Origin of the sequence: Corynebacterium sp. (genome assembly GCF_030826625.1) — a bacterium.
GTDB lineage: Bacteria > Actinomycetota > Actinomycetes > Mycobacteriales > Mycobacteriaceae > Corynebacterium.
Map to the genome: position 1 here is coordinate 1 of NZ_JAPJNQ010000007.1, position 47,749 is coordinate 47,749.

Below are 47,749 nucleotides of genomic sequence, written 5' to 3' on the forward strand. Positions count from 1 at the left end.
TCCTGACCTTCTGCTTGCAAAGCAGATGCTCTACCAATTGAGCTAATGCCCCATGTTCCCGCCTGGTGGGTCTAGCAGGAATCGAACCTGCGACCTCATCGTTATCAGCGATGCGCTCTAACCGACTGAGCTATAGACCCTTGTGCGGAACGATTATGTACTTTAATACGTATCTTATATCCACACAAATCGCCAGGTCAGATGATGTTTTTGCAGCCTATTCGTCGACTTCCACGATCTGCTGCAGGTCCACTTGGATACCGCCGAAAAGCGCCACCACAGCGTTGTAGATCAACGCGAACAGCGGAGCCAGGATTGTGCCCAAGATTGCCGCCACAGCGCCCAGAAGAGCCGACAGAGACAGCACCAGGCCGTAATCGATGAGCATGCCGGCACCTAGACCATCAACAAATCCGTTGATGTAATCCCAGACGCCGAACGCATCCATCACAAAAAACACCACCGTTACGGCGATCAGCCACGCCACCAAGCCAACCAACGAAACCGCCAAGCCCACACGGAAAGCAGACAACGGCGAGATGCGCGAAATCGCAATGTTTTTTCCCATGGTGCTACTCCTCATCCGTCTTCACAGCATCCGCCTTCGCAGCATCAGTCTGCTGCTCTTGTACGTCCTCGATGCTCTTCTCGCCCTTGGCAACAGCCTGGGCTTCTTCCACGCCCTCGCTTTCGACGTTCTTGTCGATAGCAAGCAGTTCAACATCATCGGCGAGATTAACCAGCCGCACACCCATCGTCGCGCGTGACGACGGACGGATCTGGCCAGCCTCGGTACGCACGACGCCGCCTGCAGAGGTGATAGCGAAGATCTCATCATCCTCGTTCACCGCAATCGCGCCGATCAGCTTGCCGCGCTTCGGGGTGTACTTGAACGTCATTACGCCCATGCCACCGCGGCCCTGGGTGCTGTATTCCTCGATCGCGGTGCGCTTGCCATAACCACCGGAGGTAGCCACCAGCAAGAACTCACCGTCATGCACCACGGACATCGCCAGCAGCTGGTCATCACCCTTAAAGCGCATGCCCTTCACACCGGCGGTCGCACGGCCCATTGGGCGCAGCTGATCGTCGTTGGCGGTGAAGCGAATCGACTGGCCCTGCTCGGAGGTCAGCAACAGATCATCCTCATCGCCAGCCAGGCAGGCACCGATCAGCGCATCGCCCTCGTTGAGGTTGATCGCGATCAGACCAGCCGAACGTGCCGACTCATAATCGGTCAGGTGTGACTTCTTCACTCGACCCTGCTTGGTCGCCAGCACCAGGTACGGCGCATCAGTGTACGACTGCAGCTGAATAACCTGAGCGATGCGCTCTTCTGGCTGGAACTCCAGCAGGTTGGCAACGTGCTGGCCACGCGCGGTACGCCCCGCCTCTGGTAGCTCGTAGGCCTTGAGACGGTACACGCGGCCAAAGTTGGTGAAGAACAAAATCCAGTCGTGCGTCGAACAGACAAAGAAGTTCTTGACGACGTCGTCTTGCTTCAGCTCTGCGCCGCGAACGCCCTTGCCGCCGCGCTTTTGCGACTTGTACGTATCGACCTTCGTGCGCTTGGCATAGCCGGTGGCCGTAATGGTGACGACAACGTTTTCGCGGGCAATGAGATCCTCATCAGAAACCTCACCGTGCGCTGCCACGATCTCCGTGCGGCGCTCGTCGCCATGCTTGTCGACGATCTCTTTCAGCTCAGTAGCAACGATCTCGCGCTGGCGTTCCTCGCGATCAAGAATGTCTTTCAGATCGTCGATCAGAGTCTGAATCTCTTCCAGCTCGTCGACGATCTTCTGCCGCTCCAGGGCAGCCAGGCGGCGCAGCTGCATCGCCAGAATGGCCTCTGCCTGCTCGTCGTCGACGCCCAAAAGATCCTTCAGGCCTTCGCGGGAAGCTTCCACCGAACGGCTGCGACGGATCAGCGCAATGACCTCGTCGAGCATGTTCAGAGCTTTCACCAGACCACGCAAGATGTGAGCACGCTTTTCAGCTTCTGCCAGGCGATATTGCGTACGCCGGACGATAACCTCGATCTGGTGGGTGACGTAGTAGCGCAGCATCTGATCCAGACGCAGCGTGCGCGGTACACCGTCGACGATCGAGAGCATGTTGGCGCCAAACGAGGTCTGCAGCTGCGAGTGCTTGTACAGGTTGTTCAGCACCACGCGTGCGACGGCATCACGCTTCAGAGTGACCACGATGCGCATGCCGACGCGGTCAGAAGACTCATCGTCAATATTCGAAATTCCGGCGAGCTTGCCGTTGGCGACCTGCTCGGCGATATTAGCCACCATGGTGTCCGGGTTGACCTGGTACGGCAACTCCGTGATGACGATGGTCTGGCGGCTACCGTTTTCTTCAATGCTGGAGACACCACGCATACGGATGGAACCACGGCCGGTGGTATAGGCATCCTTGATGCCGCTGGTGCCCACGATCATGCCGCCAGTCGGGAAATCCGGCCCGGAGACGCGTTCCATGCAGGCTTCCAGGGTTTCTTCCTCGCCGGCATCCGGGTTGTCCAGCAACCAATAAATCGCTTCCGCCAACTCGTTAAGGTTGTGCGGCGGAATATTGGTGGCCATACCGACGGCGATACCGCCGGAACCGTTCATCAGCAGGTTCGGCACACGTGCCGGCAGCACCGTCGGCTCGGTGGTTTTACCGTCGTAGTTCGGCTGGTAATCGACGGTATTTTCCCGAATATCCCGGGTCATTTCCATCGCCAGCGGCATCAGTTTCGATTCGGTATAACGCATCGCCGCCGGGCCGTCATTACCCGGCGAACCGAAGTTACCTTGGCCGTCGACAAGCGGGTAACGCATCGACCACGGCTGGGCCATGCGCACCAACGTGTCGTAAATAGCGCTGTCACCGTGCGGGTGGTAGTCACCCATGGTGTCCGAAACTGGCTTCGAGGATTTCACGTAACTGCGCTCTGGCCGGTAGCCGTTGTCGTACATCGCGTACAGCACGCGCCGGTGCACGGGTTTCAGCCCGTCACGCACGTCTGGCAACGCACGGCCCACGATCACGGACATGGCGTAGTCGATATAACTCGACTCCATCTCCGCGGAGATATCTATCGGCTCAATGCGATCTAACAAACCGCCTTGGTTATCGTCACTCATAACCTCCCAGTCTAGCGCCTATTAGATGCTTGACGACGGTGCGCAACCCCTCTGCGGGCTCGGTGTGGGCCCTGTGCGGGTATGACTGCGGTGCGGCTGTCGGTGAGACCCTGGCCCCAGCTCTGACTGTCACTGTGACAATTAACCGCGAGACTTGTAATTCAAACTGCGAAACTTTCACACTCTGACAGTCTAAGTGGCAATTTTGTGGCAGTTTTATTCCACTCTGCGATAAATTTTCACAGTTTGCGGTAGAAAATTGAGAGTGATAGTTGGAAAAGTGTTAGTCTAAAAGTCAGAATCTCCATTATCACGCCACCGTTTATCAAAACCACTGTTGTCACCCTGCATGGCAAAAACCTCGTTCTAGCGCGTGTACATGGCCTCAATATCCTGGATCGCCCAGCTATGTATCAAGGCAAAGCCTATTTGCGTCAAGCAGATGGTGAATACGAAATTCCGGCTTCAGAGTTACGCATGATCGAGGTTGCGAAGCTGCATGCCGAGCAAGAAGAAGTCTATGACCGCCGGCCTGTTCCAGGTACCACGGTGGAAGATCTTGACGACGACCTACACCAGCAATTTTTACGCACCGCCCGGGCGAGTATCGCTCGATTACGCGAGACTCCAGAAACCACGCTTCTGCGCAATCTCGTGGTCACCAACGGTGAAGTGTTATCAATCGCCGGTTTCTATGCACTTGGACACTTCCCGCAAGGCCCGTTGCCATCATTAGCGATTACCGTCGCGGTTCGGTTGCCCGAAACCGAACTCCCACGACGCACCCGTAACCTAGCCACCTTCTACGGACCTGTTCCAGCACTGCTGAACCAAACCATGGACTGGGTCGAAGCCAATATTCCACAAACACAGACCTATCAGGAATCCGGGCACATGCGTAACGTTGCTGTTGTACCCCTGGCTGCCATCCGGGAAGCAGTCGCGAACGCCCTTATCCACCGTGACCTCGGACCGAATACAGTCGAAGCTGGCAAAGCCATTGACGTGCGTATTACCCCGGATCGCTTAATTATCACCAGCCCAGGCGGGTTGAAAAACCTGACAGTTGCGCAATTGCACAGCGCAGATTTCCGGCGCATCGAGGTCAATCAACATCTCTACCGCCTAGCTAAATTACTCACCGATGCTGACGGAAATCGCATCATTGAAGGTGAAGGTGGCGGAGTGACCGCGATGTTCGAGCTCTGCGAAGCAGCTGGTTTACCGCGTCCCAGGATTATCAACACCGGAGTCAAAGTCACCGTCATCTTCTTCTTCCCGCAGGAAGACCACACTCCGTCCATTGCCCAGGGAAAACCGGAGCGGTCTAGCCTGCAACACAATAATGATGCACCGCTAGGCAACGAATCCCCGTTGCCTGACATTGAACCCGACATTGAACTCGGCGTTGAATACTTACGAAGCCTCGGGAAAAACGTCCCGAAAATTGTGGCCGCCGCGCAGAAACTTGCCGCAGAATCGACACCACTAACACCGCCCGGGCACAGTGCTGGGGTCAGTACCGGTGATAGTGCCGAGTTCAGTTTCAGCCAATTAGTAGCAGAATCCGGGCTGAGTAATTCCCAAGTTCGCTATGGGCTGAGCCCACTCCTCGAACACAAAATTATTGTGCGCAAGGGTGGGCAAGGGAAAAAAGCAACCACGTACCAACTCGGCAAGCGTGGCTAGCCCCCCAGCCGGTTTACCAGCCGCGTTCTGCCAAGCGGTGAGAAACTGGCAGTTCGTCGACGTTGATGCCGACCATAGCTTCACCCAAGCCACGCGAAACCTCCGCGATGACCTTAGGATCGTCGTAGTTTTGTACCGCACGCACGATGGCCTTCGCACGAGCTTCTGGGTTACCCGACTTAAAGATGCCGGAGCCGACGAACACGCCATCGGCGCCGAGCTGCATCATCATCGCAGCATCAGCTGGAGTGGAAACGCCACCGGCAACCAGCAAGCCAACTGGCAAGCTACCGGTCTCAGCAACCTCAACCACCAGCTCGTATGGTGCCTGCAGTTCCTTCGCAGCCACGAACAACTCGTCCTTCGACATCGACGACAAACGGTTGATCTCTGCGCGGATACTGCGGATGTGGGTCACGGCGTTGGAAACATCACCAGTGCCGGCCTCGCCCTTCGAACGCACCATCGCGGCGCCCTCATTGATACGACGCAGCGCCTCACCCAAGTTGGTAGCACCGCAAACGAATGGCACGTCGAAAGCAAACTTATCGATGTGGTGGGCGTAGTCAGCCGGGGTCAAAACCTCAGACTCATCGACGTAATCAATACCCAGCGACTGCAGTACCTGCGCCTCAACGAAGTGGCCAATGCGGGCCTTGGCCATAACTGGGATGTCGACGGCTTCGATGATCTCGGTGATCATATCCGGATCCGACATCCGAGCCACCCCGCCCTGGGCGCGAATATCAGCAGGCACGCGCTCCAGAGCCATCACAGCGGAAGCACCAGCAGCTTCTGCGATGCGCGCTTGTTCTGGGGTAACGACGTCCATGATGACGCCGCCGAAGAATTGCTCAGACAAACCGCGCTTCACGCGAGCTGCAGAACCGTTGGCATTACTCACAACGAGTTTTCCTTTCGATATCACTGATATGAGCTATGACGCACATAATATTGGCCGCGTCCAATCCTAGCCGTCTGCGTCGAGCGATTAGACGTCGAGGAAGCGAACATCCTTCGCACGGCGCGTGATAAAGCTACGACGTGCAGAAACGTCGTCGCCCATAAGAATAGAAAACAGCTCATCGGCTTTTTGCGCATCTTCCAAGTCCACGCGGCGCAGGATACGGGTTGTCGGATCAAGCGTGGTTTCCCACAACTCTTTCGCGTTCATCTCACCCAGACCCTTGTAGCGCTGGATACCATCGTCCATGTTGATCTTGCGTTTTTGCTCAAAGCCTTCTTTCAGCTGCGCGTCACGTTCACGGTCGCTGAAGGCATAGCCCGGCTCGCCCTTGGACCATTTCAGCTTGTACAACGGCGGATTCGCCAGGTACACGTGGCCATTTTCGACGAGCTCCGGCATGAAGCGGAACAACAGTGTCAACAGCAACGTGGCGATGTGTTGCCCGTCGACGTCCGCGTCGGCCATCAACACGATCTTGTTGTAACGCAGCTTCGAAATATCGAATTCTTCGTGGATGCCGGTACCCAACGCGGTGATGATCGCCTGCACCTCGTTGTTTTTCAGCACCTTATCCATGCGGGACTTTTCGACGTTCAAGATCTTTCCGCGCAACGGCAAAATCGCCTGGAACAGCGACTCACGGCCGGCCTTCGCGGAACCACCCGCGGAGTCACCCTCCACGATGAACAGCTCGGAAACCTTTGGATCCTTCGAACGGCAATCCGCCAACTTGCCCGGCAATCCACCCAAGTCTGTCGCGGACTTGCGGCGCACCAGCTCACGAGCACGACGTGCCGCCACACGGGCCTGCGCCGAAGCAACGGCCTTGTTCATGATGGCCTTGGCCTCCGCCGGGTTGGCATCAAACCAATCCGCCAGGTGCTCATTCACCGAACGCTGCACGAACGAACGGATCTCGGTGTTACCCAGCTTGGTCTTGGTCTGGCCCTCAAACTGTGGGTCGCCGACCTTCGCGGAAATAATCGCCGACAGGCCCTCTCGGCAGTCGTCACCAGTGAGTTTGCCGTCTTTTTCCTTCATCAACTTATGCGTTTTCGCATAGTTGTTCATCTGCGTGGTCAGCGCGGCACGGAAGCCTTCTTCGTGCGTACCACCCTCGTGGGTGTTAATCGTGTTCGCGAAGGTGTGCACGGACTGGTTGTAGCCGCTGTTCCACTGCAGCGCGATTTCTACCTCGTGATCCTCGCCCTTGGCCTCAAAACTGATGATCGTCGGGTGGATCGAGGTCTTCGTCCGGTTGAGGTAGTCAACGTAATCCACCAGGCCGTTCGGGTAGCAGAATTCCACCTTTTTAACGGCGTCTTTATCGCTGACGTCTGCTTTTTCTTCTGGGTCTGGATCATCGAAAGAGCTAGCAGTCTCGCCCTCTTCGGCCAATGCCTCGAGTTTCAAATCCTCGGCGGTCACACGCTCGTCGACAAGCGTGATGGACAGGCCCTTGTTCAAAAACGCCATCTCTTGTAGGCGGCGCTTGATGGTGTCGAAATCAAATTTAACGGTCTCGAAAATCTCTGGGTCCGGCCAAAAGCGCACCGTCGTACCCGTGCCGCGGGCATTGCCACCCTCGACGAGTTCTTCCGGCACCGCGCGCTCGAAGTTCTGGTACCAGTGCTTGCCATCACGCTTGATCGCGGCTTCCACGCGCGTGGACAAGGCGTTAACCACAGAAATACCGACACCGTGCAGACCACCGGAAACGGCATAAGAATCCGAGTCGAACTTACCGCCGGCGTGGAGTTGCGTCATCACGACCTGTACGGTTGGTGCACCACTGGCGTGCATCGAAACCGGAATACCACGGCCGTCGTCAGTAACTTGCACGCCGCCGTCGGCAAGCAAACGAACCTCAACCTTGGAGGCATAACCCGCCATGGCCTCGTCGACCGAGTTATCAACGACCTCCCAAATCAGGTGGTGCAGACCGCGCACGCCGGTAGAACCGATGTACATACCGGGGCGTTTACGGACCGCTTCCAGGCCCTCCAGGATGGTGATTGATGAAGCGTCATAATTCGGTTGCGCGTTAGCCACGTGAAACTAGCACTCCTTAAAGAGGAAATCTTCGACATTCCAATCTTACACCCCAGACGGTGCAGCTGGGTGGTGCTCATCGGGTGCTTGACGACGCTCAAGATGGCGGCAGCACAGCCACTGCAGCGGCTTTCGCCTTCAGCAAGACTTTAGCCGTAGGTATCGCGCGGGCCGCGGCCTTTGACGTGAAGCTTGCCTTTGCGCCAACTCGGTGCCTGCGGGCCGAAAATCTTCAATTCCGTAATCACATCCGGGCCGGTCTTTTCGGTGATCCTGCGTAAGATTTCCCGCTGCATATAACGCAGGTTCGTCGCCCAGGCGGTGGAATCACAGGAAATGAACAGCGCGGTGTCTTTGACCATCTCCACTTTGGTGTGCTGTGCAATCTTCGGGCCCACCAGGTCTTCCCAATGGCCGGTCACCCACCCCGATGCCAAACCTTTCTCCCAGCCGCGCGACTGGATCTCCTTGTGCAACACCGAACCCACCGACGGCAAATCCAGCGGACGGCGCGGTCTGCGCCCGTCGGGCCCGGATTGCTGGTATTTCTTCCAATTCAGCGCGGGTAGCGGCGTCTGTGCGCTATCTGCAGATTGTGCCTGGTGCGCGGTGCGGGTTTGTGCCCGGTAGCTACTTGCTTGTCGACGTTTGCGCAGGTGGTTGTGGGTACCCGAGCGCGCGGTTCCCAAGTGGGGGGCGGATCCGCGCTGACGTGCGGCTGCGCGCAAAGCCTCGAAGGTGGAATCGACCAGATCGCGGGGCTGGTCTGTGCCGTCGATGGGGGCATGGTCGGAGGAATCACTCATGATGCGCCACCGTCGGCAGGCGTGTCATTGCTGGTCTCGTCGGCAGGCTCATCGTGGCCGTTTGCATCGTGGCTCGCATCATCGCCAGTCGCATCGTTGCCAGTCTCGATGAATGACACCCGGGAGTACTCGCCGTCGTCAGTGGTGGAATCGTGCACCCCGATGTGGACTACAGAATTCGGGGCCAGCTCATCGGGGATATCTTCTTGCACGGCGGCGGTGATCAACACCTGTTCGACGCTGCGCGCAAGTTTCACCAGGTGGCGGCGACGTTTCACGTCGAGTTCAGCGAAAACATCATCCAGAATCACAATCGGATCAGTGCCAGATTGGCGTAAAATCTCGAATTCCCCCCAGCGCAATGCGATCGCATAAGACCAGGTCTCGCCATGTGAGGCGAATCCTTTCGCCGGGCTGGCACCCAGCAACGCTTCCATGTCATCGCGGTGCGGGCCCACCAGGCTGATGCCACGCTCGATTTCTTTTTCCCGCACGCTGCCCAGCGCGCCCAGCATGGCTGCTTCGACGAGTTCCACTTGCACGCGGCCGTTCGAATCGCGGTAATAATCGTCGCTGATGCGCGCAGAATCATTATCCAAGGTGGAAGCATAAGCAACCGCAGCCGGGCGTGATTCCGGTGCGATGGCGGCGTAGGCGTTGCGTACTTGGGTGGTGAGTTCGTCGACAAGCTCCACCCGAGCCGCGATCAATTGCGCACCCAACCAGGCCAAACGGTTATCCCAGGCATCCAAGGTGGCCAATGCCGAAGCGGAATCGTCATCGCGGTAGCCGCGTTTCAAGGCAGTGCTCGCAGATTTCAGCAAAGCGTTGCGCTGCCGCAGCACTTTGTCATAATCGGCTTTGACCCCAGCGATGCGCGGGGTGCGACTTGCCAGAATGCTATCAAGGTAACGGCGGCGTTCTCCTGGTTCTCCGCGCAACAATGCAAGATCTTCCGGGGAAAACAGCACGGTTTTGGCAACCCCGAGTAATTCACGCGGTGATTTCAGGCGGGTGCGGTTGATCTGCGCGCTATTGCTGCCGCTGGCGCGAATCAGCAGATGCGCGGTGAGCTCCCGGCCCTGGTTGATGATGCTGGCCGAGACCCGGGCGTTGTCCTCACCCAGGCGAATCAGTGGTGCATCTGTGCTCACCCTGTGCGAACCGAGGTGTGCCAAATAGCCGATGGCTTCGACGATATTCGTTTTGCCATAGCCATTGCGTCCGACAAAAACACTGATCCCGGGGGCAAACCGCAGGCTAAATTCCGGCCAGGAGCGGAAATCACGAAGCTGCAGATGCTGAAGATACATTACCCAGGCAAACGAACCGGCATCAGCAGGTAAGTGAAATCAGATTTAGGGCTCGGGAATTGCCCGTCTTCGTTAGCTTCCGGCATCTGCTCTGGTTGTGGCAGCAAGATCGCTGGGCGTGAAGATTCGGTGAATCCGAAAAAGACTTTTTCGGTGCGCACGACGGATAGCCCGTCTTTCAGGTATCCCGGGTTGAAGGCGATGATCAGCTCGTCGCGTCCGGAAAACTCGCAAGGCACGGCTTCTTCTGCGTGACCAGATTCTGCCCCGCCTGCAGACAAAATGACCTGGTCTTCCGAGAATTCCATGCGCACCTGCGCGTTGCGTTCGGTCAACAATGACACGCGACGAATGGCTTCTTGCAGCGGGGCAATATCGACGCTGGCGACACAACTATGGGTTTTTGGCAGCAGCGGTTCGATATTCGGGAATTCTGCATCCAGCATGCGGGTGGTGGTCTCACGGTTGTGTGAGTGCAAGCCAAACAGGCCCTCGGCGCCAACGTTGTCCTCGGTACCGACTGCGATTTGCACTGGCTGATCCAAGCTGGTGTCTAAGCTGCGGGCATTTTCTTGCAAGGTTTTTGCTGGAACCAGCAGCTTTGCGTTGACGTTGTCGCTGACTGGTTCCCAGCTGAGCTCGCGAATCGCCAAACGGAAACGGTCAGTGGCGGCGAGTTTGATGTTTGCGCCGTTGATGGCGAAGTTCACGCCAGTCAACATCGGCAAGGTGTCATCGCGACCAGCGGCCGAAGCCACCTGGGTGACAGCATCGGTGAACAACGACGGATTCAAGCTACCGGTGACCTGCGGAAGCTCGGGCAATTGTGGGTAATCGTCGAGCGGGATCAGTGGTAGCTCAAAACGAGAAGAGCCACAGCGAACCAGAGCGGTGGAATCTGTAACTTTCAACTCCACCGGTTTATTGGCAAGGCTGGCGACGATATCTGCCAGCAATTTACCCGCAACCGCGATGGTGCCTTCGGTCTCGACCTCAGCCGGAAGCTTAATTTTGGTGGACACTTCGTAATCGAAACCGGAAAGCTCAAGACCAGATTCATCAGCAGTGATCAGCATCGCACGAAGTACAGGTTGGGTGGCCTTTGATGGCAGGTTTTTAGCTACCCAAGCGACGGCGTCTGCCAAGTCTTCCTTGGCAACACGGAACGATACTGCAGATGAATCCATGTTGGTATCTAGCTTTCTCTTACACGTTGTGGTTCGCGATAGTCGCTTACCAAGGTACCTGAAAGATTGTCATTCTAACCCATCACAGTCAGTTTACCCACGCGGAATTCTTGTCATTTAGGGGATGCTAATCCTGGGCCATGAATTACATTGATGTCAGTTCGAACTGACTTGGGTCATTGTTGTTTGAGAATCTGTTTGGGTGCGAAACAAGAAAACTTGATCTCTCCACACCTTCCTTTTCTTAATAGATTTCTAAGTTAAAAAGATAATAACAACAATAAGTCTTGTGTGATCTGTGAATAACAGGGTATTTGCCTAGCTCAGGCGATTTTTCTGTGATGTGTGGGCAGTTGTGTTCTTCCTGTGTATAACTCGGTGTAATTGTGGATAACTTCGAGGTGATTTAGTTTTTCCACAATCCTGACGTAGTTATCCACAGCTGTTCCACCGCTGCATTCACACTGCTAGAAACGCGTACACAACCCGATTTTATGAAGTGGATTACAAAATACAACTAAATTACATTGGTGTAATTACACAGTTGTGTATAGGTCTGTGGATAAACCGCGGATGTTGGATAAACTGCGAACAAAGGCTGAGTCAAGCATGAAGGCTGAGCCGCGCACGAAGAGTAAATTGCGCGCGAAAAAGGCCAGGCCCTGCACATGAGAGCCTGGCGTGGAAGAATACTGCTAGGAAACCCTTCCGCGGGTTTTGATGATCTGCGTCAACTGCTGGATCTCGTCGTAAGTATCGCGCTTTTCTGTCATTTCCTTACGGATCTTTCGATCCGCGTACATCACCGTGGTGTGGTCCTTGCCACCGAAAGCCTCGCCAATTTTCGGCAAGGAATTATCAGTGAGCTCACGGCACAGATACATCGCGAGTTGTCGGGCATGGGCCACCGCGCGCGTTTTCCCGGCACCGGTTAAAGCCTTGAACTCAATGTCGAAGTATTCTGCGGTCACTTCCATGATCGTCGACATAGTGATCTCTAGGTTCGCCGAATCAGGAAGAATATCGTGCAGCGCGATCTCGGCGAGTTCCATGTTGATCGGCTCATTAATCAGGGAAGAATATGCAGAGACACGAATCAACGCGCCTTCCAGCTCGCGAATCGAGGATTCAAACTGGGAAGCAATAAACCCCAGGACCTCCCTGTCGACACGCGTCTCATCGGTAGAGGCCTTCTTCATCAAAATCGCAATGCGGGTTTCTAAGTCTGGCGGCTGCACATCGGTGATCAGCCCGCCTTCGAAGCGCGTGCGCAGGCGATCTTCCAGGGTTGTCAGCTGCTTTGGAGGACGGTCCGAAGACAAGATGATCTGCTTGTTTGCCTGATGCAAAGCGTTGAAGGTGTGGAAGAACTCTTCCTGGGTAGATTCTTTGCCTTCCAAGAACTGGATATCGTCGACCATCAAAATATCCAGATTGCGGTAACGACGCTTGAACGATTCCTGCCGGTCATCGCGCAAAGAATTGATGTAGTCGTTGGTGAATTCTTCGGAGGAGACGTACTTCACCCGCAATTTCGGTTGTAGCACTTGCGCGTAGTTGCCGGCGGCGTGCAGCAGGTGGGTTTTGCCCAACCCGGAACCGCCCCAAATGAACAACGGGTTGTAGGCGCGGGCCGGGTTTTCTGCCACTGCCACTGCTGCACCGTTGGCGAAGCGGTTCGAGGATCCAATAACGAAGTTTTCGAACGTGTATTTGGGGTTGAGGGATTCTTCCCGGTTGGGATCATGCGCCGGCGCCTCCCGGTGCAAACGACGCGCTGCATCCGGTTGTCCGGTCTCAGTCGCTGCGGCTTGCTGTTGCTGATACGCCTGCGCGAGCTCGTCGAGGCTGGCAGCACCCCGGTGCGCACTGCGGGATTGTTCCTGCCCGTTTTGCTCACTGGAGTAGTTATGCGGCGGGAACTCGAATTGCAGCTCGCCGGAATTGTGTGGGGCGCGGCTGTGAGAACCCCTTGAGGAACGAGGCGTGCGAGGAGTATCTTGCGGCGACTGGCTATCTGACTCTGTCTCCGTCGGCGTTGCCGGGCGTGACGACGCTGAGTTTCGCGGCGCTGCCTCACGCGACTGGGAAGAAGTATCGTCGCGCGGGTCATAGCGCGAGGTATAACGCGGTTCGTAGTTGCGGCTGGCCTGTGCAGGAGAATGAGACGGATCCCAATCGTCGTCTTGTGGGGCGCTTATCGAAACCGCCAAGGAGCAAGACGTACCGAGATAGTGATTGAGGATACGCACGATGTACGGGCCCAGATCATTTTCAATCGTGGCTTTAGCGGCTTCATGCGGGACAGAAATCAACACATAACCGTTGACCAGGGTGACAGGCGTAGCAATCTGCAGGTATGCGCGTTGCGAATGGCTGAACGGAGGTATGTCAGAATCAGGTTGGTCAGAAAAATACAAAAGGTCATTGACCATCTTGTTCCAATTCTCTGCGAGTGTGGACGCCTCGTTTGCCACAGTGCCTCGATTCTTTCTGGTCGGTCGTATTTGTGTTATTTGCTTGGCTTGCTGTTGCAAGAACTCGCAAAAATTCCCCAGGGGGATTCCACAGGATCACCGCTTGTGAAATATGGCTTGACCAGTATTTCACAGCGTTATCCACAACTGTGGATAGACCCGCGGTGAAGTTTATCCACAATTCACTTACTGTTTGTGGATAACTTCGATTCTGTAATTTTTGCGTTCTACCTGCACTTTTTATGGGGCTCTCAAGTTTGTGTTGAGAGTTATCCACAGGGAGGTGGGAAATTCGCCTGTGAGTAGATGTGACCACTTATTCCTACCTGTTGGTGTGGAAGAGTGTCTAGACGCGATGTTTTCCGGTAGTAACCAGCCTGAATTACACTGTTGTTACTGAGTGGTGGGAATTTAGCGCGCTTGTAGAAAACTCGCAGCACTCCCCCAGGTTGTAATTCACAAAGGTCGCCGCCGGGTAGTCGAACAACATCATTGTCATTTCGGGGGCACCCTATCGATCGGGGGCTGGCCTGTGTGTTTTCGCTATACACGTGCGGCGTGTCGATTTGTTTTTCCTGCTTGCGGTGACGTAATCTGGCTTAGTCTTTTCACAGTCTCGGACTGTGTGCATGAGAACCCGTGGCACCCCGCGCTTCTGCGCTTTTCCAAAGGCCACTCGTGGGACGTGTTGGTTCTCGAATTTGTATCTGACGTGCCAGAAAGGCAGCGTCGTACCGCTTAGTGAAGGAGATCTACCGTGGCAAAGGGTAAACGCACATACCAACCAAACAATCGTCGTCGTGCACGTGTTCACGGCTTCCGTACCCGCATGCGTACCCGCGCTGGTCGTGCCATCGTGGCAGCTCGTCGCAAAAAGGGTCGCGCAAAGCTGACTGCATAAGTCATGCTTCCCCGCCAGCATAAGCTGACTTCGCCGCAACAATTCCGGCGAACCACCAAAAAAGGGCGGCGGGCCGGCTCTCGCAGTGTCATTGCACACTGTTATAACCAGCAGGGATCAGAAACACTGGCTGTTTCTGGTCCCCGTTTTGGTCTTATTGTCTCTAAGAGCGTTGGCAATGCGGTTGTTCGGCACCGCACCGCCCGCCAACTGCGGCACATTTGCCGTGAACTGTGCGCAGAACTAGACCCATCCGTCGACGTCGTGCTGCGTGCTCTGCCCGCGCTTGTCGACGCCAGCCCTGCTCAATTGCGTAAGGATGTGCGCAATAGCGTCTTCCGGGCACTGAAAAAGACCGAACAAAAGCAACACGAAGATAAGCCGGGCCAGCAGCCGAAAACTACGAAACAGAGCACAAGGCCGCAACGGTGACTTACTACAACACTGATGGCGAGGCGATTCCACCGGCACGTGGCTTAGCGCGGTGGTGCGTGGCGGCGGTGCGGTTTTACCAGCAGAAACTTTCCTCGCAAAAGCCTGTTTCCACCTGTCGCTTCGAACCCACCTGTAGCGCCTATACCCTGGAGGTTTTCGCGCGTCACGGCGTTTTTAAGGGGTTTATTTATGCTATCGTGAGAATCCTCAAATGCGGCCCTTGGCACCCGGGCGGCTATGATCCGGCACGTTCGTCGGACACCCCGAACGCAAACTAGACCCGACTGCAAGCTAGTCAGTATAAGGATTATTTGTGCTTAATTTCATCTACTACCCGATTTCGTGGATCCTCGGCTTTTGGCGTGACGTCCTCGGTTTCGTGCTGGACCCACACGAGGGATATACCTGGGTATTGTCCATCATCTTGCTGACGATGACCATCAAGGCGTTGTTGGTGAAGCCGATGATCACGCAGCTGCGCTCTTCGCGCAAGATGCAAGAGCTGCAGCCGAAGATGAAAGAAATTCGGGACAAGTACAAAAACGATAAAACTCGGCAAAGCCAAGAGCTGCAGAAGTTTTACAAAGAATCCGGCATGAACCCGCTGGCCGGATGTCTGCCGATGCTGGCGCAGATCCCGGTCTTCATTGGTCTGTTCCACGTGCTGCGCATGTTCAACCGCACCGAAGAACGTCTTGGTTCGCCAGGCTTGTCGGTAGAAGAAAACCGCAACATCCCGAACTACTCCTTCTCCGTCGAAGATGTGCGTTCGTTCTTGGATGCTGACATTTTCGGTGTGCCACTGTCTGCGTTCATTTCGATGTCCGAAGACGCGATGGAAACCTTCGGTGCCGACTTCACCCGCTTTAACGTGATTGTCGTGGCCGTTCCGTTGGTGCTGACCATCGCATTGCTGACGCACCTGAACGCACGGTTTACCGTCGGCCGCCAAGAAGCACGTCGCGCTGCAGGCAAGACCCCGCAGCCCACTGGCGACAATGCCGAGATGATGCAGATGCAGATGGGCATGATGAACAAGATGATGCTCTGGGTCATGCCAGCAATTACCTTGGCAACCGGCTTCATCTGGACCATTGGTCTGTTGTTCTACATGCTCACCAACACCGTCTGGACATTCATCCAGACCCGCATCATTTACACCAAGATGGACCGCGAAGAAGAAGCTGAAGAAGAGGCAAAGCGCGAAGCTAAGCGCTCGAGCGCTCCAGCTCCTGGTGTGCGCAAGGTAGACAAGACGACCAAAAAGCAGCGCAAATCCCAGGCGCAGAAACAACAGGGACAAGCGAATCAGCAGAAAAAGCAAGGCAAGAAGAAGTAATGCTGTCCCAGATCTTTGGTGAACGGCAAGACCTGGCCACCGCTTATCACGAATCTTTGGCCACGGATGCCACCACGCGCGGGTTTATCGGCCCACGGGAGACACCGCGGTTGTGGGATCGCCACATCTACAACTGCGCCGTCATTGGTGAGGCAATCCCAGAAGGTGCACGCGTGATCGATATTGGCTCTGGGGCAGGCCTGCCTGGAATCCCGCTTGCCATTGCGCGCGAGGACTTGCACGTGACGTTGTTGGAACCTTTGCTGAAGCGTTCTACTTACCTGGCTGAGGTCGTCGACAAGCTCGGCCTCGAAAACGTCACCGTGGTGCGCGAGCGCGCCGAAAACCTGGGTAAGGATGCTGCCGCCTTCGATGTGGTGACTTCTCGCGCGGTGGCGCCCCTAGCAAAGCTTGCACGGTGGTCGCTGCCGTTGTGTCGGCCTGGCGGGATGATGCTGGCGATGAAGGGGGCGTCGGCTAGCGAAGAAATCGAGCGCGACAAAGCTGCGATTAAACGAGCCAAAGGTGGTGTTCCGGAAATCATCACCGTGGGCGCTGAGCTGGACGAACCCACCACACTGATACGTGTTCACCGCGTAAAGTAAGCTCATTGGCATGACACAGCAGCCCCGCTTGATCACGATCGCCAACCAAAAAGGCGGCGTTGGTAAAACCACCAGTGCCGTGAACTTAGCCGCTGCCCTCGCCCACCAAGGTCATACCGTGTTGGTTATCGACCTCGACCCACAGGGCAATGCGTCGACGGCCCTCGGAGTTGAGCACCGCACGGGCACCGACTCCAGTTACGAGGTGCTAGTCGGCAACGCGACGGCAAAACAAGCCGTGCAGCAATCTCCACACCGCGAGAACCTGTGGTGCATCCCAGCCACAATCGACCTGGCCGGTGCAGAGATCGAATTGGTGAGCTTGGTGCGGCGTGAGTACCGGCTTTCCGACGCATTGAAGAACGGATTCTTAGACGAATACGGGTTCGATTACGTATTCATCGATTGCCCGCCATCGCTGGGCTTGCTGACGATCAACGCGATGACGGCGGTCGAAGAAGTGATCATCCCCATCCAGTGCGAATACTACGCATTGGAAGGGGTGGGACAGCTACTGAATAACATCACGATGATCCGCGAGCATTTGAATGCGAATCTGCACATCTCCGGCGTGCTGCTGACGATGTACGACGGTCGCACCAAACTCGCGGAGCAAGTGGTCGACGAAGTCCGTGGGCAATTCGGCGCAGTGGTGCTGGGTAATGTCATTCCACGCTCTGTACGCGTGTCTGAGGCTCCGGGATACGGGCAGACGGTGATCGATTACTCCCCGAGCTCACACGGTGCTTACGCCTACGGTGCGGCAGCAAAAGAACTTGATGAGCGTGGAGACTATATCCCGCACAGTTCTACCGGCCCGATCGGTGTGAGCCCGGAGATTTATGAGCAGCTTTCGCAACAAGCAGAGCAAGCCGACGATTCTGGCGAACCAGCAGCGGACGAAGCATAAGGAGTAACGAGCTTTCATGGCGGAGAAAAAACCCAACCAAAAACAAGGCGGTCTGGGCCGTGGCCTGGCAGCGCTGATTCCTTCTGCTACCGATGAGGATCAATCTGCCCGCCCACGCCTGGGAAACTCAGCAGCGGACGTTATTTTAGGATCCGCGCTGGGTGATCGCGGCGCCGGTCGCGGCTCCCGTGTCGGCGGAGCAGCGAATACGAAAACTGGTCGTACCGACAATGCCGGCGATACCGCTTCGCATGCCGGCGCGACAGGCGGTGCGAAATCTGGTGCGAAAGCGGTCGGCGAGAAAACCGGCAAAGCTGGCGGAGCCGGCGCAGCAGGCAAAACTAACGTGCCAGGCGCGCCCACGATCTCCTCAGCAACCGCCGGCGCAGCGAGCTCTCGCGGTGGCAGCTTAGGCCCACAATTTGGTGCCACCTACCGCGAAGTGCCCGTCGGCCAGATCAGCCCAAACCCGAAGCAGCCACGTACAGTCTTCGACGCGGATGATCTCGCCGAACTGGTGCATTCGATCAAAGAATTCGGCCTGTTGCAGCCGATCGTGGTGCGCCCGGCTGCGGACGGCTTTGAGCTCATCATGGGTGAGCGTCGTTGGCGTGCAGCATCGCGGGCTGGCTTGTCGACGATCCCTGCGATCGTGCGCCAAACCACCGACGATGCACTGCTGCGCGATGCGTTGCTGGAAAACATTCACCGCGTTCAGCTCAACCCCTTGGAAGAAGCTCACGCGTATCAGCAATTGTTAGAAGAATTCGGTGTAACCCAAGAACAATTGGCTGACCGATTGGGCCGTTCACGCCCAGTCATCACCAATACCCTGCGTTTGCTGCGCCTGCCGGTTGATGTGCAGCGACGGGTTGATGCCGGGGTGCTTTCATCTGGTCATGCGCGGGCCTTATTAGGATTGCACGAAAAAGCACAGATGTCTGAGCTTGCCGAACGCATCGTCGCCGAAGGACTGTCGGTCCGTGGAACTGAAGAAGCCGTGGTCTTACTGAACAAAGGCCAAAAACCGGCGCCGAAGAAGAAAAACGCTCCTGCTCCGCAACCAGAATTTTTCACCCACACCGCAGAACGATTGGCGGATAAGTGGGACACGAAAGTCACCGTGTCGATGGGCAAACGGAAAGGCAAAATGGTCGTTGAATTCGGCGACCAAGAAGACTTCGCTCGCATCATGGAACTGATCGAAGGCTCTACCGGTTCTGCAGACACAGACTAAGTAAAGACTAGGCGTAGATTAGTTACAGATTAGGTACACAGACTAAAAAGCAGGCGATGAACCATTCATCGCCTGCTTGATTGTTTGCAGCCTGTTAAGATTGCTCGGCTTCGAGCAGCTCGGCAAAGTTATACGTGCCGGTTTGCATATCGTCTTGGTCGAGTAAATAAAGCCGTTTCACCCCAACCACGATCGCCTCGGCAATCGCATCGCGGTGCTTTGGCTGCGTCAAAATCTTCACGTCCTGCGGGTTCGTTAAATACCCGAGTACGACGTCGATGGTGGGCATTTGCGGCAGACGCAATACTTCCCAGGTGCGTGCGTGATTACGACAATCCTGCAGCTCAGTGCGTGCAACGATTTCTCGTTGCACGAAGCCCGACAGCTTCTCACCAATCAACGACGAGGTGCCGTAATTGGAACCGAAAAAGAACGTGGCCGCACCGTTAGCTTTTTCATTCTGGTAGCGATCACAATGCAGACTGATCACGAGATCAGCACCAAACGCATTCGCGATATCCGCGCGTTCACGCTCGCTAGGATCATCCATGCGTGGGCGAGAAATAATAGTTTCCACGCCAGCTGCGATCATACGACCTTCAATGCGCGAGGAAAGATCCCACAGGATTTCTTCTTCGGTGATTTCGCCATAGCGTCCACGCACGGTAGCACCCTTGTTTGCGCCACCCAGCGCCGGATTGATCACCACGCGTTTATCAGCAAGTTTCGGGCCAGCGCGACGCACCGATTCCCGTTCTCGAATCGCCTGGGTGGAACCGCCTGTAGAGATGCGTCGCCCCAAAAGCGACAGCGAGTGAATGGTGTTTGGCCCGCAAACACCATCGTCCTGCAAACCGGAATTGAGCTGGAAATTACTCAACGCTTCGTGCGTGTTCTGCCCGAAGTGGCCATCAAGATTGTGGCTATAAAAACCAAGCTCTTGTAGCTGTCGTTGCAGCTGGGCGACGTCATCGCCGAACAATTCTTGCCCTGGTTGGAAAGACAGCACGCGTGCGCCCAGCGTGTAGGAAGCATGACGAAGTTCCCGCAGCGTGATCTCATCGATCGTGCCTGATGGGATGATGCCGCGAGATTGCTGGAATGCCTTCAAGGCGTGGGCTAATTCAGAGCTGAAGTACTTGTCTTCTTCGCTGAACTTCTGGGTCTTCCAACCTGCCACGTCACCGTTGAAGTTCGATAGCATGCCCAGCCGGGCCAGGGTGGCGCGTGCTTCGGCTACTCGAGCGGAAGAATCGCCGACCTTTAATACTTTCGTCACAACGCTCCCTCGTGCAGCGTGATTGCCGTGGTGATCACCGTAGTCATGGTGTTGATAGCTCGCTAGTGAAATCTACTGAAGTGAAATCTACTGGGAAACAGACTGCTACCCGGTGGGATTACAGAGCCGCTTCGACCTTGTCGACGATTTGCTTCTTTGGCAGATATCCAGTGAATTCATCAACCTTGGAACCACCAGAATAGATCATCACAGACGGGATGGACATGACCTGGAACATGGCAGCCAGGGTGCGCTCGGCATCGACGTCGACCTTGGCTACCTTGACCTTGCCATCGTATTCCGCGGCGATTTCGTCGAGTACCGGGCTCAATTTTTTGCATGGTCCGCACCATTGCGCCCAAAAATCGACAATAACCGGGACATCCGACTCAACGACCTCAGACTTAAACGTCTGGGACGTGATATCAATTGTGTTGCTCATGTGAACTGCCACCTCGTGGTTTTCTCAAAAGAATTACTGCGAATTCTAGTGTAGTCACAACGTTTTCTCGTCACGGCGCGCATACAACGCATGTGCTCTAGCTCAAAGAAAACGCTGCGACAACATCAAGTTTCTATCGAACTAGCTAGTAGCTACTGTGCTGCCAAATATTCGCCAGCATCAATGGCAGCCCGGCAGCCAGAACCAGCCGCGGTAATCGCCTGCTGGTAGTGATCGTCGACAAGATCGCCACATGCGAATACACCCGGCAAGTTGGTGTGGGTGTGTGGGTGATTGACTTTCACGTAGCCAGATTCTTCCAAATCGATCTGGTCCTTGATCAAATCGGTGCGTGGATCCGAACCAATGGCGATAAACAGTGCAGTGACATCCAAGTCGCTGGTTTCGCCGCTGACTGTATCGCGCAAAGTCAGGCCCGAAACCTTTCCGGCCGATTCTTGAATAGCATCAACGGTTTTGTTGAGCTCCCAAGAAATTTTCTCGTTGTTCCTGGCCCGGTCAAGCATGATCTGCGAGGCAGAAAAACCTTCGCGACGGTGGACGATGGTGACTGAACGCGCGAATTTAGTGAGGAAGGTGGCCTCTTCCATCGCGGAGTCACCGCCGCCGACCACGGCGATATCGTGATCGCGGAAGAAAAAGCCGTCGCAGGTAGCGCAGGTGGAAACGCCGCGCCCTGTCAGAGCTTTTTCCCCCGAGATTCCGAGGTGACGCGGAGCAGAACCCGTCGCCAAGATTACGGTGCGCGCAGCAAATTCTTCCTCGCCGACGTAAATCTTTTTGATCTCGCCGTCGAGTTCGACACGATCAACTAATTCCATACGCAAGTCGGCGCCGAAGCGTTGTGCCTGAGCGCGCATCTCTTCCATTAGCTCCGGGCCCATGATGCCCTTCTGGAAGCCTGGATAGTTTTCTACCTCGGTGGTGTTCATCAATTCGCCGCCGTACTCATAACCCTCAAACACAATCGGGTTGAGCTCAGCGCGGGCGGCATACAATGCGGCGCTGTAACCGGCTGGGCCAGAACCAATAATGGCGACATCGTGAACGATCATTATTTTCCTCCGTTGCTGGATATGTCTCTTCGACATTCTACGCTCATTGTGCGCTATATCAGCAGCGTCGTATGCCAGTGTTGATGCGTGCTTCCGGCTCAAGCGAAGGTACAGAATCCCCTACGGTGGCTCTCACAATAACTGCAGGGCAACCACATGATTTAACTAACCAGTTTGGGATTTTTCTACAGCATCCCGCACGGCCTGGCGTGCTCGCCAACGGCGCGATTTCACCGTCCCAGGCGCTACGTTTTGTATTTTGGCGACTTCAAAAATGCTATAGCCTGCAATATCTGTCAGCGTGAGTGCCTCGCGGTGCTCCGGGCTGAGCTGTTCGAGAGCTTCCTGGAGATAAATCTGCGCGTCCACACTACCGGCCGGATCATAGGCCAACGCCGGATTGCGGTCGTGCGGAACCACTTCGGCATCAATCGTCGGCGTTTCCCTACGATGCTTGTGATTGAGATGGTCGTATCCAGCATTCATCACCAACCGGTGCAGCCACGTCGTCAGCGCACTTTCTGCGCGATAGGTGTTGAGCTTCGTGCTGGCTTTAAACATCGCATCTTGGACGATGTCATCGACGTCGTGATCATTTCCTGCGTAACGACGTGCTACCCCGCGCAGACGGCGACGATGCTTAGTGAAGATCGCATCGAATGCGCTGGTATCGCCATTGCAGAATTCGTCGACAAGCTGCTGATCAGATATTTCGTTCAGCTCTGAGTTTTCTGTGTAATCGGCCATAATCCCCCCGATCGCGCTTCCCCCATGTGCGCTTCCATTACAACGCAAAAATGCGAAAAGCGCCGCCCGGTTCTGCACAGTGGAATGTGCAAACAAGACCGGACGGCGCGAGGAAATTGTGCTACTGCAACTGGATATGGTCGATGGTGTTTAAACCTGTGACCATCACATCCCGCAGACGCAGTTCACCTTCCACACCGCTGAACTGGATCAATACGCCACCCGAAAATTCGTTACGTCCATCCAAGACCACGTTATTGCGGCCTTCGGTGAGCGTACCGCTGGCGATGCGAGGCAGTGATTCGCGATCAATGTCGGCCGGGTTAATTGGCGTTGATGCGACACCGTCGTCATCGCCGGTGGCATCGTCGACAGCGAATACCGAGAACTTGCCACCGGCGGTTTCAGACCTGATCACCAAATTCGTCAAAATCACGGGATCCTGGGTGGTGATCAGCAAGGCCGGATCTGGCTGGTGCGATTCCCACACCGTCTCCGGCATGCCGTCGATAGCTTCCGGGGCGTCCGGGCCATCCGGGAACAGCTGTGCTCGCTGGAGTATCTGCACCACCGGCAGATCGATCACTGGGGCCTGTGGCGTGCTGGTGGCATGGATACCCTCGCGCGAGACCGGGTTGGAATCTTCATCCGTATTGAACAAAGAGATCACGTAGGCCGCCAAGGCAGCGATAACGATGATGGTCAAGAACGTGAACACCGCGATCACGATGGCTCCACCACTGGAATAACCGCGGGCACCGAAACCGTCGCGCTCTTCGACATCCGGGGTGGCTTCGTCTTCGACCGGCAAGGCCTCGACAGTACCGGCTTCTTCTTCCTGCTCGCCGCTGATGAAGCGTTGCAGGCGATCGGCGATCTCGCGCGGGGTTGGGTCCAGAGCATCGCTTGCGGTTGTGCTTGCCGCGTCGCCCGTGTCGCCCGCGCCGTCCACACTGCTTGCGCCTTCTGCGCTTGCTGCGCCGTCTGTCCCGGCTGTGTTGGCTGTGCCATTTGTCCCGGCTGTGTTGGTTTTGTTGGCGGTTTGTTCAGTTTGTTCAGCCTGCTCGGTCTGGGAAGCGTCGGCCTGTTCAGTTTGTTCCGCCTGTTCCGCCTGTTCGGCCTGCGGAGAAAGACGCGGTTCGGTGATCGTAGACAATTCCTCCGGGGTCGGTGAGGTCGATTCCACCAACTGCGAGATCGCAGAGTTCAACGAAGAACGATCACGCTCAATGGAGTTATCGTCCAAGACCGCGGGGAACGCCAACATCGCGGTGCCTTGGGTGGAAATCCTGACCCGCGCGCGGTTATCCAGACCAACGGTTTGCCCGTGCTCGTGTGCGGAGGCAATGGTATCGGCGAACGGTGCCAGAGCTTCGGCGACGGCAGTGGGATCCAACCCATCGGATTCAGCGACGGTCTTCAAATCACTACCAGCGATCCAGTCGGCCACCACCAAACAACCCGAGCGATACGACAACACCCGGATATTCGGCGCAATGGCCGGCAAATTCAACTGCGCTAGACGACGGGTGCGGCGGGAGACTTCCGCCGCCGCGCGAGCAGCCTCCGCAGGCGTCATTGCAGCCATTGGAGCGTTGCCAGTGGTGGTGACAAATGTCAGCGCGACTTCCTTGCCCGTCGCATTCTCCTTCGCCTGCCAGAACTGTGCGCCGGCGACGCTGCCGTGATCACGTAACAGGCGGAAGCGGCCATCCGATACCGGTGCACCTGGGGTCAGGCGGGTACCACGGACGACACCAGCCGACATCGGTGGTGGAACCGGGCTGGAATTGAAGGTGTCTTGGGCCAAAAAGCGCGAGGAAATATCCTGCAGGTCGATCTCGCCATCGGCGACATCGCTGGATTCGCCGAGCTTGATAAACCGCGACAGACCCGGCAACCGACGTGCAACTCGCGCCAGTGCCTGCAACTCCGGAACTCCAGAAAACGAAATAACGATGCCGGTGATGGTCAAAAAGACCAGTCCCGCCAAGATCGTCGACACCAGCGTGCCCGCTGATTGCAGTGCCGGCTGCAGGGTCTCGGGGGCGACGTCGACAAGCGATTGGCCCCAGGAATTCGGCAACATGCGCAACAGCAACAGCAAGGCATACGCGCCCACCAAGCCGGCCAAAGCGGAACCCAAAGCCCAGCCCGAAGCGCTCAGCACCTCGCGGGCGTGTAGCGAACCAAGCTTGCGGCGCAGCAAGAAAATACCGATGATCGCACCGGTGATGAAGCCGAAACCGTTCGCCGCTCCCAGCAGAATCACCACGGTCTCTGGGCGGGCCGCAATGACCGGGGCCAACAGCGACAGAGCAATTTTCGTGGCGGTGATGCCGGCAATGATGAACGTCGGCGTCCAGGCCTCTTCACGCGCATAGAACACGCGAAGGTGCAGCAGCACCAGGGCATATGGAATCAGCGTGAACGCGGAGAAACTCAGCGTCCAACCCAACAGCACAGCGCTTTCTTCGCCGAACAGACCGTACTGGAACAATCCCTGGGCGATGGGGGTGCCGAAAGCAGTCAGGAAAACGACGATTGGGATCAGTGCGATAAACGTCAGCTTGGTGGCAACCGTCAGGTCGCGGACCACGCCTTTGTGGTCACCGTCGGCCGCGTTACGCGATAGTCGCGGCATGATCGCGGTCAACAGGGTGACGCCAATGACGCCATAAGGCACCTGGATCAACAGCCACGCCTGCTGGTAAATGATCGGCGCCTGAGCGTCGGCAAGCGCACCGATACGCGTGGTGATGACATAACCCAACTGGGAGATAGCCACGTAGACGATGATTGCTGCGGCCATCCCACCGAACTGCTTCAGGCGGGCATCCAGGCCCCACAGAGGCTTCAGATTTACCTTCGCGCGACGCAGGTATGGCACCAGAATCAGACACTGGACGATGACACCCGCGGTGGTGCCCAGGCCCAGCAGCAGAACGTGAACATCGGTGATCGGCGACGGTGCCGCCGGGTTCAATGAGCCGGGGACCGTCCAATAGAGCAGCAGAATGCCGATGGAAATGATGTTGTTCGCCACCGGCGCCCAAGCCCCAGGCGCGAATATGCCTTTGGTGTTGAGCACCGCTTGGAACAGGGCGAACAGCCCATAGAAGACGATCTGGGGCAGCAATAAGAACGCAAATGACGTCGCCTGGACTTCGTTGACCTGCCCGGATTCCGGCAGCATCAACCTGGTGATCCACGGCGCTGTCAGCAGCGATAACAACGTGATCGCGCCGAGCAGTGTGATCGCTAGGGTAAATAATCGTCGAACGAAGGTCTCTCCCCTATCGGGATCTTCCTTCTCCGCGCGCACCAACACCGGGACCACCAGGGAGGTCAGCACCGCACCCAGCACGATCTCGGTGATCAGGTTAGGCAGTGTGTTTGCCGTATTGAATGCCGAAGCCACCGCAGCACCCAAGGTGGCGGTGATCAATACGTTGCGCAGAAATCCCGTGATGCGCGAAATCAGCGTGGCGATCGCCATTGAGCCGGTCGCACGCACGACGTCAGCATCGCTGGCTTTTTCATCAGTCCGGCCACGGCGCAGATCGGATTTATCTTCTGCGTCAATGACCGCGACGGGCTGCGGGCGCTTTTTTGGAACCGGTGCCGGTGGTGTTGGCTCGACGATGCGCCCGCGAGTAGATCGAACCGAACCAGTTTCAGTCTCTGTCAACGACACACCAATCTATTCATGCTAATTCTTCCTGCGACGCCGCACCCGCAACGTCACGGCGGTAGCCAACAACACGGTCAGCCCCGCGATAACGCCGTATAAGATCACTGCATCGCCCCGGGTATTCACCGTGATTTCCACGGGCTGCGAAATTCCGGAGCCATCTTGCGTGGCAAGCCAGAGCCGAATGTCGGTTCTGCCGCGATCTGCTGGGATATCGGCTGTCATAGTTACGGTAATCGAGCCGCGAGCGGGAATGTTAACTTGCTCCGGCGTGTTGAGCCGTGTTCCTTCTGGAGAATCAAATTCCAGGTGTGTTGTCACCGGCAACGGAAGCTGATTCTTGGCGACGACGAGCAGCGGCGAAGAATCCGATACACGGGTATAGACGTTGCCTGGTGGTGCAAGGGAGACGGATTCGCGCAGTTCTTTCAATACCGCACGGTTCGCGTTGATGCGTTTCGCGGTGGAAGCCACGGCCTCATCGTAGGTTTCTAGAGTGTTGCGGCGATGGTGTGAAAGCGCGATGAGCATGTCGCGTCGCAGCGAGAGTGTGTATTCGTAGCGCGTCAAGGCGATGTCTGGGTCGTTATTCATGATCGACATCAGCTCGTTAATGTAGCGCACCTGTTGGCGCACCTGGGTGACTTCCAGGTCGGTGAAGACCGCCGGGTCTGGGTAGGGGCTTCCCGACGCCGTGGCTGGCTCATTGTTTTCTGCGTTGGTGCCTGCTGGAGCGTTGTCTGCTGGGGCGCTGTCTGTGGGGGCGCTGTCTGTGGGGGCGTTATCTGCTGTATCGGCGTCTGTTGTGGGCTTGGCGGCTATACGACGCGGCGTAACCGCAGTGGATGCTAATGCCGAGGACAACGGCTGTGGCGTGATGCCGGCTTCGCTGAGCAGTTCAGCTGCAGTGTCCAGTAGCGTATCGGCGATCGGGGCTTCGACTAGTGCGGGAAGCACGGCAATGGTGTCGCCGGTATTGCGTGTTGCGGTGCGCATCGTGCTGGTCGCGGTGATGGTGCGCGCATGGCTCGAGGCCCGTTCGGAACCGGTGCGATATTCCAGTGGTTTATACGGTGCGGTGACTGGGTTGTCGCCGGTGTCGTTGAGCGCGGCCGCGAGAGCTCCGTCATAAGTCGAAACTCGTAAATTGGTGTTCGGATCGTTGATGGCATCGGTTGCGGTGGGCACGGCGTCGTCGGCAAGCAAGGCGTGGGCGCCGTCGGGAAGGTTTCCTAGAGCAAAGGATGTTTCCCGTGAAACATAGCCGCTTCCCGGTAGTAATACCGGTTCGGTTTCCAGCCCGAGGATGCGCTGGAGTAATTCTGGGCCACGATCGGTGGCCTCGTGCAAAAGCCAGCCGTCGTTGGCACCATGGACCGCATTCAGGTCGGTATTTGACCATGGCATTGCCAGCACGCAGTCCAGGTCACGCAGCATGTCCAACCAGGTTCGTGCTGCCTCTGCACCCCTGCCCTTGTCCCCTAAATCGGGTTCGCGGGATGCGCCCCAGGAATCCCGCAGTCGCATCGGTTCATTATTGATCTCTGGGCGGGTTTCTTTTACGTAATAGCCTTCGGTCATCCGGGAAGCCATATTCACCACTGCCGGATCCAAGGCCATGCAGGCCGCACCACCGAGATCATGCGCGCGATAACTAGAGACCAGCTGATACAGCCGGCCACCCTGAGAAATTTGCTCGGTAAAATCTTCCGAGCGCACGATCAACGGATCATCACCAGTGGCACCCGGCACTGGATCGATGGCAGCGGAAACCGGAACGATCAACGAGAGCCCGCGTTCATGTGGCAGGTGGTGCGGCGGTGGAGCTAGCTCGAAGTCCGCGTCAACGGCGTTGGCTATGTCTGAGTGCGCCGGATCAACAGCAGCGTCGGCGTGCTCGGCAAAATCTTTCACCTCACCGACGGTGAGAACCATTCTTTCACTGGCCAAATGCACTGGGTCGCCATCCTGCAAACCAGTCAGCGTGAACAGCAGCGGGTAAGCGCCCGGAGTGTCGATGCTCAGGCTGGGCGAGGCAGCAAGCGCGGTATCAATATCAACAAAAGCGCTATTAGAACTATCTGGGCCCACCGTATCGAGATGCACCGCGTTGCCCCAATACGGAAAATCGCTCCCAGCCAGTGCTGCTTGGGCCTGCTCAGCACTCCCCACAGCGCTCGCCCGCCGCACGGTTACCTGCACATCAGTGAGTTCGGATTTCGAGCGGTTATCAATACGAAATTCGGCGCGCAGCCTATTGCCCAACCCGACGGCACTGGTGGCTGAGGTTCCAGTGTTGAGATCTTTCAATGAGGTCAACGACAGGGTGACGTCTTCGTCGGCAAGCGGATCGTGTGGTAACCCCCAAAACTCAGACTGCTCCGGTGAGACCGGCACCGGTTCCGGCGCTGCCACGGCGGCAGGCGCACCAGCCACCGCTGATACTGCTGTGAGTGCCGCTACTGCCGCTACTGCCGACGTAGCTACCCAGCGAATCATCGCGGAGTAATCCTTCCCGCCTCTTTTTCCGCGCGCGCCAAATCAGGCAACAAATCATGGGCACGGCGGGCAAGCTTGCGCTCATCAGCATAAGCGAGTCGCTCAATCAGTTCTGCCGCGGGAATCCAAGAAACTTCAGTGACCTCCGGGTCCTCGTCGTTGAGCCAGCCGTCGACAAAGCGCAGCAAGTGGTGGTGCACCGTTTTATGAATGCGCACCCCATCGGAAACGAACCAATAATCGATCACCCCCAGGTGCTCGAAAACTTCACCGTGGATACCAGTTTCTTCCCAGACCTCACGCTCGGCGGTTAATTTATGATCTTCATCTGGTTCCACGTGCCCTTTCGGCATGGACCACAACAAGCGACCACGCCGATCCAAGCGTCCGATCAGCGCGACATAGATGGTGGAGAGATCAACCTCACCGTTCTCGGCGACGGCCTCGGCCAACCCAGACAGCACTAGTCCGCCCGCGGAGGTTTCCGTGCGGGTTTCCATAACTGATCGCTGTGGCCCATGGCTGCGCCTCGGTTGGCCGCCTCTGTTGGTGTGCTTTGGGCGCTTTGGACGCCGGGATTTGTGTGAGGCCTGGTTAGCCTGGCTGGTGTGGCTGGCCTGGCTGGTGTGGTTAGTGTGGCTGGCCTGGCTGGTCCGGGTAGTACCTGTGCCGTCGGCGGGAGTGCGACCTCCCTTCTGCGATGCCGAGCGGCGCCGTCTGCGGCGCCGGCTTTTGTGGCTATTTTCCTCGTTAGTCATTACCCATGATCGTAGTAGACTAACGGGGGTGAATTCTTCAGACACCCAGCAGATTGCTCTGTTAGCACGTGCCACCGAAGCCGTACGTGAGCTCTCCCCGCTTCTTGCGGGTCTGGTGCAGCGTTTTGACGAGTCCGGTTATCAGTTGTTTTTGGTTGGAGGTTCCGTCCGCGATGCGATGCTTTCGCGCCTGGGCCACGATCTTGATTTCACTACCGACGCACGCCCGGACGTCGTCAAGCCGATTCTCGATGAGTGGGCTGAGACCGTGTGGGATACCGGCATTGCCTTTGGCACAGTATCCGCGGTGAAAAAGGGTGAGCAGATTGAACTGACGACGTTTCGCTCTGACGCCTACGACGGTGATTCTCGCAATCCCGTTGTCGAGTTTGGCGACACCCTGGAAGGCGATTTGATCCGGCGTGATTTCAAAGTCAATGCGATGGCCGTGGAATTACTGCTTGACGACGAAGACCCGAGCCTGGTGACTGGCCGTTTCCATGATCCGGTTGGTGGTTTTGCGGACATGGTCGCCGGGGTGTTGGATACCCCGGATTCGCCTGAGATTTCTTTCCACGATGATCCGCTTCGCATGTTGCGAGCTGCACGTTTTGTGTCGCAGTTGGGTTTGCAGATTGCTGCTCGGGTTCGCGAGGCAATGACGGAAATGTCGGCTGAGATTAAACGCATCACTCCCGAGCGTGTGCAGGTGGAGTTGGACAAGCTGATGGTCGGGGCGAATCCGGTAGCTGGCATCGAGGTGCTCGTCGAAACGGGCTTGGCCGAATACATTCTGCCGGAGATTCCAGCTTTGGCGATGGAACCGGACGAGCACTTGCAGCACAAGGATGTTTATAAGCACTCGTTGACGGTGTTGCAACAGGCGATAGATCTAGAGGCCGACGGGCAGTCGCCGGATTTGGTGCTTCGGTGGGCTGCGCTGCTGCACGATATTGGTAAGCCGGCGACGCGGGCGAAAAAGCCCGGCGGTGGAGTGAGTTTCCACCACCACGAGGTGGTCGGCGCGAAGATGACGCGCAAGCGCTTGCGCAAGTTGAAATATCCCAAGGCGGTGACCGAAGACATCGCCAATCTGGTGTTTTTGCACATGCGGTTCCACGGTTTCAGCGAAGGCGAATGGACAGATTCTGCGGTGCGCCGGTATGTGACTGACGCCGGCCCACTGCTACCCCGCTTGCATAAATTGGTTCGTGCGGACTGCACCACGCGCAACCAGAAAAAAGCGCGTCGCCTGCGCCGTGCCTACGATAATTTGCTTGCCCGCATCGACGAGATTCAGGAAAAGGAAGATCTAGCGCGGGTGCGACCTGATCTCGATGGTAACGAGATCATGGAAGTTTTAGGCCTGCAGCCAGGTCCCGAAGTTGGTAAGGCTTGGGCGTATTTGAAGGAATTGCGTTTGGAGCACGGCCCGCTGGGCAAAGAAGAAGCAATCGCCAAATTGAAAGAACAATGGGGGCAGTAATTGTTTTCTCCGGCTGTCGAGCAACCCGCCCCGCGTAGTTGGTGCGAGTCCGTTCGTGCCGGTCTGCGGGAAGCGGCGCCGGTGACCCTCGGTCTAGTGCCGCTGGGGCTTGCATTCGGAGTTTTTATCACCCAACTCGGGTTCGCTTGGTGGTGGGCTCCGATTTTCTCGGTCGTGATTTATGCCGGTTCCATGGAGTTTCTAGCTCCGGGATTGATGGCCGCCGGCGTGGGGCCACTGTCGGCAGCGTTGACCGGATTCATGGTCAACTTCCGGCATATCTTTTATGGGTTGAGTTTCCCACGTGAACGCGTACGTTCGTTACCGGGCAAAATCTATTCGACGTATGCCTTAACGGATGAGTCTTATGCGATCACTGCTGCTCGTCCTAAAGATGCCCCGGTTGATGGAACCCAATTATTGGCCGGACAAATTGCGTTGCAATGTTCCTGGGTGGGTTCCGGCACGTTTGCTGCGATTACGACTGCGACACTTCCCCAGGATATCGAAGGCATGGAGTTCGCCTTGACCGCACTGTTTATTGTGTTGGCCTGGGAGGCGTTCAATAATCACCGTGACTACTCGCTGTTGTTAGTCTCTGGTGTTCTCGCCGTGGTGTGTGGAGTGCTGTTGCCGGGGCAGATGCTGGTGGTTGCGTTGACCGCCTACTTTGCCTTTTTAGTGGCGCGCCACTTCTCCCCTGCCTTTGATGCCTGGGTGGATCTTCGGCGTGAACCTCGTAACCAGACACGTCATGGCAGCATCGCCGCTGAACAATTCGGTGACCGCCACCGCGGGGCGGGCGATATCGAGGCAGGTGAGCAGTAATGGAAAATTATGGTTTGCCTGCTGGCATGAGCTTGTCGCAGGTGTTGGCGGTGTTGATCCCGGTGGCGATCGTGACGGTGGCGTTGCGACAAATTCCGTTTTCGTTTATCAAGCTCATGCGCGATAGCCCTCTGGTGAGCCTGTTGGCGGTATTGATGCCAGCTGGTGTGATGATGGTGCTGGTCATTTATACGATTTTCGAGCGCCCGTTTTCTCGTGAGGTTGTGCTTTCGACGCTGGCTGGTATCGGGGCGACCGTGGCCTTGCACGTGTGGCGACGTTCGCCAGCGCTGTCGATTATTGGCGGCACGGCTGCTTACGTCGCGTGCCTCAACCTGATTTTTGCTTGATCCGGGGTATAGGTTTAGCCGAGCTCCGGGAAACGTTGTTGCACTTCCACCCACCAGGCTTCGAAAGCATCGCCACTCATGCGTTTGGTGGTGATGTCCGGATACTCACCGTAGGTATCTGGGTGAGGCACGGTGGTCTTCGGAATATCGATCTCGCCAGCGCGTGCGAGTTTTTCTTCTGGGGTCCCGGGCTTGTCGACGATGGCTGCCCCGGCAATGGTTTCTTCTGGCGTTAACGCAATCATGCGGTGCACGACGCAGTGTGTCCCTGCTTCTTCTAGGTGCGCCAAATGGATCGCTGTTCCTGCACCTGGAATGGTCATGGTGAGGCGCGTATAGAGATGTTTCACGTGAAACATTCACCTTTCTCGTGTCTACGGTGTGCTGTCTTTGCTTGACTCTCTCCGGCTGATCATCCTCGGACGTTGAGTGTGTCGCCGGTTTCGCTCAAGGATGCAGTTTCTAAAGGATCGCGGGCTGGGCCTTGCACTACCGAACCGTCCGCGAGTTTGAATACCGAATTGTGTGCCGTGCAGCGTACCTGATCGCCTTCGACTTTAGTGATGAGGTTTCGCTGGTGCGGGCAGCGTTGTGAATATGCCAGGTAAGTTCCGGGTTGCGGTTGCGCGATGATAAACCCATCAGCAATGATCGCGGAGCCAACAGGCACCTCGGCCTTTGCGATTTCGACAGAAGGCTCTTCCCCACATGCGGCGAGGAACGCACCAGCCACGGTGGTGGCGGAACCTAAAAGAAACATTCGGCGGGAACAATTTTTAGTCATGAAGACTTCACTCCTATAACGTCACAGTGTCGTTAATCGGTAGGGTTTCTGTAAGGGTCGAGCAGGACGTTGAATTATTGATTATCGGCTTTTTCGGCAGCTTTCCGGAGTGCGCCAACATCAACCGTGGGAGCAGCGGGCTTTTCCACAGCCGTGCCCCCACCACCAGAAGAACAACAACCTCCGGTGGTCTCGCTGTTTTGCTTTGCGCTGACATTCTGGTCATAGAGTACTGCGGTCCGTGCGCCTAGGTTTGCGCCATACGACAACGCGATGATGCCAACGATCGTCGTCAAGATCGGGATAGCCCACATGAAACCGGTAGCTTGCAAAGAAACCAGGGCTCCAAAAATGAAACTTGCGGCAGCAACCAACCAGATGGGTCCGGCTACTGCATGCGAAGTCATCCACGCCTCTGGTGATTTACGCGCTTCGTGGACGCGAAGCCCGAAGAGGCTGTTTCCGGGAAGTTTCTTTACAGTGGCGAGTCCACCCACCACGAGTACGACAGCTGCCAAAGCGAACAAGATAATGGAAACGACGATCATGCCCTCAGTCTAGCCCTGCCTGCAGGAATGAGGAAAACACTTCGCTATGCTTAAAACGTACTGAATCCCACCGTCCAGAATTATGAGATTTCTATGAGTGTTCGTAAGGTCAGCTCTTCGTTGCTGTTCCGCGTTGTGGTTGCGATCATCTTGGGTATCGTCACCGGTTTATTTTTCCCGGAATGGCTTGCCCGAGTGTTCGTTACCTTCAATGGTCTGTTTAGCCAATTCCTCGGCTTTTTCGTTCCCGTTCTCATCTTTGCCTTGATTACACCGGCTATTGCCGGGCTCGGCCGAGGTGCCGGTAAATGGCTAGGCATTACCACCGGCATCGCCTACGCATCGACCATCGGCGCGGGTCTGCTGGCTTATGCCGTCGCGATTCTGGTCTACCCCGGCTTGTTGGGTGATCAGCGTCTCGACCTCAACGTCAGCGACGTGGAAGAAGGCGCGTTGACGCCGTACTTTGAGGTGGAGATGGCGCCACCGTTTGAGATCGTCACCGGTCTGTTGCTCGCGTTCGCCATCGGGCTGGCAATGACGGCCATTCCATCCCCTGGTCTCTATAAAGGCATCCGCGAATTTGAGAAGATCGTCATGAAGGTCATTACCGCTTTCGTGATTCCCCTGCTGCCGTTGTTCATTTACGGCATTTTCTTGAACCTTGCGATGAACGAAAACCTTGGCGACGTCATCAATTCCTTCGCGCGTGTCCTCGTGCTGTCCGTCGTCATGACGTGGGTCGTGATCGTGCTGCAGTACCTGATCGCGGGTGCGCTGGCGCGCCGCAACCCGTTTAGTGCGCTGAAGAATATGCTGCCGGCCTACTTCACTGCGCTCGGAACTTCTTCGTCCGCAGCCACCATTCCGGTGACGTACAAGTCGACGCTGAAGAACGACGTGGCTCCGAACATCGCCGGCTTTGTGGTGCCGCTGGGCGCGACCATGCACCTGTCTGGATCCATGACCAAGCTGGTGCTCTACGCTTTCGCCATCGTGTACTTGTCGAGCCTGGAGGTCAGCTTCGGGCTGGCTCTCGGCTTCATGCTGTTGCTGGGCATCATGATGGTGGCAGCGCCAGGCGTTCCTGGTGGCGCAGTTTATGCTGCACTGGGGTTGCTGGGCAGCATGCTTGGATTCGATGAAGACATGCTTGCGCTGATGATCGCGGCCTATATTGTGGTGGACTCGTTCGGTACCGCCGCGAATATTACTGGCGACGGTGCGATTGCATTGTTGATTAACAAGTGGACCAAAAATGGAACCACTGCTGACGGTGCACAACTTCCTGACGACTATGACGCTCCAGAGTTCGGCGATGACGATGCTGTGTCACAGAACGCGACTCCGGGAGATGCTGCCCAACCGCAGCGCGATAATCTGCGTTAATTACGGCCGTCCGCCAAGTGTGCTAAGACGCGTGCCGCTTTAATTACACAAAAGACGACGTTTCACGTGAAACGTCGTCTTTTTCTATGTGCCGTATTGCGGGGAATGTCAGTAGCGTGGAATGTCAGCTGTGGCGGTAGCTAGCCGCAGTGGCAGCCAGCCCAACGGGTAGCCGTTTACCGGGTGGCTGCTTTCATCTCTGCCACATAGCGCGAAACCGCGTCGGCAAGTTCTGCGAGATCGAACTCGTTGCCAGACTCCGAAGAATCGACTCTCGCAGAAATGATGCGCGTGATCGCCGAGCCGGTAATCGCCCCCGCTGCCCCAGCGTCCAAAGCGGCGCGAACGTGCTCCGGCTTAGAGATGCCGAATCCCAGCAGCACCGGCGGGCCGTCGAAACGCTGGATGGCATCTACGACAGAGTCCAGACCACCGGACTCTGCTTCTTTATCAGCGCCGGTGACACCGTGGCGCGAAAGCGCATATATATATCCCGACGAATTCTCACTGACCGCGCGCAGGGTATCGTCGTCAGCGCGAGCCGGGGCGATAAAGATTTGCGAAATCCCGGCCTGTTGTGCGGCAGCGACGAATGGACCACCTTCGCGGGTGGGCACGTCGGGAATCAGAATGGAATCTGCACCGGCGGCAGCACAGGATTGGTAAAACTCTGTGGTTCCCTTGCTCACCGCGAGATTGCAATAGACCAACAGCCCGATCGGAGTCTCGGGGAACTCCTCGCGGATCTGCCGCAATTGCTGCATGGATTTATCCAGGCTCGCACCGCCACGCAATGCACGCTGGTGAGATTTTTCAATCTCCGGACCGTCGGCAACGGGGTCACTGAAAGGAATGCCGATCTCCAGTGCATCGGCTCCAGCATTAACCGCTGCCCGAATCAGCTCAAGTGAAGTCTCATAGCTGGGATCACCGAGCATGAAAAACGGCACAAAAGCGCCCTCGTGCTTGTCGCGAAGATCAGCAAACAGTGTCTCGTAACGTCCCATGATTATGCCTGACCCTTTTCGTTGTCCCGGTTATCTTCATCGCTTTTGTCATCCGCATAGCGCGCCCAGGCGCCAGTCTCGTCTTCGACATCACCTAACACGTGACGCACGTGATCGATATCTTTATCACCACGACCAGACAGTGAGACCACGATGCAGATATCTTCATCTTTGCGCTTCAGTGCATACGCCAGCGCATGCGCCGACTCTAGTGCCGGAATGATGCCTTCTTTTTGTGCGAGCAATTGGAATGCCTCGAGTGCTTCCGTGTCAGTGATGCCGACATAGGTTGCACGGCCGGTGGCATGCAAGTGTGCGTGCTGTGGGCCGACTCCGGGATAATCCAACCCGGCAGAAATCGAATACGATTCATCGACTTGCCCTTCAGCGTTACGCATCAAATACGAACGCGTGCCGTGCAAGATGCCAACGGTTCCCTGCGTAATGGTGGCGCCGTGACGTCCGGAATCGACACCCTTACCGCCGGGCTCGGCTCCGACTAGTTCAACGTCGGGCTCGTCGATGAAATCCGCAAACATACCAATCGCGTTCGAACCTCCGCCGACGCAGGCGACGACAACGTCGGGAAGCCCGCCGGTGCGTTCAATCATCTGCGCCTTCGCCTCTGTGGAAATTACGCGGTGGAATTCCCGCACGATGGTTGGAAATGGGTGCGGGCCGGCCGCGGTACCGAGCAAATAATGCGAATCCTCGAAGGTTGCGGTCCAATCGCGCAAGGCTTCGTTTACTGCATCTTTCAGCGTCCCGGAACCGGTCTCCACGGAGACGACCTTCGCGCCCATGAGTTCCATGCGGAACACATTTGGTGCTTGACGACGAACGTCCTCGGCTCCCATGTAGACCACGCACTCGAGATCCAGTAGCGCGCATGCCAACGCCGTCGCGGTGCCATGCTGGCCAGCGCCGGTCTCGGCGATCACGCGAGTTTTACCCATGCGTTTGGCCAACAATGCTTGACCCAGCACCTGATTGGTCTTGTGCGCACCACCGTGCACCAAATCTTCGCGTTTGAGGAAGATCCGCGCTTTACCACCCAAGCGGGTAGCTTCGGTGAGCGGAGTTGGGCGACCCAGGTAGTCCTTGAGCAAGCGCGCCAGTTCCTCTTTGAATGATGGATCCTCCATGGCGTCGACGAACGCGCGCTCTAATTGATCCAGCGCGGGGATTAGAGATTCGGGGACGAATTGCCCGCCGAATTCGCCGAAATATGCCGGCAGGATGGTCGCACGGTCGTTGCTCATGGTGTGTCCTCGTCTGCTGATTACTCGTCGTAAAGAATTTTAATGGGATCGTCTGTGGTTTCGCGATCGGCTTTACGATGGGGATTTACACGAATACTGTTTCCAGTTTATCCCTGCGGCTGTGTGTAGTCGCGGATGGTGTTGAAGATGGTACGGAGGATCGCGGAATCCTTGCGTGGTGCGGCAGCCGGGCCCGCACTCGCGCCGTCCGTGGCGGAAGGCGGCGCGATCTCTAGCCCGGAATTGAGATCGATACCGAAGCAGCTGGTCTCGAGGGCATCGTTAATATTGTCGGCACCGATGCCACCGGCGAGCACTACCTGCGTCTTGATGTCCTCGGGAATTCGCTCCCAGTCGAAAGAAGTTCCACTTCCCCCCTGCCCTGCATCCAGTACCAGCTTGTCCGCTGCACCCGGAGCGAGCAGTTCGTGGAGACGTTCCGGTTCTACTTCCGACGTAGTCATGGAAATGGCGCGCCAGATCTCGAGACCGGAATCTGCAGGGTCACAGCCGGCGTCGCTAAGCTCGGCTCGCACCGCTGCGAGCAACTCCTCTTCCCCGGTGATGGAACCCCGGTATGGGCTGTGGATCTGCAGGGCGTGGATACCTGGTTGTACCAATTCGGCCCAGCCACGGGTTCGGCGTGATACCGCGACGTAGCGTAGCCCGGGTTCGTCGGCGATGATTTTTTGCGATGTTTCACGTGAAACATTGCGCGGAGATGCTTCTTCGAAGATCAAACCGCCGTAGACTGCCCCTGCAGCGCGCGCTGCTTGCGCGGTGCTTGGCGTCGTCAATCCACAGACTTTGTTGTGTCCGTACACCAAGGCGCGGGCGGCCCAATCGGTATCTGGCTGCGAGGACAATTGTGAGCCCACCAAGAAACCGGAAGCATGTGCGCCCAACATCCGTACCGCTGTGTTGTCGCGAATTCCCGATTCCGAAATTGCGAGCGTCCCTGCAGGCAGCAGCTCTGCCAACCGGGCGGTGCGTGAGAGGTCGATGGAAAGATTGTGCAAGTTTCGGTTGTTGATTCCCACGATTCGTGCGCCGAGACGCAGCGCGCGGGCGACTTCGTCCTCGTCGATTACTTCGGTGAGCACGTCCAGCCCTAATTCGTCGGCAAGCACTGCGAGCTGAGCGTATTCCTCGTCATCCAATACCGAGAGCATCAGCAAAACCGCATCGGCACCGTAATAGCGCGCAGCATATAACTGCACCGGATCGATGATGAAGTCCTTGCACAACACCGGTAGATGTGTCGACATGGACACGGTTGCCAAATGGTCATAATCGCCGCCAAAATGCTCCGGTTCGCACAACACGGAAATTCCGGCGGCATAGCGAGAATACACTCTCGCCAACTCGCCCGGTTGATAATCTGCGCGGATCAGCCCCAGCGAAGGTGACGACGACTTACATTCCATGATGAACGCCTGCGGACGTGCCCGCAGCGAATCGTACAAACTGCGCCCGGAACGCGGCAGCTGTGTGCGGTCAACGTGCGCGATGCGCTCGGCAATGGCTTGCAGGTGCGTGCGGCGCTGCGCGACGATATTTTCCAGCACCGTGGGTAATTTATCGCTCACCGTAATCTGCCTCCTCGTGGGTGGCCAACCAATTCTGTACGGTTCCGTCGTTGATAATCGTGCTTGCCATCTCGGTGCCCTCGGCGATGGAAGCAGCATTGCCGCTCACATAGAACATCGCCCCGGCGTTTACCGCGACGGCGTCATGATGCGCCTGCGGTGCGCTGCCGGCAAAAATAGCGCGGATGGCTGCTGCATTCGCTGCTCCGTCGCCGCCTTCCAGATCGGACAACTGATGGCGTGTGGCCCCGAGATCCTCCGGGTTCAATTCATAGCGGGAAATCTCGCCGTCCTGCAGCTCCCAGATCGTGGTCGGGCCATGCACAGCAAGCTCGTCGGTGCCGGAACCGTGGACGACCAGCGCGCGCTTGCGACCTAATTCGCGGAAAACCTCGGTGATGGTTTGGCCCATTTCTGGTCGGGCGATGCCCATCAGCTGGTACTCCGGGCGTGCCGGTGAGAGCAGTGGGCCCAGCGTATTGAACAAGGTGGGTACTTTCAGAGCTTTACGCACGGGCATGACGTGCGCGACGGCCGGGTGGTACGCCGGGGCGAACAAGAAGGTGAACCCGGAATTTTTGAACTGCGTGACCGCGCGGTCCACATCCAGATCCAAAGGAATATTCAGCGCCTCCAGCACGTCGGCAGAACCCGAGCGCGAGGAGACCGAGCGGTTTCCACCTTTGACCACCTTCGCTCCCCCAGCAGCTGCCACGAGTGATGCCGCGGTGGAAATATTGATGGTGTTTGTGCCGTCGCCGCCTGTGCCAGCGGTATCCAATAGCCCCGCACCAGTGATGGGGAATGGTCGCGCGGCAGCGATGAAGGCCTGGGCGGCGCCGGCAATATCGGCGAAAGTCTCGCCGCGGGTGCGGATCGTCGCCAAGAGCGCAGCGATGTGTACGTTTTCGTATTCACCGACCGTCAGCGGTTCGAAGACCTCGCGCGCTTGTTCAATAGTGGGATCGTGGTTGTCCAAGTACGCCAGCAGGCGATTCAGCGGCGCAGCGTTGGTGTCAGCGTTATCAGTCATCAGCACTTCCCTTTCGTCAAAAACTCGATGCAGCGATTCAACAAGATGGGGCCGGTCGGGCTCAAGATGGATTCCGGGTGAAACTGCAAACCCAAACACGAGCCATCGCGGGCGTAGGCGGCCATCGCCACATCACCCAAGTCAGTTTCCGTGGTCGCCAGGACTTCCAGCTGCTCTGGTGGATTCGCGCACGCCAACGAGTGGTAGCGCGCCACCGGCACCAGACGGCCGACGTGGTCTGGTTTGTCCGGCTCCTGGTCAATCGTCAGCCCGGCAAACAGTGGGTGCTGCGCGCCAGCATCCGTCAGCGTCATCGGTACTGAGCGTCCATGCACCGGACCACAAGGCCCCACGGCGCCGCCGTAGTGTTCCAGCAGAGCTTGGAATCCCAGGCAGATTCCGAGTACTGGAATTTCGCCGTGGATGGCGTCGAGAAGCGCCATCATGTTTCCTGTCTCGCGCGGATGCCCCGGCCCCGGTGAGAACAACAGCAGGTCCGGCTTTGCCGCCAGCACCGTCTCGACGGGCACGGTGTTGCGGAAGACCGTGCAGTGGTGCCCTGCGAGTGCGTCGACAAGGTTATAAATGAACGAATCGCGGTTATCGATCACCACGACATGCGGTTGTGTGCTCATCGTGCCACCTCCATTGGTGCCCCCAAAGCGACGGCATCGAGTACCGCATACGCTTTATGTACTGTTTCGTCGGCTTCGGATTGCGGCGTGGAATCACGCACGACGCCGGCTCCGGCCTGAATGATTGCTTGCCCACCGCGCACGAATGCGCTGCGGATGACGATGCAGTTGTCCATGCGCCCATCGCCACCCAGATAACCAACCGCGCCACCATAGGAGCCGCGACGCTTGCCTTCTACTCCACGCAATAGATCGACCGCACGCAACTTCGGTGCACCGGTCAGCGTACCCATGTTCATGCATGCACGATAAGCATCCAGGGCGTCGAAATCTTCGTGCAGCGTCGCGGTCACACGGGAGACCAGGTGCATTACGCGTGAATATCGGTCTACTTGCAGCAGCTCGGCGACCCTCCGCGTGCCGGGAACGGCGACGCGGGCGAGATCGTTGCGCGCGAGATCCACTAGCATTGTGTGTTCCGCGAGCTCTTTGTGGTCGGTGCGCATTTCCAGCTCGTTGCGGATATCGAGCTCGTGGTTGACGCTGCCGTCCGGGTTCAGGCCTCGTGGACGTGTACCCGCAATCGGATACAGCTGCACTTCGCGGGTATCTGGGGAGAATTTCAGGTTCGACTCGGGAGAAGCGCCGAATAATTCGTAGTCCTCGCCTCGGAAATAAAACATGTATGGCGACGGGTTCGTCTGCAGTAGTCGCCGATACGAGGCAAAAGCATCCGCGCACGGTGCACTGAAAGTACGCGCGGGCACTACCTGGTAAATATCGCCTTGATAGATATTGTGTTTTACCGCTTCGACATGGCTGCGGAACTGTTTATCGTCGAAGTCCGTGCTCACTCGCAGCGGTTGCGTCGTATCGACGCCGTGCTCTGGAGCTGCTAACGGCGTGACTTCTTGCTCGGCTGCGGTGACATAGGCGTCCAGCCGCTTGTCGACGTCGTGTTGGCTGGTGGCCACTCCGCACACGTAGGCCGTTTGTGAAAGGTGGTCGACTTTCAGCAGTGTTTCGGCGACGACAAACTCATAATCCGGGTAGGTGTTGTCGCCTTCGGCCACCTCTGGCAGAGATTCAAACGTTGCCAAAAAGTCATAGGCGAAGCCGCCGGCGAGTAGCGGCAGGTCCGGTGACTCTTCTCCCCCACTGCCGTATTGCGTATTGCCGTATTGCGTACTGAATTGGAGCCGACGAAGTACTTCTGCTGGCGACGTCGCCAGCAGGCGTTCGCGTTCGTCGGCGGCTTGGGAGGCTGGGAATTCGAAGGTGGCTACTTGCCTCTCGTCGGCAGGTGTGTCCAGCACATACTTGGCGAGTTCCGTGCGCAATTTGGCGAGGATCTCTTCGCCGGTCGTCGTCAAGGCCTGGGCAGTGACGATGTTTCCCTGGCAGCGTACGCGCAATGCAGAATCCAGCACCGCGAGGCACAAGAGATTTTTCTTTGATTCAATATCTGCTGATTCCAACAGCACGGTATCCGTGCGCCTAAGGCCGCCGAGGTGGGCGAAAAGCTGCGCGGCATCCGCGTGATAGCGCAGATCGCGACGCGCCGTGTGTAGCTGTGCAGCGAAATTCATAGCCCTAACAATACTGTGTGGCAGCCTACAGGCGCCGCGCAGCCCAGGCTTAAATTCGAGCCGCGCGAATTTGCGATGTTTCACGTGAAACATCGATTTTTTGTGCCACGGTATCGGCTTCGCGGTTACGCCGCGCTGAAGACTTCTACCCCATTTTTATAGGTGCGGTAAGTCGCAGGCATGCCTGGGCGGTAGGCCAGCTCGATGGCATTGGTGAAGTTCAGCACGTGCAAATCAGCGGATGCACCAACTACCAAGCTGCCACGACCCGGCCGTCCCTGTCCGTCCTTACCATCCTCGCCCGGGTTCCGGCGCAAGGCCTTCGCCCCACCCAAGGTGGCGGCCTCGATGGCTTCGTCCAGGCTGAGATCTTGCTGCAGCACCGCAGTGGTCACGCAGTAGTTCATCGACGACGTGTACGACGTGCCTGGGTTCAGGTTCGATGCGATCGCGACGGTGGCACCGGCATCCAACAGCTGGCGTGCCGGGGCGAGGGCTTGTTTCGTCGACAAGTCGCAGGCCGGAAGCACCGTGGCAACGGTGTCGCTGTTGGCGAGTGCTTGGATATCGTCGTCAGACAGGTAGTTCACGTGATCCACCGAGGCTGCACCGATTTCTACGGCCAGCCGCACACCAGGGCCTTGCTGCAGTTGGTTGCCGTGCACGCGTGGGTGTAGTCCGCGCTTCTTGCCGGCCTCGAGGACCTTCCGGGATTGTTCCTCGTTGAACGCACCCGTCTCACAGAAAACATCGATCCATCCGGCATAAGGCTCGACGGCATCCAGCATCGGGCCGACAACTTCCTCGAGGTAGTCTTCTGCTTCTGCTCCCGGTGGCACCAGGTGGGCACCTAAGAAAGTCACGTCGTCCACTCCCCCACTGGCGACCTCAGCGGCCAGGGCCTCGGATTCGGTGTTGAGCCCATAGCCGGTCTTGGTTTCGATCGTGGTCGTACCACCCGCGTGGCAACCGGCGATGCGTTCCTGCAACAGCTGCTCGAGCCGCTCTCGCCCGGCACTCCGTGTGGCTTCCATGGTGGTCGCGATCCCGCCAGCGGAATAGGATTCGCCCGCCATACGCGCTTCGAATTCAGCGGCCCGGTTGCCGTCGAAAATCATGTGGGTATGTGAATCTACCCATCCCGGCAGGACCGCGCGGCCGCCGAGATCGACCTTCTTGTCGACGCTAGCTGCGACTTCGTCGGGCAGCTCATCGATGGCACCGACCCAAACGATCACCCCGTCATTGTCGGCGACGAGTGCACCGTTGTTGATGGTGCCGGCTGCAGATACCGTGCGCAGTTCGCTGATGTTGTGGAAAAGTTGCGTCATGATTCCTTCCTGGTGCTTGTCGTTCGTGGTGCTTGTCGTTCGTGTTGTAATTACGCGGCTAATCCAGCGTGCCGACGGCAGCTTCTACGCTGGCGACCAGGCTGCCGTCTGCGACCAGCTGGTGGGCATAAGCAATCTCCGGTGCCAGGTAACGGTCGGTGGTGGGGCCGTCTACCCCTTCGCGCAGCTTTGCGACGGCGGCCTTGGTGCCGGGGGCGGATTCTGATCCAGCCTCGGTGCAGCGCATGGTGATCGCGCGGGCGGCGGTCAGGTATTCAATGGCAAGTACGCGCTGCAACCCGTCGACAGAGGTGCGTAGTTTACGGGCGGCGGACCAGCCCATGGATACGTGATCTTCCTGCATTGCGGACGACGGGATGGAATCTGCCGAGGCTGGGTTTGCGGCGCGTTTCAGCTCTGAGACAATTCCGGCCTGGGTGTATTGCGCGATCATGTGGCCGGAGTCGACACCGGGATCGTCGGCAAGAAAGGCGGGCAGGCCACGGTTGCGGGCGGTATCCAGGAAGCGATCGGTGCGGCGCTCAGAAATCGAGGCGAGGTCAGCGGCGACGATAGCCAAAAAGTCCAGTACATAAGCTACTGGTGCGCCGTGGAAGTTACCGTTCGAGCGCACTTCCCCATCGATGACGACGGGGTTGTCGACGGCTGCGGCGAGTTCTCGTTCGGCGACGGTGATCGCGTGGGCAATGGTATCGCGGAAACCACCGGTGACCTGCGGCGAGCAACGCACCGAATAAGCGTCCTGCACCTGGGTTTGCTGGAAATCTGCCTGTGCGGCCTCCAGCAACGGCGAATTGGCGGCGACGGTGCGGATGTTGCGGGCGGATGCGGCTTGACCTGGGTGTGGGCGTAGTTGCTGCAACTTATCATCGAAGACCGACAGCGTGCCATTAAGACCTTCGACGGTAAGTGCGGTGGAGATATCGGCAACTTTCGCGAGTTGCTGCAGATCGTTGATGGCCAAGCAGAGCATGCCGAGCATTCCGTCGGTGCCGTTGATCAGCGCGAGCCCTTCTTTTTCTTCCAGCACGAGCGGCTTGATGCCAGCATCGGCCAGGGCGGAGGCAGCCGATTGGGTTTCTTGTGTCCCGCGGACCCGGACATCACCCTCCCCTAGCAAGGCGAGCGCGCAGTGCGACAGCGGGGCGAGGTCACCAGAACAGCCCAGTGAGCCATATTCATAAACGACGGGCGTAATCCCCGCATTCAGTACAGCGGCGTAGGTTTCGGCGACCACGGGGCGTACACCGGTATGGCCGGTACATAGCGTCGACAAGCGAAGCAGCATCAGCGCGCGGATGACTTCTTCTTCTACTTCTGGGCCAGAGCCTGCGGCGTGGGAGCGCACTAGCGAGCGCTGCAGTTGTGCGCGCATCTCGTGCGGGATGTGGCGGCGTGCCAGAGCACCAAAGCCGGTGGAAACGCCATAAACCGGGGTTGGTTCATTGGCGAGGTCATCGATGCGGCTGCGGGTCGCAGCGATCTTGTCGAGCGATTCTTGCGAAATTTCCACCGCTGCCCCACCGCGGGCGACCGCGACGACGTCGTCGATGCTTAACGCACCGATGCCGACGGTGACGGTGTGGTTGGCACGGTGGGTGTTTGTCGAAGTTTGTGCAGTCATAACGCTCTCCTTCGTTGTTGGGTTAGTCCGTTTTTGGATTGGTTTGCTGTTGGACTGGCTTGTCGTTGGATTAGTTGGACTTGTTGGTTCCGTGCGTCCGGAGTTTGAGTGTTTGGGGTCTGTTTGATGGTGTGCGCTTAATCAGTGGGTACGGATTGGCTATTGTGTACTACAGCACTATTTTAGTGCCGGGTTCGGTGCACCGCTAAGTGATTTGTCTTGGATACCAGACTTCTATATTTGAGTGGTTGCCCGACTATGCAGTCATTATAATTTCGTCACAGTGATGAAAACGCGGTGACCGTGGAACCAGACCTCTGTTAGCCACAATTAGTCTGATTAGACTTGCGGCATGAGCAAATTTGAGTGGAATGGACGCGTTGACGGACCTGGACCAGAACATGCCCGTTGGCATTCGGTTATCGATACAGAATTCGCCGTGGACAAGGCTCTGGACGGCGCTTCCGATGTGCGCCCGGGTGCGGTGTTGATTGGTTTTGCCTCTGACGAGGGTGTTCGTCGTAATGGTGGCCGTCAAGGTGCAGCAGCTGGACCGGATGAACTTCGCCAGGCACTTGGTGGATTGGCGATTCACGATGACTTCCCCCGCTATGACGCAGGAACGGTCAGCTATGAAGGCCGTGATTTGGAAGCCGGTCAGGAGGAACTGTCGCAGCGAGTTGCTGATGTGGTGTGCGCTGGCCACCTTCCGGTGATTTTAGGTGGCGGACACGAAACCGCCTTCGCGTCGCACCGTGGCCTCGCGCGCGGATTAAAAAATGAAAATTCTGCGGCCATTGAAAGTCTTGGAATTTTTAATTTAGATGCCCATTTTGATTTACGCGAAGCTGACGAACCGACCTCCGGTACCCCGTTTCGGCAAATTTCAGAAATTGCTGGAGATGATTTTTCCTACGTAGTGTGGGGAATCTCCGCAGCAAATAACACCCGAGTACTTTTTGAAACCGCGGAACGGCTCGGTGTTGAATATTTGCTTGATGAAGATTTAGCGAAGCTAACAGTAAAAGAAGCTACTGAGATCGCGGTGAAAAATTCAAAAGATTTCAAAAACATACATCTTAGTATTGACTTAGATGTACTACCGGCATCGGTGGCGCCGGGAGTGTCTGCTCCAGCTGCACTCGGTGTTGAAGCCTTCAAGGTGCACGCGATGGCATTGGCCCTGGCACAAACCGGAAAACTGCGATTGGTTGACGTCGTTGAGCTGAACCCAAAGTATGATGTGGATTCGCGGACAGCCAAGCTAGCAGCTCGTATGATTCACGATATTGTTGCTGCGCATGGCGCAGTTCAGAAATAACGTGAAAAACCAGCGGTGGCTATTACTATCTAGGCTAAACGTGTTAAAAATAACACCATGAATGCAGTAATAATCGCCGTGGTGGTCATGCTTGGCTTGGCCATCGCCCGCGTACACGTAGTACTAGCCTTGCTCATTGGTGCAATCGTCGGCGGGCTCGTCGGCGGGCTAGGCATCGATGGTTCCTTTGTCGCTTTCCAAGATGGTATCGGCAATGGTGCTTCCATCGCACTGAATTATGCCCTGCTGGGTGCGTTCGCGCTGGCGATCGCGAACGCGGGTCTCCCCCGGCTGCTGGCCGAGTCCATCATTAACCGAATCGACGCAGAAAATGAGGCGGCAAAAGAAAAAGCAGTCGCCGTCGCCAAGTGGCTCACCGTCGCCGGCCTGCTGCTGATGGCGATCATGTCGCAGAACCTGGTTCCCGTCCACATCGCCTTCATCCCGCTGATCGTTCCCCCACTGCTGTCGGTGCTCAATAAGATGCAGGTCGATCGCCGACTGATTACCTGTGTGCTGACCTTCGGTCTGGTTACCACCTATTTCTTCGTCCCGGTGGGATTCGGCAATATCTACATGAACGACATCCTGCGTAGCAATATCGTCGACGCAGGAATGCCGGAAGCGAACGATATTTCTGTCATGCAGGCGATGGCTATCCCGGCACTCGGCATGCTGGTCGGTGTGTTGTTTGCGGTTTTCGTCACCTACCGCGGAAAGCGCTCTTACCAGGAAATTGCTATTTCCGAGGATGCTGCGAAGGCCATTGAGATTTCGCGCTACCGCATCACCATCTCCATCATTGCGTTGACCGCCACCTTCGCTGTGCAAATCGTGCTGCAATACCTGGGTTCGGATGCCGACAGCCTGCTGGCGGGTGCGCTGGTGGGCTTGGCTATCATGCTGGTCTTCCGTGGCGTGGATTGGAAGAAATCAGACGATATCTACACCGAAGGTATGCGCATGATGGCGCTGATAGGTTTCATCATGATCACCGCACAGGGCTTTGCCTCCGTGATGGCGGAGACCGGAGACGTGGAAACCCTGGTGGAAGCGACCGCGAATGCTTTCGACGGCAACAAAGCGCTGGCTTCGCTGGCGATGCTGCTGGTGGGCCTTATCGTCACCATGGGTATCGGTTCGTCCTTTTCGACGCTGCCGATCATCTCCACCATCTACGTTCCGCTGTGTATCTCACTGGGCTTTTCGCCACTGGCCACCGTCGCTCTGGTGGGTACGGCAGGTGCGCTTGGCGACGCCGGCTCCCCGGCATCCGACTCCACGCTGGGCCCAACATCCGGTTTGAATGCCGACGGCCAGCACGATCACATTCGCGATTCTGTTATCCCAACCTTCTTGCACTTCAACATTCCGCTGATCGCCTTCGGCTGGGCAGCGA

At 57.1% G+C, this 47,749-nt stretch carries 39 protein-coding genes, 1 tRNA gene and 1 pseudogene; 14 read left to right on the top strand and 27 right to left on the bottom strand.

Annotated elements, in window-relative coordinates:
• Nucleotides 1-63: 63 nt before the first annotated feature.
• The 3 genes from RCH87_RS01800 to gyrA all read right to left on the bottom strand — a co-directional run bounded on the left by RCH87_RS01800 (nt 64) and on the right by gyrA (nt 3,140).
• A tRNA-Ile gene (locus RCH87_RS01800) sits at nt 64-140 on the bottom strand.
• Nucleotides 141-217: 77 nt separating this feature from the next.
• Nucleotides 218-568 carry a DUF3566 domain-containing protein gene (locus RCH87_RS01805; RefSeq protein ID WP_306515044.1) on the bottom strand — a complete coding sequence of 117 codons (351 nt, stop codon included), beginning with the start codon at nt 566-568 and terminating at the stop codon, nt 218-220.
• Nucleotides 569-572: 4 nt separating this feature from the next.
• A complete protein-coding gene (gene gyrA / locus RCH87_RS01810) occupies nt 573-3,140 on the bottom strand; it encodes a DNA gyrase subunit A (RefSeq protein ID WP_306515045.1) in 2,568 nt (855 codons plus the stop codon).
• Between the two features lie 408 nt (nt 3,141-3,548).
• On the opposite strand from gyrA, the gene RCH87_RS01815 reads away from it, so the two are divergent.
• Nucleotides 3,549-4,829: an ATP-binding protein gene (locus RCH87_RS01815; protein ID WP_306515046.1), complete on the top strand. Its 1,281-nt coding sequence runs from the start codon at nt 3,549-3,551 to the stop codon at nt 4,827-4,829.
• Between the two features lie 13 nt (nt 4,830-4,842).
• Here RCH87_RS01815 and pdxS read toward each other — a convergent pair whose 3' ends face one another.
• From pdxS to dnaA, 6 genes and pseudogenes are all read right to left on the bottom strand, one after another.
• Complete coding sequence (gene pdxS, locus RCH87_RS01820) at nt 4,843-5,733, bottom strand: pyridoxal 5'-phosphate synthase lyase subunit PdxS (protein WP_306515047.1); 891 nt, start codon at nt 5,731-5,733, stop codon at nt 4,843-4,845.
• 87 nt (nt 5,734-5,820) lie between these two features.
• Nucleotides 5,821-7,848: a DNA topoisomerase (ATP-hydrolyzing) subunit B gene (gene gyrB / locus RCH87_RS01825; protein WP_306515048.1), complete on the bottom strand. Its 2,028-nt coding sequence runs from the start codon at nt 7,846-7,848 to the stop codon at nt 5,821-5,823.
• A 149-nt stretch (nt 7,849-7,997) separates the two neighbouring features.
• A complete protein-coding gene (locus RCH87_RS10395) occupies nt 7,998-8,654 on the bottom strand; it encodes a DciA family protein (RefSeq protein ID WP_373690892.1) in 657 nt (218 codons plus the stop codon).
• A complete protein-coding gene (gene recF, locus RCH87_RS01835; protein WP_306515049.1) occupies nt 8,651-9,967 on the bottom strand; it encodes a DNA replication/repair protein RecF in 1,317 nt (438 codons plus the stop codon). The genes RCH87_RS10395 and recF overlap by 4 nt, the downstream gene beginning before the upstream one ends.
• Nucleotides 9,967-11,154 (bottom strand): DNA polymerase III subunit beta, encoded by a 1,188-nt coding sequence (dnaN, locus tag RCH87_RS01840; protein ID WP_306515050.1) that lies wholly within the window; start codon nt 11,152-11,154, stop codon nt 9,967-9,969. Before dnaN ends, recF begins: the two co-directional genes overlap by 1 nt.
• A 695-nt stretch (nt 11,155-11,849) precedes the next feature.
• Nucleotides 11,850-13,496 (bottom strand): annotated as a pseudogene (gene dnaA / locus RCH87_RS01845) (chromosomal replication initiator protein DnaA); the annotation flags it as partial.
• Nucleotides 13,497-14,388: 892 nt separating this feature from the next.
• Between dnaA and rpmH the strand changes: the two are divergent.
• Genes rpmH through RCH87_RS01880 form a run of 7 tightly spaced genes read left to right on the top strand, consistent with a single transcriptional unit; the run spans nt 14,389 to nt 19,058 of the window.
• Nucleotides 14,389-14,532, top strand: coding sequence for a 50S ribosomal protein L34 (rpmH, locus tag RCH87_RS01850; RefSeq protein WP_306515052.1), 144 nt, complete (start codon nt 14,389-14,391; stop codon nt 14,530-14,532).
• A gap of 3 nt (nt 14,533-14,535) precedes the next feature.
• Complete coding sequence (gene rnpA, locus RCH87_RS01855) at nt 14,536-14,964, top strand: ribonuclease P protein component (protein ID WP_306515053.1); 429 nt, start codon at nt 14,536-14,538, stop codon at nt 14,962-14,964.
• Nucleotides 14,965-15,023: 59 nt separating this feature from the next.
• Nucleotides 15,024-15,245, top strand: coding sequence for a membrane protein insertion efficiency factor YidD (gene yidD, locus RCH87_RS01860; protein WP_306515082.1), 222 nt, complete (start codon nt 15,024-15,026; stop codon nt 15,243-15,245).
• Between the two features lie 35 nt (nt 15,246-15,280).
• Nucleotides 15,281-16,306 carry a membrane protein insertase YidC gene (gene yidC / locus RCH87_RS01865; protein WP_306515054.1) on the top strand — a complete coding sequence of 342 codons (1,026 nt, stop codon included), beginning with the start codon at nt 15,281-15,283 and terminating at the stop codon, nt 16,304-16,306.
• Nucleotides 16,306-16,911 carry a 16S rRNA (guanine(527)-N(7))-methyltransferase RsmG gene (rsmG, locus tag RCH87_RS01870; protein WP_306515055.1) on the top strand — a complete coding sequence of 202 codons (606 nt, stop codon included), beginning with the start codon at nt 16,306-16,308 and terminating at the stop codon, nt 16,909-16,911. Before yidC ends, rsmG begins: the two co-directional genes overlap by 1 nt.
• Before the next feature lie 10 nt (nt 16,912-16,921).
• Complete coding sequence (locus tag RCH87_RS01875; protein ID WP_306515056.1) at nt 16,922-17,821, top strand: ParA family protein; 900 nt, start codon at nt 16,922-16,924, stop codon at nt 17,819-17,821.
• A gap of 16 nt (nt 17,822-17,837) precedes the next feature.
• Nucleotides 17,838-19,058 carry a ParB/RepB/Spo0J family partition protein gene (locus tag RCH87_RS01880; protein ID WP_306515057.1) on the top strand — a complete coding sequence of 407 codons (1,221 nt, stop codon included), beginning with the start codon at nt 17,838-17,840 and terminating at the stop codon, nt 19,056-19,058.
• A 94-nt stretch (nt 19,059-19,152) separates the two neighbouring features.
• On the opposite strand, the gene RCH87_RS01885 is transcribed toward RCH87_RS01880, so the two are convergent.
• The 7 genes from RCH87_RS01885 to RCH87_RS01915 all read right to left on the bottom strand — a co-directional run bounded on the left by RCH87_RS01885 (nt 19,153) and on the right by RCH87_RS01915 (nt 29,553).
• Complete coding sequence (locus RCH87_RS01885) at nt 19,153-20,337, bottom strand: N-acetylmuramoyl-L-alanine amidase (RefSeq protein WP_306515058.1); 1,185 nt, start codon at nt 20,335-20,337, stop codon at nt 19,153-19,155.
• A gap of 118 nt (nt 20,338-20,455) precedes the next feature.
• Nucleotides 20,456-20,779 (bottom strand): thioredoxin, encoded by a 324-nt coding sequence (trxA, locus tag RCH87_RS01890; RefSeq protein WP_306515059.1) that lies wholly within the window; start codon nt 20,777-20,779, stop codon nt 20,456-20,458.
• Nucleotides 20,780-20,931: 152 nt separating this feature from the next.
• On the bottom strand, nt 20,932-21,855 hold the full coding sequence (gene trxB, locus RCH87_RS01895; protein ID WP_306515060.1) for a thioredoxin-disulfide reductase: 924 nt from the start codon (nt 21,853-21,855) through the stop codon (nt 20,932-20,934).
• Nucleotides 21,856-22,020: 165 nt separating this feature from the next.
• Nucleotides 22,021-22,602 (bottom strand): RNA polymerase sigma factor, encoded by a 582-nt coding sequence (locus RCH87_RS01900; protein WP_306515061.1) that lies wholly within the window; start codon nt 22,600-22,602, stop codon nt 22,021-22,023.
• Nucleotides 22,603-22,723: 121 nt separating this feature from the next.
• The gene (gene murJ / locus RCH87_RS01905) at nt 22,724-26,299 is read right to left on the bottom strand and encodes a murein biosynthesis integral membrane protein MurJ (protein ID WP_306515062.1); all 3,576 of its coding nucleotides are present in this window, start codon (nt 26,297-26,299) and stop codon (nt 22,724-22,726) included.
• A gap of 15 nt (nt 26,300-26,314) precedes the next feature.
• Nucleotides 26,315-28,795, bottom strand: coding sequence for a hypothetical protein (locus RCH87_RS01910; protein WP_306515063.1), 2,481 nt, complete (start codon nt 28,793-28,795; stop codon nt 26,315-26,317).
• The gene (locus tag RCH87_RS01915) at nt 28,792-29,553 is read right to left on the bottom strand and encodes an NUDIX hydrolase (protein ID WP_373690893.1); all 762 of its coding nucleotides are present in this window, start codon (nt 29,551-29,553) and stop codon (nt 28,792-28,794) included. The genes RCH87_RS01910 and RCH87_RS01915 overlap by 4 nt, the downstream gene beginning before the upstream one ends.
• Here RCH87_RS01915 and RCH87_RS01920 point away from each other — a divergent pair.
• Genes RCH87_RS01920 through RCH87_RS01930 form a run of 3 tightly spaced genes read left to right on the top strand, consistent with a single transcriptional unit; the run spans nt 29,552 to nt 32,217 of the window.
• Nucleotides 29,552-31,039, top strand: coding sequence for a CCA tRNA nucleotidyltransferase (locus RCH87_RS01920; RefSeq protein ID WP_373690895.1), 1,488 nt, complete (start codon nt 29,552-29,554; stop codon nt 31,037-31,039). The two genes, RCH87_RS01915 and RCH87_RS01920, sit on opposite strands and share 2 nt — an antisense overlap.
• A complete protein-coding gene (locus tag RCH87_RS01925; RefSeq protein WP_306515065.1) occupies nt 31,040-31,867 on the top strand; it encodes an AzlC family ABC transporter permease in 828 nt (275 codons plus the stop codon).
• Nucleotides 31,867-32,217, top strand: coding sequence for a branched-chain amino acid transporter permease (locus RCH87_RS01930; protein ID WP_306515066.1), 351 nt, complete (start codon nt 31,867-31,869; stop codon nt 32,215-32,217). Before RCH87_RS01925 ends, RCH87_RS01930 begins: the two co-directional genes overlap by 1 nt.
• 14 nt (nt 32,218-32,231) lie before the next feature.
• Here the strand turns inward: RCH87_RS01930 and RCH87_RS01935 are convergent, their stop codons facing one another.
• From RCH87_RS01935 to RCH87_RS01945, 3 genes are all read right to left on the bottom strand, one after another.
• Nucleotides 32,232-32,567: a hypothetical protein gene (locus tag RCH87_RS01935; RefSeq protein WP_373690894.1), complete on the bottom strand. Its 336-nt coding sequence runs from the start codon at nt 32,565-32,567 to the stop codon at nt 32,232-32,234.
• A 62-nt stretch (nt 32,568-32,629) separates the two neighbouring features.
• Entirely contained in the window at nt 32,630-33,001 is a 372-nt protein-coding gene (locus tag RCH87_RS01940; RefSeq protein WP_306515068.1) for a Rieske (2Fe-2S) protein, read from the bottom strand.
• A 74-nt stretch (nt 33,002-33,075) separates the two neighbouring features.
• Nucleotides 33,076-33,549, bottom strand: coding sequence for an SdpI family protein (locus RCH87_RS01945; RefSeq protein ID WP_306515069.1), 474 nt, complete (start codon nt 33,547-33,549; stop codon nt 33,076-33,078).
• A 93-nt stretch (nt 33,550-33,642) separates the two neighbouring features.
• Between RCH87_RS01945 and RCH87_RS01950 the strand changes: the two genes are divergently transcribed.
• Nucleotides 33,643-34,938 (top strand): dicarboxylate/amino acid:cation symporter, encoded by a 1,296-nt coding sequence (locus RCH87_RS01950; protein ID WP_306515070.1) that lies wholly within the window; start codon nt 33,643-33,645, stop codon nt 34,936-34,938.
• Nucleotides 34,939-35,114: 176 nt separating this feature from the next.
• Here RCH87_RS01950 and trpA read toward each other — a convergent pair whose 3' ends face one another.
• From trpA to hutH, 8 genes are all read right to left on the bottom strand, one after another.
• On the bottom strand, nt 35,115-35,945 hold the full coding sequence (trpA, locus tag RCH87_RS01955) for a tryptophan synthase subunit alpha (protein ID WP_306515071.1): 831 nt from the start codon (nt 35,943-35,945) through the stop codon (nt 35,115-35,117).
• Nucleotides 35,946-35,947: 2 nt separating this feature from the next.
• Nucleotides 35,948-37,207 (bottom strand): tryptophan synthase subunit beta, encoded by a 1,260-nt coding sequence (gene trpB, locus RCH87_RS01960; protein WP_306515072.1) that lies wholly within the window; start codon nt 37,205-37,207, stop codon nt 35,948-35,950.
• Nucleotides 37,208-37,314: 107 nt separating this feature from the next.
• Nucleotides 37,315-38,796 (bottom strand): bifunctional indole-3-glycerol-phosphate synthase TrpC/phosphoribosylanthranilate isomerase TrpF, encoded by a 1,482-nt coding sequence (gene trpCF, locus RCH87_RS01965; protein WP_306515073.1) that lies wholly within the window; start codon nt 38,794-38,796, stop codon nt 37,315-37,317.
• The gene (gene trpD / locus RCH87_RS01970; RefSeq protein ID WP_306515074.1) at nt 38,786-39,829 is read right to left on the bottom strand and encodes an anthranilate phosphoribosyltransferase; all 1,044 of its coding nucleotides are present in this window, start codon (nt 39,827-39,829) and stop codon (nt 38,786-38,788) included. The genes trpCF and trpD overlap by 11 nt, the downstream gene beginning before the upstream one ends.
• Nucleotides 39,829-40,464: an anthranilate synthase component II gene (locus tag RCH87_RS01975; protein WP_306515075.1), complete on the bottom strand. Its 636-nt coding sequence runs from the start codon at nt 40,462-40,464 to the stop codon at nt 39,829-39,831. The genes trpD and RCH87_RS01975 overlap by 1 nt, the downstream gene beginning before the upstream one ends.
• The gene (locus RCH87_RS01980) at nt 40,461-42,053 is read right to left on the bottom strand and encodes an anthranilate synthase component 1 (protein ID WP_306515076.1); all 1,593 of its coding nucleotides are present in this window, start codon (nt 42,051-42,053) and stop codon (nt 40,461-40,463) included. Before RCH87_RS01980 ends, RCH87_RS01975 begins: the two co-directional genes overlap by 4 nt.
• Before the next feature lie 125 nt (nt 42,054-42,178).
• Entirely contained in the window at nt 42,179-43,384 is a 1,206-nt protein-coding gene (hutI, locus tag RCH87_RS01985) for an imidazolonepropionase (protein WP_306515077.1), read from the bottom strand.
• A 58-nt stretch (nt 43,385-43,442) separates the two neighbouring features.
• Nucleotides 43,443-45,029 (bottom strand): histidine ammonia-lyase, encoded by a 1,587-nt coding sequence (hutH, locus tag RCH87_RS01990; protein WP_306515078.1) that lies wholly within the window; start codon nt 45,027-45,029, stop codon nt 43,443-43,445.
• A 352-nt stretch (nt 45,030-45,381) separates the two neighbouring features.
• Between hutH and hutG the strand changes: the two genes are divergently transcribed.
• Both hutG and RCH87_RS02000 read left to right on the top strand, forming a co-directional pair.
• Nucleotides 45,382-46,350 carry a formimidoylglutamase gene (hutG, locus tag RCH87_RS01995; RefSeq protein ID WP_306515080.1) on the top strand — a complete coding sequence of 323 codons (969 nt, stop codon included), beginning with the start codon at nt 45,382-45,384 and terminating at the stop codon, nt 46,348-46,350.
• Between the two features lie 57 nt (nt 46,351-46,407).
• Nucleotides 46,408-47,749: Na+/H+ antiporter family protein (locus RCH87_RS02000; RefSeq protein WP_306515081.1), on the top strand; the 1,342-nt coding region annotated here is incomplete at its 3' end.

What these genes read in the sequence shown, in the direction of transcription:
- gyrA (WP_306515045.1), bottom strand. Translation starts at nt 3,140, where the DNA reads ATGAGTGACGATAACCAAGGCGGTTTGTTAGATCGCATTGAGCCGATA.
- trxA (WP_306515059.1), bottom strand. Translation starts at nt 20,779, where the DNA reads ATGAGCAACACAATTGATATCACGTCCCAGACGTTTAAGTCTGAGGTC.
- trpD (WP_306515074.1), bottom strand. Translation starts at nt 39,829, where the DNA reads ATGACTGATAACGCTGACACCAACGCTGCGCCGCTGAATCGCCTGCTG.
- RCH87_RS01805 (WP_306515044.1), bottom strand. Translation starts at nt 568, where the DNA reads ATGGGAAAAAACATTGCGATTTCGCGCATCTCGCCGTTGTCTGCTTTC.
- RCH87_RS01975 (WP_306515075.1), bottom strand. Translation starts at nt 40,464, where the DNA reads ATGAGCACACAACCGCATGTCGTGGTGATCGATAACCGCGATTCGTTC.
- RCH87_RS01930 (WP_306515066.1), top strand. Translation starts at nt 31,867, where the DNA reads ATGGAAAATTATGGTTTGCCTGCTGGCATGAGCTTGTCGCAGGTGTTG.
- hutG (WP_306515080.1), top strand. Translation starts at nt 45,382, where the DNA reads ATGAGCAAATTTGAGTGGAATGGACGCGTTGACGGACCTGGACCAGAA.
- RCH87_RS10395 (WP_373690892.1), bottom strand. Translation starts at nt 8,654, where the DNA reads ATGAGTGATTCCTCCGACCATGCCCCCATCGACGGCACAGACCAGCCC.
- RCH87_RS01900 (WP_306515061.1), bottom strand. Translation starts at nt 22,602, where the DNA reads ATGGCCGATTACACAGAAAACTCAGAGCTGAACGAAATATCTGATCAG.
- RCH87_RS01875 (WP_306515056.1), top strand. Translation starts at nt 16,922, where the DNA reads ATGACACAGCAGCCCCGCTTGATCACGATCGCCAACCAAAAAGGCGGC.
- rsmG (WP_306515055.1), top strand. Translation starts at nt 16,306, where the DNA reads ATGCTGTCCCAGATCTTTGGTGAACGGCAAGACCTGGCCACCGCTTAT.
- RCH87_RS01910 (WP_306515063.1), bottom strand. Translation starts at nt 28,795, where the DNA reads ATGATTCGCTGGGTAGCTACGTCGGCAGTAGCGGCAGTAGCGGCACTC.
- RCH87_RS01980 (WP_306515076.1), bottom strand. Translation starts at nt 42,053, where the DNA reads ATGAATTTCGCTGCACAGCTACACACGGCGCGTCGCGATCTGCGCTAT.
- recF (WP_306515049.1), bottom strand. Translation starts at nt 9,967, where the DNA reads ATGTATCTTCAGCATCTGCAGCTTCGTGATTTCCGCTCCTGGCCGGAA.
- hutH (WP_306515078.1), bottom strand. Translation starts at nt 45,029, where the DNA reads ATGACTGCACAAACTTCGACAAACACCCACCGTGCCAACCACACCGTC.
- RCH87_RS01915 (WP_373690893.1), bottom strand. Translation starts at nt 29,553, where the DNA reads ATGACTAACGAGGAAAATAGCCACAAAAGCCGGCGCCGCAGACGGCGC.
- RCH87_RS01815 (WP_306515046.1), top strand. Translation starts at nt 3,549, where the DNA reads ATGTATCAAGGCAAAGCCTATTTGCGTCAAGCAGATGGTGAATACGAA.
- dnaN (WP_306515050.1), bottom strand. Translation starts at nt 11,154, where the DNA reads ATGGATTCATCTGCAGTATCGTTCCGTGTTGCCAAGGAAGACTTGGCA.
- RCH87_RS01945 (WP_306515069.1), bottom strand. Translation starts at nt 33,549, where the DNA reads ATGATCGTCGTTTCCATTATCTTGTTCGCTTTGGCAGCTGTCGTACTC.
- RCH87_RS01950 (WP_306515070.1), top strand. Translation starts at nt 33,643, where the DNA reads ATGAGTGTTCGTAAGGTCAGCTCTTCGTTGCTGTTCCGCGTTGTGGTT.
- rnpA (WP_306515053.1), top strand. Translation starts at nt 14,536, where the DNA reads ATGCTTCCCCGCCAGCATAAGCTGACTTCGCCGCAACAATTCCGGCGA.
- trpA (WP_306515071.1), bottom strand. Translation starts at nt 35,945, where the DNA reads ATGGGACGTTACGAGACACTGTTTGCTGATCTTCGCGACAAGCACGAG.
- RCH87_RS01940 (WP_306515068.1), bottom strand. Translation starts at nt 33,001, where the DNA reads ATGACTAAAAATTGTTCCCGCCGAATGTTTCTTTTAGGTTCCGCCACC.
- RCH87_RS01880 (WP_306515057.1), top strand. Translation starts at nt 17,838, where the DNA reads ATGGCGGAGAAAAAACCCAACCAAAAACAAGGCGGTCTGGGCCGTGGC.
- hutI (WP_306515077.1), bottom strand. Translation starts at nt 43,384, where the DNA reads ATGACGCAACTTTTCCACAACATCAGCGAACTGCGCACGGTATCTGCA.
- trxB (WP_306515060.1), bottom strand. Translation starts at nt 21,855, where the DNA reads ATGATCGTTCACGATGTCGCCATTATTGGTTCTGGCCCAGCCGGTTAC.
- trpB (WP_306515072.1), bottom strand. Translation starts at nt 37,207, where the DNA reads ATGAGCAACGACCGTGCGACCATCCTGCCGGCATATTTCGGCGAATTC.